Raw genomic sequence first — 54810 nt, 5'->3', positions numbered from 1 at the left:
TTGCCATGCGGCGACCACTGCCGAAAGCGCTACGACGCCGACAATGAACAATCCGGCAAGGTCCTCCGCCCGCCCGTATCCATAGTTGTATCGGCGGGTTGCTGCGCGGCGTCCCAGAATGAACGCGATCCAGAGTGGCACTGCGGTGAGTGCGTCCGAGAAGTTGTGGATGGTGTCGGCCAGCAACGCGACAGAGCCGCTGATAAGGACCACAAGGAACTGCAGGACCGTGGTGCCGAGGAGTATGAAGAGGCTGATCTTCAGCGCCCGAACGCCCTGGGTGCTGGACTCAAGCGCATCGTCGATGGAATCGGCGGAATCGTGGGTATGCGGGACAAAGAGCTCATACAGCCACCCCTTGAGACCCTTGTGATGCTTGTGGGAGTGTCCGTCGTGGTCGTGGTCGTGGTCGTGGTCGTGGTCGTGGTCGTGGTCGTGGTCGTGGTCGTGGTCGTGGTCGTGCACGTCGTGCCCATGCACTTCGTGCTCGTGATGACCGACTTGCTGGTGGCCGCTCATGCCGATTCCTGTTCTACGCGGTGGTGTGCAGGGGTGCCGCCCAAGGCGTGTTCCGCCTGGAATATTGCGTCCGCAACCAACTGGCGGGCGTGCTCATTCTCCAGGCGGTACATGACCCTGGTCCCGTCCTGCCGCGTGGAGACCATTCTGGCCAAGCGCATTTTGGCAAGGTGCTGCGATACTGCCGCGGGGGACTTCCCTAGAAGGTCGGCCAGCGCTCCGACGGCCATTTCACCGTCCCGCAGCGCGAGGACGATCCGGACCCTCGTCGCGTCAGCCAGCATCGCGAACACTTCGACGGCCAATTCAACGTATTGGCTGTCGACTCCGAGCGAGCAGGCACTCTTATCTGCATTCATACGCAAATTCTTTCACACATTCCGGCCACACCCACATTGAGGACCCGGGACAAGGGCCCGGGACAAGCACCCGGGACAGCGAACCGGAGCCAGCGAGCCGCAGCGACCGGCGGGGCCCGAAATGAAGTTCTCAATGCCTCGGGAGTGAACTCTCAATGAACCCGCGGACACTATCCACAGGCTTGTGCACACTGGGTAAAACCGCGGGATCAAAGTGGACGGGTCCGGTCATCGCCCGAATGCGGGGATCTTGGCCTCATGTACGTGGATGTCCACATGAATTGTCCACAGCTGTGGATAAAGTTACGCACTTCTGTGGAAAGAAGGCGGGAATCAGAGCCAGACTCCTGAGCTGCCCCGGCGATGGCTGTCAAGCAAATGGGTGTCGATCATGCCGATCGCCTCCATCAGGGCGTACATGGTGGTGGGTCCCACGAAAGCAAAACCCTTCTTGCGCAGGGCCTTGGAGAGCGCAATCGATTCCGGTGATTGGCTAGCGACGTCGGCAAACGTCCGCGGTTCCGGCGTCGACTCCGGTTGGAACGACCACACGAAGTCCACCAAGCCGCCCTCGCTCCGCAAGTCGATCGTCGCCTTGGCGTTGGTGATGGCCGCACGGATCTTGAGGCGGTTGCGCACAATTCCCGAATCCTGCATCAGCCGTTCGACGTCCGCCTCCGTGAAAGCCGCGACGCTTTCAGGGTGGAAGTCCATGAAAGCGGACCGGAACGCGTCGCGCTTGCGCAAGATGGTGGCCCAGGACAGTCCCGCCTGGAATCCCTCGAGGCTGATGCGTTCATACAGGCCCCGTTCATCCCGTACGGGCATTCCCCACTCGTGGTCGTAGTACTCGCGCATGAGCGGGTCGACGGAAGCCCAGGGCGGACGAGCAAGGCCGTCGTCGCCGATGATGGTGCCGTTCTCGGGCGGGGTCATAGGTAATCCTCCACAGGAAGACGGGCAGAAGCTGTTGTTGCCATTGTGCCCCGGCCCTACGACATTCCCGTGACGCGCATGGTGATGTTGATCCGTCCCTTCGGCACTCCGCAACCTTCCGGCGCCGTTCCGGGGAGCACTTTGGTGACTCCGTGGAATGCAAAACGGGACGCTCCTCCGAACACGAAGAGGTCGCCCGAGGAGAGTCCGACGTCGGCATACGGCTTGGTGCGCGTCTCCGTGTTTCCGAAGCGGAAGACGCAGCTGTCCCCGATGCTGAGCGACACCACCGGGGCCCGCGACTTTTCGTCCTTGTCCTGGTGCATTCCCATTTTGGCCGCCTCGTCGTAGAAGTTCACGAGCGCAGTGTCCGGCGTGTAGCTTGCGGCTTCTGCGGCGTCACCGTAGGCCTCGAACAGTGCCTTGCGACCCAGGCGTACCATCCAATCAGGAAAGTCGAGGACCCGGCGCCCGTTGACGTCAACGGCCTCGCGTGTGTATCTATACGGTTGCCAGTGCCAGCCGAGGCAGATCGTCCGGACGGACATCGGGTGCCCACCGGGAAGCACCGCGGCACGCAAGGGGACGGGACCCTGCGTCCACTCCTCGAAACGGGCCACTATCCACTGTTGCTGCTCAAGGCTCAGCCAGCCCGGAACGTGCACCGCGCCGGGCGCGATCTCCCGGGGACCGGCGTCGGGCGCGTCCGGCAACTCAAGCGGAAACAGCGGTTCCGTCCATCCCGAAGTCATGCCGCCTCGAGAGCCAGCAGGGCGCGTTTGGCTTCCGTACCGCCGAGGTAGTTTCCGAACGATCCATCGGACTTCACCACCCGGTGGCACGGAACAATCACAGGCAGCGGGTTGGTGGCGCAAGCGGTCCCGACGGCACGAACGGCCCGCGGGCTGCCGGCAGCCAAGGCCACTTGCGCGTAGCTTTCCGTGTGGCCGTAGGCGATCTGCGGCAAATGTTCCAGGACGCTCAGTCGGAAGCCGCGCGAAAGGCTGAAATCCAAGGGCAGGTCGAACCGGTGCCGGGTGCCCGCGAAGTATTCGTCCAGCTCGCGGGCGGCCGGATCCAGCCGGCTCGCTGAGTAGAGGATCCGCGGACTGAGCTTTTCCGCGAGGCGCTGCAGCACGGCGTCGTGGTCTTCCACTTCGAACGCCACGCGCACCATGCCGCGTTCCGTGGCTGCGAGCAGCAGTTTGCCGATCGGCGAATCCACGGTGCGGTAGGCAATGTCGAGGGTGTCCTGTTCGGCGGCCACCGCTGCGAGGCGGTCGTGGAGCCGCTGCATGAGGCCCGGTTCCACGGACTCGAGGGGTGCGAGGAGCGCGGAGACGTCCGGTTCGTCATGATGGATGGTCATGGGGATTCTTCTTTCACGTAGCTCTCGGAGCTATCAACGAGAATGGTGCGCAGCGCCTTGACGCCGTCGGCTCCCGCTCGACGCGCGGCGTCGGGGGTTCCGCCTAGAAGCCCGGCGACGTCCTTGTAGGGGAGCCCGGCGAGGTAGTGGTAGGCCACCGCTTGGCGCTGCTTCGGGGGGAGCTGCCCGACGGCGTCGAGCACCTCCCGATGACCGTCACCGGGGATGCCGAGTCCGGATGGTCGCACAGGAAGTTCATCCACGGGAAGCGGCTGGCGGTTCCTGGCGCGGACGATGTCGATGGATTTGCGATGGGCGATGGTGACGAGCCAAGCCTGGACGTTGGCGCCCGCGGGAAGTTCGGGATAGGCCTTCAAGGCGGAGAGGAAAGTCTCCGACCAGCCGTCCTCGGCGTCGTGGGCGCCCAGGACCGCGCGGCACACGCGAAGGACCGTGGGTCCGTGTTCCCGGACGACAAGTTCGAACGGCTTCTTGGGCTCCATTAGAAGAGCTTGCTTTCCTTCGCCGAGGCCGGTTCTTCGAGGTCCAGGAGGAAGCGCTTGTTGTCGAGGCCGCCGGCGTATCCGGTGAGCCTCCCGTCGCGCCCCACAACCCGATGGCAAGGGATGATGATGCTGAGTGGATTGCGGCCAACCGCCGAACCGACGGCTTGCGAAAGATTGCGGTCGCCCAGTTCGGTGGCCAATTCTCCATAGCTGACGGTTTCGCCGTACGGAATGTGTTCCAGCCTGGCCCATACCCGCTGCTGGAACGGATTCCCTGAAACCTGGAAAGGGACGTCGAACACCGTTCGCTCGCCAGACAGGTATTCGCCGAGTTCACGGGTAGCTTGCTGGAACACGGGATCCTCGGCGGATACGGCTTCCCCGAAGAATTCCGACGGCGGCATATGCCAATGGCCCTCGAAGAAAATACCGGTCAGCGACTCGTCCCGGGCGGTCAGCGTGAGCTGACCTAGTGGGGAATCAATGGTGGTGTGCCTGATGGTCATGCCTAGTAGACGCGGCAGGCGGCCGGAATGTGAGGTCGCCGCTCAGGAGCGCCAGCGGGTCGTCATCAAGAAGCCAACGATCGCGATGCCGAAGCCCGCCACGATGTTCCAGGACGCCCATGCAGGTACGGGAAGTTGGCCGCTCGTGATGTAGAAGGTGATGATCCACAGCAGGCCGATGATCATGAGACCGAACATGACGGGCTTGTACCAGATGGGGTTCGGTTTGTACTGCTGCGCGGTGGCCGCTTCGGTGGGGCGGGCGGCCCTCTTGCGGGGCTTGGACTCGGGCACGGATCCTCCTTGGCCGGCTGAATGAAAGGCCGCGCGCCGGCTTGATATCCTGCAGGAAGGAAAATTCCAGCGGTCAACGCGCACGCGGCAATTCCGGGGTTCGTTCTAGCAGCCAAGTCTAGCCGGATTTCGGAGACTGCTCGTCGTCGGGCATCCGCGCCTGTCAAGAGGAGATCCAGTGGCGCAGCAGCAGACGCAGCAAGCCGCTGCCGTGCCGGAGGACGGCACGGGAACCGGCGCGGAGGGTACGCGCCGGGGAGGACGCAAGTCCCGCCCGCCGCGGCCAAAGGGACGACCAGGCAAAGGCGACGTCGTGCGCAGGATCGTCCAGACCGTGGGCGAACTCCTCCTCACCGCGGGAATCATCCTGTTGCTCTTTGTGGCGTGGGAGCTGTGGTGGACCAACGTCGAAGCGGACGCCAAGCAGAGCCAGGCCGTCCAGGGATTTGCGAAGAGTTTTGCGGGACCGGTGGCACCTGTTGCCCCTGCCAATCCTGCTGCACCCCCGAACTACGGGAAACCTGTGGTTGCCCAGGCTCCCGAACACGGCGGCATGATCGGCATCATGTACATTCCCCGGTTCGGCCCTGACTATTCGCGGCCCATCATCGAGGGAACCGGTTCCGACATTCTGGACACTCTGGGTCTCGGCCACTACGGATCCACGAGCATGCCGGGAGCGCCGGGCAACTTCGCCGTCGCCGGACACCGCCAGACCCATGGCGCCGTGCTGGACAACATCCATCTCCTGGTTCCGGGCGACAAAATATATGTGCAGACCAAAGACGGTTATTACACGTATGTTTTCCGAAACAACCAGATCGTGCTGCCGTCGCGGACCGATGTCCTTCTTCCGGTCCCCACGCAGCCGGGTGTGGAGCCCACCGAAAGCTACCTCACCATGACCAGCTGCAATCCGCGCTTTGGTTCCCAGGAACGCATCATCGCCTACTCCCTGCTGGAAAGCTGGCAACCTGCCTCCGCCGGGCCGCCGCAGGAGATCGCCAAGCAAGTCGCCCAAACGGCCGGAAAGGGCTAAGCCATGTACGGATGGATCTTCCGCCACCTCCCGGGGCCACTGTGGGTGCGTATCCTGACATCAGCGGCCCTCGTGGCATGCGCGATTGTCCTGATGGTCCAGTTCCTTTTCCCCTGGATGTCACAGTTCACTACCCTCACCGACTCAACGATTGGTTCAGCACAGCAGCCATGAGCACAACAAAAATCCTCGTCGTGGACAACTACGACAGCTTCGTCTACACCCTGGTCGGCTACCTGCAGGAACTCGGTGCTGAAACCACGGTGGTCCGGAACGACGACGTCACCCTTGCCGAAGCGATCGAGCTGGCGGACGCGCGCGACGGCGTGCTCATCTCCCCGGGCCCCGGCACCCCTGCCGAAGCCGGCGTCTGCATTGAGTTGATCAAATGGTGCGGAGACAACAACAAGCCGATGTTCGGGGTCTGCCTGGGACACCAGGCCTTGGCCGAGGCTTATGGCGGGATCGTCACACATGCCCCCGAGCTCATGCACGGCAAGACATCGCCCGTGCAGCACGAAGGCAAGAGCGTTTTCGCCGGGTTGCCTTCGCCGGTGACGGCCACCCGCTACCACTCCCTGGCGGCTGTCCGGGAAAGCATTCCCGACGTCCTGGAAATCACCGCCGAAACCGCCGGCGGAGTTGTCATGGGCCTGCAGCACCGCACTGCGCCGCTGTGCGGTGTGCAGTTCCACCCGGAATCGGTGCTCACCGAAGGTGGTTACCTCATGCTCGGCAACTGGCTTGAATCACTAGGGATGTCCGGAGCGGCCGCGCGTGCGGCCACCCTTAGCCCCCTGATCCAGCGCTAGCCGCCTAGTCCGCCCAGGCCGGATCCTCCGCCGCCACCGCCCCGGGTGTCGCTTGGAGACGGCGTGGGCGTCGGAGAGGGGCTCGGCGGCGGGGCGGGAGCCTTCGCGACAATCACGCTGATGGTCTTGCCCTGCTCCACGAGCGAATTGAAAGCATCGCCCTGGCTCGTAACCTTTCCAGGGGTTACTTGCGAATTCTCCTGTTCGGTGACCGCAATGGCCAGGCCGTTCGCCTTGAGTAGCGCTTCTGCATCGGCCTCAGTCAAACCGACGAGTTGAGGCACGGCTACCTTGCCCGTGGACACCACCAGGTCAACGGTGCTGCCAACGCCAACTACGGCCCCGGAAGCGGGTTTGGTGCTGATGACGGAGCCCGCCGGAACCGTGGCACTGTTGGCCAAGGTACTCGACCCGCCCACAAGGCCGGCCTGACGCAGGAGATCGCGGGCAGCGGCTTCGGTGAGGCCGCTCAGGCCTGCCGGGACAGTCGCCGAGACCGGGCCGTCTGAAACATTAAGCATGACTTGCGATTTCGGGGCCACCTGGGACCCCACGCCGGGATCGCTGCCGATCACCGTTCCCTTGGGGACCTTGTCATCCGGGACGTGGTTTGACTCCGGGCTGAGGTTGGCGCCGTACAGCGTCTGCAATGCCGCGGCTTCGGTCATGCCGGCCACCTGCGGTACTGCGATCAACGCGGGCGGAGCCGGCTTCTGGTTGACTGTGCTGTACACCCAGAATGCGCCGCCGGCCAAGACCAGAAGGACGAGAACAACCACTACCGCGGTCCATGCCCGACGGCGGGACTTCTGCCGGGCGGTCCGCTCGCGTTCGGGGGTGAAACCAAGCGGCATGGCGCCGTCGTGGTCTGCTTCGGATTCCGCTTCGCCAGCCTGCAGGGCAAGCATGTCCTGGTCGGCGGCGTTCCGACCGTTTCCCGACCTTCCCGCGAGGGTGGTGTCGAGGAATTCGGCGCCCGTCAGGCCCCGCGCCAAAGTGCCTTCCGCAATCGGCGGCACGACGTCCTGGACGTCCGTGGGTGCTCCGGCGGCAACGGCCGGGACGGCCACGCCGTTCTTGGCAGCACGCAAGGCGCGGCGGAACGCAGCTGCATCCTGGAAACGATCGGCCCGGTTCTTCTGCAGGCCTTTGGCCAGGACACTGTCCAGCGCTTCCGAAACGGCCGGATTGAACGTGCTGGCCGGCTCCGGGACCTCGCGGACGTGCTGGTAGGCCACCGAGACAGGGCTGTCGCCCGTAAACGGCGGGCGGGACGTGAGCATTTCGAACAGCAGGCACGCGGCGGAGTACAGATCGCTGCGGGCATCCACGGTTTCGCCGAGGGCCTGCTCGGGCGACAGGTACTGGGCCGTGCCAACGACGGCCTGCGTCTGGGTCATGGTTGCCGCGGAATCGGCCATCGCCCGGGCGATTCCGAAGTCCATGACCTTCACGTCGTTTGAGTCCCCGGTCACCATGACGTTGGCAGGTTTGATATCGCGATGGACGATTCCGGCCTTGTGGCTGTATTCCAGCGCGGCGAGGACGCCAAGGATGAACTCGATGGCCTGATCAGTGTCCAATTCCTTGGCGCGGATCAAGTCGCGGAGGGTCCGGCCGGACACGTATTCCATGACGATGTAAGGGACCCGGACGTCCTCGCCCGGTCCGCCGGACACCGTGTACTCGCCGGTGTCGTAGATGGCGACGATCGAGGAGTGGTTCAGGGCCGCTACCGCCTGTGCCTCGCGCTTGAAGCGCGCATGGAACTGCGGATCCCGGGCAAGATCGGCACGCAGCAGCTTTACGGCCACGGTCCGCCCGAGCACAGTGTCGGTGCCCTTGTAGACATCGGCCATGCCACCACGGCCTAGCAATTCACCGAGTTCGTACCGCCCGTTGAGGACGCGCTGGGATGTCATTGGAGTGCTGTCCTCTCTGTGGGCAGGGGTGGAGCGTCCGGTTGGCATGGTGTCTTAGCGGCTGGCTGAGGGAGAAGCGGACGCGGCCGACTTGGACAAGTGGTAGGTCACGACGGACCCGGCATTCACCTTTTGCCCGGCCGCAGGATCTGAACTGACGAATGTTCCGGGCGCCTGGCCGGTTGCCCCGTCAACGGGATCTCCCGTGACCCAACGGAGGCCGGCACCCTCGATGGCAGCCTGCACTTGCGACTCGGTGGCGCCCTTGCCGATGGTCGGCACAGTGACCATCTGCGGCCCCTTGGAGTAGGTGACGGTGATGGTCGATCCCTTGGCCACGGGGCCGGAAGGATTGATGTCGATGACGGTGCCGGGCGCGGACGGATCGAAGACCTGGCTTCCGCTGACCACGAGGCCGAGCGCGTTGAGGTCCGAGCGCACCTTGTCGTACGGCTGTCCCTTGTACTGATCCGGGATCAGGTTGATGGTCTCGGGAGTCGGCGTTGTCGGCGTCGGGCTAGCGGATGTCTCCGTGGGGCTCGGACTTGCCGAGGTTGGGGGCGCGCTCGAGACCTGGCTTGGAGGGGCCGTCGTCGCTGGCGCGGGACTGCTCGGCGAGAACAGCCCCGACTGGGTCAGGATCGCCCCCGCTATGGCGAGCAGCACGAGCGCGATCAGCGCGATGAGCGGCCACGTCCACGGGCTGCGTTTCTTCCGCTGCGGCTCTTCCCGGTACTCCTCTTCCTCATGGATGTACTGGTTGTGCTCGTCGGCCTCATTCAAACTGCGCTCGGCGGCCAGGGCATTGGCCCGGGCCAACGCGTTTCCACCTTCAGCGGCAGCCCCTACCGCTGCGGCGCCTGCTGCTGCGGCGCCGATTACCGGGAGTGCCGATGTCGACGTCGAACGTGCTTCCCTGCCGTACGGCGAGGCCACAATCCCGGTGGGAGCGGTGGCGATGTCGGTCGGCGCTGTGATGGGGCCCGTGGCGGATTCGAAGAGCAACATTCCGGGCACCGCGACGTGTGCCGCGGCTATATCGCCCGCGCGGATCGCTTCCGCGGCCTCGGCCAGCTTGATGGCATCCGCAGGACGGTTCTTCGGATCCTTCGCAAGCATGGACATCAGCAGGGCGCGTACCGGGGTGGGCAGGCTTTCGGGCAGCGGCGGCGGCGCGTCGTTGACCTGGGCCAGCGCAATGGCGATTTGGGATTCGCCGGAGAACGGGCGATGCCCCGTGAGGCACTCGTAGCCAATAACCCCGAGGGAATATATGTCCGAGGAGCCCGTGGCCGTTTGCCCCGTGGCCTGCTCCGGAGCGAGGTACTGGGCCGTACCCATGACCTGCCCGGTCTGCGTGAGCGGAACCTGGTCTGCCAGGCGGGCGATGCCGAAGTCGGTGATCTTGACGCGGAAGTCCGGCGTGATCAGGAGGTTGCCCGGTTTGATGTCGCGGTGCACCAGGCCCTGGGCGTGCGCGGGGGCCAGTGCCCGGGCGGTCTGGGAAATGATGGACATGGTGCGGTCCGGCGAAAGAACCTGCTCGTGTTCCAGGATGCTGCTCAACGGCTGGCCTGGCACCAATTCCATGACCAAGTAGGCGGAGCCGTCTTCCTCTCCGTAGTCGAAGACGTTGGCGATCCCCACGTGATTAAGCAACGCGGTGTGGCGGGCCTCGGCACGGAACCGCTGGAGGAACCCGGGGTCACCCGTGTATTCCTCCTTGAGTACCTTGATGGCGACGATCCGGCCAAGGATCTGGTCCTTTGCCCTCCAGACCTCTCCCATGCCGCCAATCGCAATGCGACTGGTCAGCTGGAACCTGCCGCCGAGGGTGATTCCTGACGTAGGCCTCACTTATTCAACACCGCCTCAAAAATCTTCTTCGCGTTCGGACTGGTTAGCTTTGCGCCGGTAGACACATCAACGCCTTCCATGACAATGGTGACGGCTACCTGCGGGTCGTTGGCCGGGGCGAACCCGGTAAACCATGAGTTGTTCAAACCTGTATCTCCGAGTTGCGCCGTACCGGTCTTGCCGGCCACCTGGATTCCCGGTACTGCGGCACCACTCGCAATGCCTTGCGATACGACGTCGGTCATCCATTGAGTGATCTGGCTGGCGATATCGGGCGTGGTGGACGTGCGCAGCGCCTCGGGCTTGGGTTCGCTGATGACGCGCAGGTCCGGTGCCCGCACAGTCTTGATGAGGTTCGGCTTCATCTGGACGCCCTTGTTGGCGATGGCTGCCGTCATCATCGCGATTTGCAGCGGAGTCGCCCTGACGTCTCGCTGCCCGACGGCGGACTGGGCCAGCGCGGCCTGGTCCAGATTCGTGGGGAAGACGCTGACCGCGGACTGAAGCTTGAGCTGGTCCCCGAAATCCTGGCCGAAGCCGAACTTGCTGGCCTGGTCCGCGATGGCCTTCTGGCCCAGGTCGAGGGCGATGCTCGCGAACGGCGTGTTGCACGACTGCTCAAGGGCGAAAGGGAAATCGGCCGTGTTGCGGGTTGAGCAGTTGCCGCCCGCGTAGTTGGGCAGCGAAGCGTTCGAACCGGGCAAGGGCAGGCTGTCCGGGTTTGGCAAGACACTGTCCTTGTTGTACTTCCCGGAGCTCAATGCAGCGGCAGTATCGACGAGCTTGAATACGGAACCGGGCGCCAGCAACTCGCCGGTGGGTCCGCTCACGGACTGGTTGAGGTTGATGCCGGGAACCTGGTTGATTTGGTCGTAGCCGGCCTTTTCCTTGGCGGGATCGTGCGTGGCGATCAGGTTGGGATCGTAGGACGGTTTGGAGACCATCGCGATGATCGCGCCCGTCTTGGGGTTGGTGACGACGATTGAGCCCCGCTGACCGTCAGGAATGAGGTCGTAGGCGAGCTTCTGGATCACGGGATCGAGGGTCAGTTCCACCGAGGCGCCCTTTGGCTGGCTGCCAAGGAAAATCTGGCTGACACGGTCCAGGAAGAGTTGGTCGGAACTGCCGGCCAATTCGTCCCGGAGCTGCTGCTCGAGCCCGGTGGATCCATAGGTCCGTGAGAAGTAGCCCGTGATTCCGGCATAGAGTTCCGGCTGGGCGTAGCTGCGCTGGTACTTGCAGGTTTCGTCTCCAGCAACGGATTCCGCGACTGGTTTGCCGCCCACGATGATCGCACCGCGGTCGTTGCAGTAGTTCGCCAGGACAGCGCGCTGGTTCCACGGATTGTCATTGAGGTCGCCGGCGCCGATGACCTGGACATAGCTGATCGCGCCAAAGAGCAGGGCGAACATGGCAACGGCTGCCATCCACGAATTGCGTATGGAATGGTTCATGAGGTCTGCACCGCCTCTGTGGGGGCATGGGTAATGGGCGAGGTGTCCACCGGGCCGCGCGCGGTGTTCGAAATCATGAGCAGCAAACCTACGATGATCCAGTTGGCAAGCAGGGAGGAACCTCCTGCCGCCAGGAAGGGAGTGGTGAGCCCGGTCAGCGGGATGAGCCGCGTGACGCCGCCGATCACCACGAAGCACTGCAGCGCGATGGCAAAGGAGAGTCCGCACGCCAGGAGCTTGCCGAACGCGTCCCGCGCGCCAAGAGCCGCGCGGAACCCGCGGGTGAAGAGCAGCATGTAGAGCAGCACGACGGCAAAGAGGCCGATCAATCCGAGTTCCTCACCGATGAGAGCCACGATCATATCGCTGTTCGCAAACGGCACCAGGTCCGGCCGGCCTTGTCCGAGGCCGGTGCCGCCGAGGCCGCCGTCGGCCATGCCGAAGAGGCCTTGGACGATCTGGCCGCTGCCGCCCGGGGACCTGTCGAAGACTTCCGGGGTGAAGGCGTTCCACCAGCTGTCCAGGCGGAACGCAACGTGCGAGAAGAACTTGGATGCAAGGAATCCGCCACCGAGGATCAGTACGCCGCCGATGACCACCCAGCTGATCCGGCTTGTTGCCACGTAAATGATGACGATGAACAAGCCGAAGAAAAGGATCGACGTGCCGAGGTCCCGCTGGAAGACGAGGATGCCGATGCTCACGAGCCAGGCCGTGATCATGGGGCCGAGATCCTTGAAGCGCGGCAATTGCATGGGGCCGATCTTGCGGCCGGCCAGCAGGATGAGGTCGCGGTTGGACGAAAGGTAACCTGCGAAGAAGATAGCCAGGGTGATCTTGGCGATTTCGCCTGGTTGGAAGGTTATGGGACCGAGGCGGATCCACACGCTCGCGCCAAGCACCTCGCCGGCTGAGATGCCCGGAACGAGCGGCAGCACAAGGAGGACTGCGCTGGCCGCCAGCGCGATGAAGGTGAAGCGGCGAAGGAGGCGGTGGTCCTTGACGAACCAGATCACGACGATTGACACCGCCATGGCCAGGAGGGTCCAGCGCAACTGGTTGTTACCCGTGTCCTCGCCCGGCTGATCCATGCGATGGATGAGGGCCAGTCCCAAGCCGTTGAGGGCAACGACGATCGGGAGCATGATCGGATCGGCATATTTTGCGCGAAACCTGAGGACCATGTGGAACGCAAATGCTGCCACGATCAAGAGACTCGACTGGAACCAGAAATCGCCGTCGAACGCGGTCGCACTATTGAGCCCGACCATGGCGCTGGCGCCGATTCCCACTGCGAGGGCAAGGACCAGCAGGACGAGCTCGACGTTGCGGCGTGGCTGCGGTGCGGTAATGGCCAGAATCATCGGGACACCGCGCACGAAGGGACCGGCGTGGACGTCGGTGACGATGTTGGCCGGTTCGAAGGACTCGGGCTTGGCGTGGGACTTGCCGTAGGGGTGGGGCTTGCCGTCGGTTTGGCGGTAGCCGTCGGGCAATTGGCCGGCAGCCCGGTGGTGCCGTTCTCCTGCAGGCTTTTCACAATCTGCTGGGCATCGGAGAGATCCCGTGCCGGAACGGTCTGGCGAAGTGTCTGTTGTGTGTATTCAGGCAAAGAGTCCATGCGGATATTCGTCGTGGCCTCTACTTTCGACAGCTGGAACGGGCCAAGGCTCTGCGAAATGCCGTTGAAAATCGCGACGTGCTGGTTGAATTCACCGACGTAGTAGCGGGTCTGGGTCCACGCATAACCGAGCCACAGCCCGGCGATCACGAAAATGGCCAAGACCGCTGCAATAGCCGGGGTCAACCAGCGCCGCTTCCGGGCGACAATGGGCTGGGGATCCTGACGGTCCTGTTCAGCCTTGTGGGTCAGTACCGTGGCAGCCCGGCGTGCAACGCTGCGTCCAGCGATGGTGGGGATCGAACCCGTATCGGCGGCGGTTGCGGCAGCACCGACGAGTTCGTGCGGGCGGCTCGAAAGCTCCTCGCGGAGGATCTCGGCCGACAAGTGCTCGCCAAGGTGGGGGTCTGTCGCCGTCGGAGGTTCGGTAGTCCCGGCGGGATTTGCGGGCGCGCCCGCTTCGGGCTCCGCGGCGGCGGTGGGCTTTGCCGCGGCGGCGGAAGGTCCGGCGTCGGACGTTGTTTCCCGCGGCGGGACCCGGCCCGCTGCGGGGCCGTCTGCTCCGGACTCTTTGGCCGGTGCGCTGGCGTCGCTGCCGTGCCCGTCCTTGCGCGGTGCGGCCTTCGCCGCTTCGGCCGCGTTCGCTGGCGCCGGGGCTCCCGGGACGACGTCGACGGCGGCCGTGGTGAGGTTGTCGCCTGTCTCCTCCACGATTTCCAACAGCACCACGGTGACGTTGTCCGGAGCGCCGTTGGCGAGGGTGAGCTCAATGAGGAGCTCTGCGCATTCGGCAAGGTCCTTGGTTTCGCGGACTACTTGCTCCACGACGGCGCCTTGGACGTAGTTCAGGCCGTCGGAACAGAGGAGCCAGCGTTCGCCGGGTTCGACGTCGAGCTCGTCCAGGTCCAGCTCGGGGCTGGCGTCCACGTCCCCCAGAACGCGCATGAGAACGTTCTTGTGCGGGTGGGTTTCGGCTTCCTCCGGGCGCAGGCGGCCCTCGTCAATCAACCTCTGGACGAAAGTGTGGTCCACGCTGACTTGTTCGAATTTGCCATTGCGCAAGCGGTAGGCCCGGGAATCGCCGATGTGCGCGAAGTGCAGCCGCCTGCCTTCGAGCAGCAGGGCAGTGACCGTGGTGCCCATGCCTGCAAGCTTCGGGTCAACGTGGACAAGCTCGGAGAGGAGGGAATTGGCGGTCTGGATTTCGTCTGCCAGGACTGTTTCCGCGCCGTCCGGGTAGGAATCGTGATCGAGGTGGATCATGTCCAGCACGGTGGACGCTGAGGCGACGTCCCCGCCCGCATGCCCGCCCATGCCGTCCGCGACGACGGCAAGGTGCCGGCCGGCGTACGCGGAGTCGTCGTTCTTCGAGCGGACACGCCCGACGTCGGACCGCGCCGCGTAGCGCATGATGAGCGGAAGTTCCGGAGGCAGCGACTTGCCCTCGGAGGCCTGCGGGGAAGCCATCGGCTACGGCCTCAATTCGATGACCGTCTTGCCGATCCTCACGGGGACGCCAAGCTCCACCGGCAGGGCGCGGGTCAGTTGCTGATCGGCGAGGTAGGTGCCGTTGGTGGAACCGAGATCTTCGATGAACCAGCGGCTGCCTTGCGGGAACAAGCGCGCGTGCCTGCCCGAAGCATAATCATCCTCGAGGACCAAGGTGGCCTCTTGTGCGCGGCCCAGCAAAATGGGGCTCGCGGCCAGAGGAAGCGTGGTCCCCTTGAGTGGTCCCTCGACGACGACGAGCTGGTGCGCCTGCTGCTTCACGGGCTGGGGCGGCGCGGGGGCGAGTTCCGGATGCTTGCGTAACTCGCGCGCCGTCGGAGTCCCCATTGCGGCTTTGCGGCCGATCACGAGATCGCGGCGCATGGTCGAGACGATGCTGAAGATCAGGACCCACAGCAATAGCAGGAAGCCGAAGCGGAGTGCGGTGATGGTCAGTTCGCTGATGTCGCTCACGGGCGCCCACCAGAAGGCTGGGGGAGAAGTCTGAAGATGATCTTGGTCCGTCCCATGGTGATGGTGGATCCGTCAGTCAATTCCACACTGCCGTCCACTTTGTGGCCGTTGACGTAGCTTCCATTGGTGGAACCGAGGTCGACGGCGTGGATGACCCCGTCTGCCGTCTGGATTTCCAAGTGCTTGCGCGAGACGCCGGTATCGTCCACCAGGATGTCGGCCTCGGAGGACCTGCCCAGCACGATCGAAGGCGCGTTGAGGGAATAGCGTTGTCCGCCTATGTCCAGGACAGGCTGGAGCCGTGTGGGTTCGCGGTTTGGCGCGGCGGGGACGACTGGCCGGGGAGCAGCGGGCGCGGCAGTCCCGTTGGATTTCTCAGTGCTGGATGTGATTTCGAAATGGCCTTCGCGCTGTGCTTCGTCGTGGCGGAAGGAGATCCGTACCGGACCCTGCAGGATGTAGCCCTGGCTGCGCACGTGCTGGATGACGACGTCGCACAATTCTTCGGCCAGTGGGGTTCCCCAGTCCTGGGCGCGCGTGAAGTCCGCATCGCTCAAGAGGACATCGAAGATGTTGGGAGCCAAGGTACGGCCGGCCGAAATGGTGATGGACTTGTTGTCCAGTTCACGGCGAAGCTTGCTGGCTATCTCCACCGGCTCCACCCTCGCCCGCGAACCGGTGGAGAAGACGCCGCGGACGGCCTTTTCTATGCCACGTTCAACCCTGTCAAGCAAGCCCATGGTCCTTCTCCTTCCGTTTCGTTGACTCTGCGATATCAGTAGCCAAGACGAATCCCCGCAGTGGCCGGAGCGCACGCAAGGAGCCTGTCTTCAACCCCGATACTACTGGGCAAGACTGTGAATGGCCTTATTCCACAACGCCTGGAAGGCCGGAAAAGTTCGGCGGTCCGCATCATTTCGCGACGCTTCTCGCGTGATTTCAGCATCGTGCGGGGGACCGGCAAAGCGGGGGATCCCGGGGTTTTACTGCCCCACCCTTGGGCGATTGGCGTTTTCAACAGGTTGTCCGTTATGCTTGATCTCGCTGCTTTCGCAGGGGTGAGGCCGGGGAAACCTGGTGCGGCCCGGGCGAAGGAAGTTGCGCGCGAGTGGCGGAACGGCAGACGCGCTGGCTTCAGGTGCCAGTATCCGAAAGGGTGTGGGGGTTCAAATCCCCCCTCGCGCACGCAATTCAAAGGAACCCCGGTCTCAGGCCGGGGTTCCTTTGTTTAACTCACCAAACCCCGTAACTCCCAACTGACTCGCAGTTGTTGTCGTTATGAGCCCTCATAACGACAACAACTGCGAGTCAGTTGGGCTGCACCCGCAGCGCGCCGAGGCCGGTGATCAACGCATCCAAGCCCATGGCGAACGCGAGGTCGGACGGGTAGTTGTTCCGTTCGGGTCCGAGGCTGCGGACCGCCGAGGTGAAGTGCGGCGTGGAGTCGGCCAAGCGGCCGGAGTCGAAAATGTCCGCCGGCGCGTTCGCGTCGAACGCGGCGCCGAAAATGTAGGCCTCAAGGGCCACGATGCTCGGGATGATCTGCTGCTCCGGGAAGCCGGCACGGAGGAAGCCCTCGGTCACGGCTTCGTACATGGCGAGGGTCTGCGGGGCGTCCGTCACGGGAAGAACCGCGATCACCGAGATCAGCGGGGTGTGCCTCGCGAAGATGCCGCGGTAGGAATAGGCCCATTGCCGGACAGCCTCCTCCCAGGGCAGCGTGCTGAAACCCCCGAAGTCGACTTTGGACATCAGGTCCTCTTCAACGAGTTTAAGGACCTCGTCCTTGGAGGAGACGTGGTTGTAAAGGGCCGACGGCGCAACGCCCAGGGAGCGCGCGAGTGCGGCCATCGTGAGGCCGTCGTACCCCTTCTTGCTGATCAGTTCCAGGGCCGCGGCAGTGATGCCGTCCTGGTCGAGGACCGCCGCCATTGGCCGACCTGCCCTGCGGCGCGCTTTGGTCTCGCCGGGAGCGGGGGTGGGTTCAGGCATCGCTGACCTTTCTGGAAGCAGTGTCATCAGCATTATTCCATTTGGGTCTTCACAGCCGGGGCCAATCCAGCTACAGTTGAGATAAATGAACGTCATTCATTTACTGGTCAGCCAACGGGGACGGCCACAGAAAGGACATCATGTTGAATCTTGATCGCGACGTCGTAATTGTCGGTGCCGGTCCGTCGGGGTTGACGGCCGCCCGCGAGTTGAAGAAGGCCGGGCTCAGCGTTGCCGTGCTCGAAGCACGCGACCGCGTCGGTGGCCGTACGTGGACCGACACGATTGACGGCGCCATGCTGGAAATCGGCGGACAGTGGGTGTCCCCGGACCAGACCGCCCTCATGGGGCTCCTGGACGAGCTGGGCTTGAAAATGTACTCCCGCTACCGCGACGGCGAATCGGTGTACCTCGCGCCGGACGGCACCCGCACCCGCTACACCGGTGCGTCCTTCCCCGTAAGCGAGACCACTGCGGCCGAAATGGACAAGCTCACCGCCATCCTGGACGCCCTCGCCGCGGAGATCGGCCCGGAGGAGCCATGGGCCCACCCGAAGTCCCGCGAATTGGACACTATTTCCTTCCACCACTGGCTGCGCCAGAAGTCCACGGACGAGGAGGCCTGCAACAATATCGGCCTCTTCATCGCCGGCGGCATGCTGACGAAGCCGGCCCATGCTTTCTCGGCCCTGCAAGCGGTGCTGATGGCAGCCTCGGCGGGCTCGTTCTCCAACCTGACGGACGAAGACTTCATCCTGGACAAGCGGGTTATCGGCGGGATGCAGCAGGTCTCCCTGTTGATCGCCGCGGAACTGGGCGACGATGTCGTGCTTAACAGCCCGGTCCGCACCATCAACTGGGAGGCGGCCGGCGAAGGCCATCGGGTCACCGTTGAATCCGAGCGTGCAACCGTCAATGCGCGATTCGTGATCATGGCTGTCCCGCCGAACCTGTACTCCCGCGTGTCCTTCAACCCGCCGCTGCCGCGCCGCCAGCACCAGATGCACCAGCACCAGTCCTTGGGCTTGGTCATCAAGGTGCACGCCGTCTACCGCACGCCGTTCTGGCGCGAAGACGGCCTCTCCGGGACGGGCTTCGGCGCCGACGCCCTGGTCCAGGAGGTCTACGACAACACCAACCACGGAGACGCCCGCGGGACCCTGGTGGGCTTCATCTCGGACGAAAAGGCAGACGCAGTCTTCGAGCTCAGCGCCGGGGACCGCAAGAAGAAGGTCCTTGAGTCCATCGCGAGCTTCCTCGGCGACAAAGCCCTGGACGCCGAGGTCTACTACGAATCCGACTGGGGTTCCGAAGAATGGACCCGTGGCGCCTACGCGTCCAGCTACGACCTGGGCGGCCTGCACCGTTACGGCAAGGACCAGCACGCCAACGTAGGACCGATCTACTGGTCTTCCTCCGATCTGGCTGCCGAAGGTTACCAGCACGTGGACGGCGCGGTCCGGATGGGCCAGGCAACAGCTGCCAGGATCGTCACCGCAAACAGCCGCGTCGTAGCGGTACCGGTGGCCTAGGACGAGTTACCGATCGACACGTGAGGTCTCGGCGCTTTCACTGGTTGAAAGGGCCGAGACCTCACTTTTGGAAGCCCGGGCGAGCCGCCTACGACGCAGAAACGCCCGCAGCTGCTTCGGCTTCGACCATCGCCACATCCAACTTCTCGACCGCGCGGGCATAGTCCGTCCCTGCGGTGAGGCGGCAGCGTTGGGCTTCCTGCAGCGCACGGACTAAAGCGGCGGTCTGCGGAACGCTGACATCGCTCATGCCGGGGAAGTCGATGCCCTTGGCGGGATCGAGTTCATACCTTTGCCAGCGGGCCAAGAGGGCGTCGTGACGGGCTGCCGCTTCGGTGAAACCGATGCGGTCCTGACGGTTCCGCTCCAGTTTCCGGCCGACCGCAAAGGCTGCAATAGCGGCAGCTACGGCGAGGAAGAGCATCAAGAGCCCGACGGCGGGCGAGGCCAACGCGGGAATGACGACCGCCGGGACAATCACCACGAGGCCGGCGAAGATGTTCCAGAAGGTGGCGTCCGGCTCTTTGACGAACTCCCGATCGCGGTGGCCGAGGTGCCCCTGCAAGGCGGGATGGCCGCCGTCGGGGGCTCCGTGGACGGCCGCTTTCCGGACGGTGTTGACGGTGAAGACCACCGCGCACAGGAGCAAAAGCCCCAATAGCCCGATCTCCCAGGCCGTCAGCTGGATTCCAGTTGTGGCGGGCAATCGGACCACCTCCACGCGAACGCGCACCGCTCTCAAATTCAGTATGCGCCGAGGATGGCTCGGAGGCGAGGGCCCCGATTCCTGGCTTAAAAGCAGGAAGTCAGGACAACCCGGCCCGGGTTGTCCTGACTTCCTGTGAACGTCTTTTGGAGCTTAAGCGTGGTCCCGCTTGGATGCCTTCGGTGCGTCCCGCTTGGCAGTGGCGTTGGACTTGGCTTCCTTCGTGGCTTCCTTTTTGGCAGCTTCTTCCTTGATGCGTTTTGCCTCGGAGCGCACGGCTGCGTGCGTGGCGCGCTCGACGACGAGCCACTGCGGGGGAGCTGCCAGCAGTTCGGTGATTTCCGCCGTCGTGAGGGCCTCGGTGATTCCGCCGCGGGCAAGGCCGCTGATGGAGATGTTCAGCTTCTGTGCCACGACGGGACGCGGGTGCGGACCCGTCCGGCGGAGCTCGGCGAGCCACTCCGGGGCATTGGCCTGGAGCTCGGCGAAATCGGCGCGGGTGATTTCCGAATCCTGGAACTCCTGGGGTGTTGCAGGCAGGTAGATGCCAAGTTTCTTGGCAACGGTGGCCGGCTTCATGGACTGGGAGTTTGCAGAGGTCATGGTTCAAGGGTATCCGCCCCCGCAGGGAAGTGGCACAGCCGCTGTTCTAGGATGAATCCATGCCGCACACAAGAGTCGCCGGGGCCGCCCGGATGGTCCCGGTGACCCAAGCCTCGGCGTACCGTAGGCGTCGATGAATTTCAGCGGGATTCCACGGTGGGTCTATGGCCTGGCGGTAGTGGGCGGCTTGTTCGTCCTGTTGCCGCTGGCTGCCATGGTCGCAAAGGTCAACTGGACACAGTTCATCCCGCTGGTGACCTCCGATTCCTCGCTCACGGCGTTGGGTCTCAGCCTCCGCACCTCTGCCGCGAGCACAGCGCTCTGCATCGTCTTCGGTATCCCGTTGGCGCTTGTCCTAGCCCGCCGGCCCTTCCGCGGGCAGCGGCTCCTCCGTGCCTTCGTCCTCCTGCCCTTGGTGTTGCCACCCGTGGTGGGCGGGATCGCGCTGCTCTATACGTTCGGTCGGCAGGGTCTTCTGGGCAAGAGCCTTGAACTCGCGGGCATCCAGATCGCGTTCTCGACGACGGCGGTGGTCCTGGCCCAGACGTTTGTCGCCTTGCCATTCCTGGTGGTCAGCCTCGAAGGCGCCTTGCGGACGGCCGGCAACCGCTACGAAGCCGTTGCCGCGACGCTCGGCGCCCGCCCCACCACCATCTTGAGGCGCGTGACCATACCGATGGTCCTCCCCGGCCTTGCCTCGGGGGCGGTGTTGTCCTTTGCCCGCAGCCTGGGCGAGTTCGGCGCCACGCTGACATTTGCGGGGAGCCTGCAAGGTGTCACGAGGACGCTGCCGCTGGAAATCTACCTGCAGCGAGAGACCGACGCGGACGCCGCCGTCGCCCTTTCGCTGGTTCTCGTCGCGGTGGCCGTGATCGTCGTCGGACTGTCTTACCGGCGTCCGCACCGCGCGGACCTTCCCGCGGAGGCAGCCGCGTGAGTTTCCAGATCGACGCCACCGTCCGGGCCCGCAACCTGGACGTGTCACTGACCCTCGGGCAAGCGGAAACCGTCGCGATCCTCGGACCGAACGGGGCCGGAAAGTCGACGCTTCTCTCCGTCGCGGCGGGACTCTTGCGGCCGGACGCGGGCTCTGCCCGCCTCGGGGACCAGGTTCTCTTCAACCTCGACGGCGGCGGCCGGGTATGGACCCCTCCGCACCTTCGCGGCACGGCGCTGTTGGCCCAGGAGCCGTTGCTTTTCCCGCACCTGAGCGTCCTGGACAACGTGGCATTCGGCCCGCGCAGCTCAGGCGTTTCGCGGACGGAATCGCGCGAAACTGCGCGGCACTGGCTAGCCGAAGTGGACGCCATGGAGCTCGCCGGGCGCAAGCCCGGGCAGTTGTCCGGGGGCCAAGCCCAACGTGTTGCGGTGGCCCGCGCGCTGGCTGCCAGTCCCGAGTTGCTGCTCCTGGACGAGCCGATGTCCGCGTTGGACATCCACGCCGCTCCGCACTTGCGCCGGCTCCTCAAACGCGTCCTGTCCGGGCGTCGTGCCCTGATCATCACCCACGACGTCCTGGATGCCCTCATGCTCGCGGACCGCGTGATCGTCATGGAAAAAGGCAGGATTGTGGAGGAAGGGGCCACCCGTGAGGTATTCCGACGTCCACGAAGCCAATTCGCCGCGGGCCTGGCCGGAGTGAACCTCATGGCGGGCACCGTCACGGAGGACGGACTCAGGACGGTCGCCACCGTCGAGCTTCCCAGCCTGCATGTCGCGGGAGACCTCGATGACGAAGCGGAACCCGGCCAGCCAGGCGTCGCCGCGTTCCCGCCGTCGGCCGTTTCCATCTTCCTGGATGCTGCCCACGGCAGCCCGCGCAACTCGTTCCCGGTTGCGATCACGGATCTTGAACCGCATGGGGACCACATCAGGGTCCGGGCCGGCGATCTGGCAGCGGACATCACGCCCTCAGCGTCCGCCGAGCTGGGATTGGAACCGGGCTCGCGCGTCCACTTTGTGGTCAAGGCGACAGCGGTCCAGGTGTACGCGGCGTAGCTGGGACCGGCGCTGGGTTGGCTACGGCCCGCGCGGTACTGTGAACTGGTGCCATCCGATCAAGAATCCCTGCCCGCCGTCGGTATCCCCGACGCTTCCGACGCTGAAACCAGCGGGTCCCTGGGGCTCACTTTCGCCTATGTCGCCGGCGTGACGCCCGGGAAATGGATCCGGCGCTGGGAAGAGCGCATGCCAGATGTTCCGCTTCACTCGTTCATGTCCGACGACGGCGCGCAGCTGGACGTCCTGCGCGACGGCTCCGCGGATCTCAGCTTTGTCCGCCTGCCGGTGGATCGCGATGGACTGCACGTGATTCCGCTCTACGAAGAGCAGCCTGTGGTGGTGGCCCCGAAGGGCCATGAAATCTCGGTGTTCGAAGAGGTCGCGCTGGAGGACCTCGCGGAGGAGAACTTCCTGGATGTCGCCGGAATGGGCGGGCCGGAGATGGCCATGCAGGTGGTGGCGTCCGGTGCCGGCCTCGTGATCCTGCCGATGTCCGTGGCCCGGCATTTCAATGTCAAGGACACGGTGGCGCGCCGCCTGACAGGGGCCGAAGGGACGCAGATCGCCCTCGCCTGGCCGAGCGATTCCACGAGCGAGGTCATCGAGGAATTCATTGGCATTGTCCGGGGCCGCACTGCGCAAAGTTCGCGGCAGCCTTCGGCTCAACAGGAGAAGCCCAAGAAGGCACCCAAGCCGGACCGGCGAGGCACGGGCGCCAAAAAACCGGCGGTTGCCCAGCGTTATGCCCCGAACCCGGACAAGGGCCGTGGCAAGGGCTCCCGCAAGAAGGGAAAGCGCTAGGCCATGGGACTTGGAGCGAAGCCGACCATCCGGGACGTCGCCAGGAGTGCCGGGGTTTCCCTCACCACCGTGTCCTATGTCTTGTCCGGGCGCCTCGGTGGCACCACCCGCATCAGCGAAGCGACACAAGAGCGGGTCCAGGCCGCGGCCAAGGAATTGGGTTACGTACCCAATCAGGCGGCCCGCGGAATGCGCCGCGGCAAGACCGACCTCGTCGCGATTGCCATCGGCGACCTGGAATGGCCGTGGGACCGGGCACTCGCGACGGCCGCTGCACGCATATTGCCCCAGCACGGCTACCAGCCCGTGATCCTCATCGGCGAAGGGTGGCGGCGGTTCATGCTCTCCGGGGGTGCCGACGGCGCCATCATCGGGGCCCTGCCGCCCGGCACCCTTCTTGACCTCACCGTGGGGGAGCTGGCCAGGCGCGGAGTAGCCCAGGTGGTCATTTCGGACACGATGCAGCCTGCCGGATTTGATGTCCTGGCACCCGGTTCGGCAGGCGGTACTCCGGAACCGGAAGCCCTCGAGGGAGCCGTCACCCTGCTTCTGGATCGGCTCGCCGGCCGCACCATCGGCGCGGGAACCACCAAGGCCGCGCCGTGGGAGTTCAAGACTCCGTAGCGCCCAACTAGTCCCCACCGCCACCCTCGCCTCGCAAGTCCCAGGGCCAGGGAACCCGGGCGGCGTGGGCCCAACTAGCTCGCATTAGTTGTCGTTTTGGTGGCTCATAACGACAACAACTGCGAGTCAGTTGGGGGGTGTTCGTTGGGGTGGACCGGGGCGGTTAGCCTGCGTTGAGCTTGCCCGCCAGCCGTTCGCGCATTCGGACGCTCGCCGCGTTGAGGCCGATGAGCTCCACCTCGCGGCCGTGCCTGCGGTATTTCTCGGTAACGGAATCCAACACGGCAACGGTGGAAGCATCCCAGATGTGCGAGGCATGCAGGTCGATGACCACGTGGTCGATTCCCTCCGAGGAATCCTTCGCATAGTCGAACTGCGTGTAGAGGTCGTTTGAGGAGGCGAAGAACAACTCGCCATCCACCGTGTAGCTCGCCACGGTCCGGCCGTTGAGCTCGAATTCACTCCGCTCCACGGTGGCGAAATGGGCCACTCGGCGGGCGAACAGCACCATGGCCGTGAGGACGCCGGCTCCTACCCCGATGGCCAGATTGTGCGTCGCCACCACAACGGCCACCGTCACGAGCATGACGCCGGTCTCGGACTTCGGGAGCCGCTTTAGGGTTGCGGGCCGGATCGAATGCCAGTCAAAGGTGATGAGGGAAACGAAGATCATCACAGCCACCAAAGCGGCCATAGGTATGGTGCCCACCACGTCCCCGAGCGTCACCACGAGCCCCAACAGGAACGCTCCCGCCAGGAAGGTTGACAGCCGGCTGCGGGCACCCGAACCCTTCACGTTGATCATGGTCTGGCCAATCACGGCGCAGCCGCCCAAGCCACCCAGGAAACCGGTGACGATATTTGCAATGCCCTGGCCCCAGGAGACCCGGGTCTTGTTGGAGCGGGTATCCGTGATGTCATCCACGAGCTTGGCCGTCATGAGGGATTCCAGCAGGCCCACTAGCGCCATGGACAAAGCGAACGGGGCAATGGTCTGGAAGGTCTCCCAGGTCAAAGGCACATTGGGAAGGAAAAAACCGGGAAGGCTGTTGGGGAGTTCGCCCTTGTCATGCACAGTGGGAACGCGGATTCCGGCCAGCGCCGTCACGATCGTGAGAGAGACGACCGCCACCAACGGTGCGGGCACCGCCGTCGTGATTCTGGGCAACGCGAAGACGATCAGCAGCCCCACGGCCACAATCGGGTAGACCATCCAGGGGACGCCGATGAGCTCAGGCAACTGGGCCATGAACACCAGAATCGCCAAGGCATTCACGAATCCGATCATCACCGAACGCGGAATGAAGCGCATGAGCCGCGTGACGCCCAGGACCGCCAGGACTATTTGGAAGACCCCGGCGAGGATGACCGTGGCGATCAAGTAGTTGAGCCCGTGATCCTTCATGACGGGGGCAATCACGAGCGCGACGGCACCGGTGGCTGCGGATATCATGGCGGGCCGGCCACCCACGATCGCTGTGGTGACCCCCATCGTGAAGGACGCGAAGAGGCCGATGCGCGGATCCACGCCGGCAATCACAGAGAAGGCGATGGCCTCAGGAATGAGGGCAAGCGCCACCACCAAACCAGCCAACGCTTCCGTTTTGAGCCTGCGGGGCGAGCGCAGCGTGAAACGGAGGGACTGGAGCTGCTCGGGTGTCATGGGTCCTTAGCTGTTGGTCAGGCGGTACCGCTCAATCTGCTTGAGACGCCGCTGGAGGCTGTCCCGCCGGGGGTGGGGGACGACGTCGGGCGCCTCAGCGGTGAGGTCGATGTGTTCAGTGCCGTACTGCCACAGCAGGAGGTCATCCAGGAGGCGGTCCGGTCCGGGGGAGTAACGGTGGTCCAGGGCTTTGCGGACCTCGGTGATCCGGTTGGCCCTGAGGAGTCCGGCGAGTTCCACGGTCTTGTTCAGTCCGTGGGCCGCAAGGAGCTCCGCAGCCCAACCCCAGTCGTCATCAACTTTACGGTCAACGTGCGGAAGCAGCGTTCGCCAGACGTCCCGCACCCGGTTGGGCGTGAGCGGCATGGAACCTTCGCCATCGAGATCCCAGTAGCCGCGGACTTCCTCGTAGCGTTCGTGGAGGTCGGCGAAGGCGCTCTCCACTGTTTCCAGCATTGCGGCGGTGGCGGTGAACTGCCGGTCGAAATGCGGCGTCCAAGCGCGCGGATCCTCGGCCTTGAAGCGGATGTCGTGTTCGATTTCGCTCCAGGCGTGCGCGAAAACGGTACGGATCTGGCATTCGAAGAAGTAGCTGCCATTTGGCGGGATGTCCGGATTGAAGACCTGCTGGTAGGCCTTCACGGACTCGTTCTGGATGGTGCGGAGGATAAGGTGCCGGCTCGAGTAGCCGTAGGTACCGGACTCGATCGAACCGATGTCCTTCTCAAGGTCGCCGCGGCAATCGAAAAGCTGGCGCTGGCGCTTGATCAAGTTGGCAACGGCGGCGTTCTCGGCCGGAAGCTTGGTGATGACGCGCAGCCCCACCATGTCGTTCAGGGTCCGGAACGGGTCCGGGAACTTCAGCACCCGCGGGCCGCCATCCAGGGGCACCTCGGTACGGGAAATCTTCTCCCGGAAAGATTCCACCGTCTTGGTGCGTCCGGTGACGAAGAGGGGAACGGACTCGCTGTTCTTGAGCATGTCCCGCAAGGTCAAGAGGACGTCCCGGGTGACGAGTTTCAGGGCAGGCCGAACGCGTTCGTAGAGTTCCACATTCGCTTGTACTGATTCGCGCAGCTGAGGATCCAAGCTGTCCCAATTGCTAGCCATGCCTCCAGCTTACGGCGGAGGGCTGACAGTGCAGGGGAGCCGGACCCTCTGGGCTTATCGCTGCGACACCTGGAAGCAGGCAACATCGTACTGGGAATGGGGGAACAGGGGCTCTGCGTTGATCCTCAGGCCATTGCTCCCGCTCCGCGTCGCTCCTCCGCGATAGGCTCGGCACAAAGGAGGACACGATGAAGCGGCACAAGTACTACTACGGCCAGCACTCCAGCCAATGGGGCGAGCTGTTCGTACCAGACAATTCGCTCCAATCACACCGCAGCAGACCCGACGGCGTGGTGGTGGTGATCCACGGAGGCTACTGGCGCTCCCAGTACGGCGCGGAACTCGGCGAGCCGATTGCGCGGGACCTCGCTGCGCACGGAATTGCGGCCTGGAACCTTGAATACCGGAGGGCAGGAAACGGCGGCGGCTGGCCGCATACGTTCGAAGATGTCCTCGACGGAATTGACCACCTGGGCGAGATCGCCGGCAAGCATGAGCTCAACCTGAGCAAAGTAGTGGCGCTGGGACACTCCGCGGGCGGCCATCTGGCGGTCTGGGCCGCCGGGCGCGACAAGCTTTCCAAGATCGGCGCGGCAGACGCCGACCGGCAGCTCCATCGGCATGACAATGGCGCGGCAGTGCAGCTTACCGGCGTCGTGAGCCAGTCCGGCCTGCTGAACCTGGCGGATGCCGAGCGGCTCAACCTCAGCAACGGCGCCGTCGACAACCTGATGGGTGGGGACTCGGTCAGATTCCCCAAACGGCATATCTACGCTGACCCCATGAGTTCGCTCCCCATCGCCGTCCCGGTCTTTGCCGTCCACGCCGCCGCGGACGAGGACGTCCCGTGCAGCCAGTCCGAGGCTTATGTTGCCGCGGCCACTGCTTCCGGGGGCGCGGCGCAGTTCCTCAAGGTGCCTGGCGACCATTTCGACCTGATCGACCCCAGGGCGGTTGCGTACAAGAAGTGCCGGGAGTTAGTGCAGCGGCTGCTGGTGTGATGGTCTTGCCGGGAAAGTCACCGGCTGTCATCGAGAGACGCACACCACATCAACGTGGCAGAGTTGTCCCATGCTGACAGTCATAGGTGAAGCGCTGGTTGATGTCGTCCAGCGTTCCTCGGGAATCGACGCCCACGTGGGCGGAAGTCCGCTCAACGTTGCCGTGGGCCTGGCCAGGCTGGACCATGCAGTCCAGTTCATCGGCCGCTTCGGCAAGGACGCCTACGGCGAATCGATCGCGGCCCATCTGCGCTCCAGTTCCGTCATGGTTCCGCTGCCGCCGGACGAGAGTCCCACGAGCGTAGCCACCGCATTGATCGACGACGACGGCGCTGCCAGCTACACGTTCGACCTCGCCTGGGAGCTTCCCGGCCTCGCCGCGCGCTTGCCTTTCATGCTCCAGGGGACATCGCTCCTGCACACGGGCTCGATTGCCACGATGTTGGAGCCGGGAGCAGCGGAAGTCCTTGCCGCCGTCGAGCATGCCCATCCGAACGCGACCATCAGCTTCGATCCCAACTGCAGGCCCAGCATCATCAAGGATCGCGACTATGCGCGGGCCCAGGTGGAGCGTTTCGTGGCGCTTGCCGACGTGGTCAAGGCATCCGACGAGGACCTTGAGTGGCTCTATCCCGGCGTCGACGTCTTGGAATCGGCCCGGCGCTGGTTGAGCCTGGGCGGCAGCGGCGGACCCGCCGTCGTGGTGGTCACGCGAGGCGCGGCTGGACCCTGGGGCGTTACGGCGGCGGGCGAGGCCCAGGTGGACGCCCCGAAGGTGGAGGTGGCGGATACCGTGGGTGCGGGCGATTCCTTCATGGCCGCGCTCCTCTCGGGCATCGTTGACCGCGGGCTGGCCGGGGCCCAAAACCGGGAAGAGCTGCACGCCATGCCAGCCGAAGTGCTCGACGGGATCCTCAACCATGCAGCGCGCGCCGCGGCAATCACAGTCTCCCGGCCGGGCGCGAATCCGCCGACCAGGGCCGAGCTCAACGCCTCGGGCGTCCCGGAGGCCGAACCAAGCATCGAAAGGCAGCCATGAGTTACGCCGACCTTCCCCGCGTCCCATCCTTCAACCTCACCAGCGGCTCGCTGAGGGACGGTGAGGCACTCGGCAGCGCCCAGACCAGCAAGCGATTCAGTGTGGCGGGCGGCAAGGACGAATCCCCGCAGTTGAGCTGGAGCGGAGCCCCCGAGGGCACCAAGGGTTTCGTCGTCACCGTCTTCGATCCGGATGCCCCGAGGGCCGGCGGTTACTGGCACTGGGCCGTAATCAACATCCCAGTCAGTACCGACTGCTTGCCTGCGGGCGCCGGCGTTGAGGGCGGTTCGCACTTGCCGGGCGGTGCGCTACAGCTGAAGAACGACGCCGGGTTCCATGGTTACCTGGGTGCCGCGCCACCGCCCGGGCATGGGCCGCACCGGTACATCGTGGCCGTGCACGCGGTCGACGTCGAAGAACTGGCTCTCGACGCCGGTGCCTCCACGGACGCGCTCGTCCGCACGCTGGCCGCACACACCCTGGGCCGGGCCGTCATCACGGGCCACTTCGAGCGGCGCTAGCTTGGGGCAGAGTCGACGGCGGCTGCCCCCACGTAGACTGACATAATGCGGCTCGTAGCAAGTGACATTGACGGCACCATACTCGGCCATGACGGCAAGATCAGCAGCCGCACCATCCGCGCATTCCATGCCTGCCGCGAGGCGGGCATCGAGGTGGTGTTCGTGACCGGGCGGCCGCCGCGCTGGCTCTACCCCCTCCGCGAGCAGATCGGCCACAGCGGCATTGTTATTTGCTCCAACGGGGCCGTGGTGTGGGACCTTGAAGCAGACAAGCTGATTTCGGCCAATGCCTTGAGCATCGAATCCGTGCTCGAGGCCCGCCGGATCATCAAGCAGCTCCGGCCCGACGCCTTGTTCGCGGCGGAAACGCTTACAGGATTCCATCTCGAGCCAGGGTTCATCGAGAATGAGACCAGCGAGCTCCTGGCGGAGTTCACTCCCGCTTGGCTGGACAAAACGCTCACCGCGCAAGAGGCCGTCGTGAAGTTCCTTGCCGTCACGCGCCGCGGCACTCCGGACGACTTTCTCGCAAAGGTCCAGCCCGCCGTGGCGCATCTCGTGGAAACCACCCACTCTGCGCCGCGGACCGCCCTCCTGGAAATGTCTGCCCCCGGCATCAACAAGGCCGTCACGCTCGCTGAATATGCTGCCTCCCGGGGCATCGAGGCCACTGAGGTAGTGGCATTCGGTGACATGCCCAACGACGTAGAGATGCTGCGCTGGGCTGGCGACGGTTACGCGATGGCCAGCGGCCACCCTGAGGCGATCAGTGCCGCAGGCCAGCAAGCACCGCATTTTGACGACGACGGCGTGGCCCAGATCCTCGAGGCAAAGCTCGCTTCCCTGCGGGTCTAGTCAGCTCTGGGTTCCCCGGCCGCCGCGCCGGCCGCCGCGCCGGTCCCGACCACTAGTTCGGCGCCCGCAGCCCGTGGCTGTGCGCCAAGGCAATGGCTTCTGTTCGTGAACCTACGCCGAGTTTCCTGAAGATATTCCTGACATGGAATTTAACTGTGTTTTCGCTGATGTGCAGTTTGGCGGAGATGGCCCGGTTGCGTTGTCCGGCCGCCAACAGTTGAAGAACTTCCATTTCGCGCTCAGCCAGGCCCCATCCACCGATATCGCCCGCTGGGGCTGATGGCGGGTCCAGTGGCAGGACCACCTGCACGTCCGCTCCCCAGCCGGCCATGACCTCGATGTTCATCTGGCCGTCCAGAGCTGCCACCCGGTTGTTGAGCCGGGCAATGTTGGGCGAATCCGCCGTCAGTTCGCCTAGGCCGTCGTCGCGCACATTAACCAGGAGGTTTACACCATCGCAGTCCCACTGCACCCGCACACGCCTGACCGCGGGCTGCTCCACGATGGCCAGCACCAGACCCCGCACGATCGCCCGGGCCGCGTGGGCCACTTCGCCGGGCAAGGCGCGGCCGTTGATTGGTGGTTCGATGAACTGGATGTCGAGCCCGCTGAAGTGCATGAGCGGTCGCAAGTCCTCCCGCAGCCGTTCGAAGGCCTTGGCCACCGGCTCTTCCACGAGGTCTGTTGTCCGGTCGCTGAGTGTCCGAAGGTTGACCAGTGAGGTAGCTGCCAGGTCGGTGACGGTTTTTCTGGCAGTGGCATCGTCGAGGGAGCTTGATCGCAGCGCCGCCAAAAGTGTCTCCAGGGTGGTGGAGTGCCTGTCCACGAGTTCGGCCGTGACGCGGAGCCGCTCGGCTGACGCCGCGCGGGATTCCAAAAGGTACGACGGCGGCGCGTCCGCCACCTTCTCCTGGATGCGCCGCGCCGTGAGCTGCCACAAGTACTCAAGCATCCGCAGCGCCGACTCCCGCTCCAAAGATCCCTCGGGGATGGCAGGCTCGGTGATGGTCAGGAGCGCATTGCTCCCGGACGTCAGGGCAAGAACCGGCCGTTGCTTGCCGGCGATGGTCGCTTCACCTTGCCAGGCGTCGCCCTCCGCGACCCGGGCCCGCAATTGATCCAACTCCGGGATGGAAACGCGGCTGATGATGCCTTCCGCCCCGGCCTTCTTCTGGGGCCGGCCGGTGCAATCCTCGGTGAAGATCACTAGCGCGCTGCTGCCTACGTACGGCAACGACGCTTCACGAAGCCACTCGGCGATGTTCATCAACGGGGAGTTCGCGAGTGCGGCAACCGCTTCCAGGAGCGTCCACGTACTTGGAGTCATCCCGCCACCCTAGCGCCTCAGCTCTCGCGCCTACTACCCAAACGAGTAGCTATGACTGCCCGTGCTCATCGTTACCCCTATCCGTTTAATCCTGAACGATTGATTGAAACGCAGCATTCACCTGAGCAGGAGGTAACGCATGACCACCACCGCAGACGCCGTCCAGGCCGCGTTGGGCCAAGTTCGCGGCCTGGCTCGCGGCGCACGGGACGTCGACCTGAGCCTGGATGTCGGCCTGGGCCTGGCCTTTGTGGGAAGCGAGATCGCGGAAACAGCCGCCGAAGTGGACCTTGGGCAGCTCTCCTGCCTGGCCACGGAAGTCCAGACCGCGGGGAACTCGGCAACCGGCCGGATCTTTGTTGCCGGAGCTGGCCGCAGCGGACTTGTCCTGCGGATGGCTGCGATGCGGCTGATGCACCTCGGATTCGACGTGCACATCGCGGGAGATACCACCACACCGGCCATCCGCTCGGACGATCTCCTGCTCCTTGCCTCGGGTTCAGGGACGACCTCCGGCGTCGTGCGCGCCGCCGAAACGGCCTCCAAAGCCGGCGCCAGGATCGCCGTCTACACGACGAACGCGAGGTCACCGCTCGCGGAACTGGCCGACGTCGTCGTCATCATTCCAGCGGCGCAGAAGACGGACCACGGTTCCACGCTGTCGCGCCAGTACTCCGGCAGCCTGTTCGAGCAGGTGCTCTTCCTCGCTGCCGAAGCAGTCTTCCAGTCGCTGTGGGACAACGACGCGACCCCGGCCGAGGAACTCTGGCTCCGCCACGCGAACCTCGAATAGCCCCTGATTTCCACCGCACCAACACCACCCAACCAACAACGAAAGTGATTCTCTCCATGAAGCTTCAAGTCGCCATCGACGTCCTCACCACCGAAGCCGCCCTCGAAATCGCGGGCAAGGTCGCCGAATACGTGGACATCATCGAACTCGGCACTCCGCTCGTGAAAAGCGAAGGTCTTTCGGCCGTGACCGCCATCAAGGAAGCCCACCCGGACAAGATCGTGTTCGCCGACCTCAAGACCATGGATGCCGGTGAACTCGAAGCCGACATCGCCTTCAAGGCCGGCGCAGACCTGGTTTCCGTACTTGGGGGTGCCGATGACTCCACCATCGCCGGTGCGGTCAAGGCGGCAAAAGCCCACAACAAGGGCATCGTGGTGGACCTGATCGGCGTTGCGGACAAAGTATCCCGCGCCAAGGAAGCCCGGGCACTCGGTGCCAAGTTCATCGAGTTCCACGCCGGCCTCGACGAGCAGGCAAAGCCGGGCTACAACCTGGATGTCCTGCTGAGCGCGGGCGAGGAAGCTCGCGTGCCGTTCTCCGTGGCCGGCGGTGTGAACCTGTCCACGATCGGAGCCGTACAGCGCGCCGGAGCGGATGTCGCCGTCGTCGGCGGTTCCATCTACGGTGCGGACGACCCCGCGCTGGCCGCGAAGCAACTCCGCGCCGCCATCATCTAGGGTCCACTTTCCGGCCGGGCGCTCCCAACTAACTCGCACTTAATGTCGTTTTCAGGCCTCTAAACGACAACAAATGCCAGTCAGTTGGGAGTGCTCACCCATTTACACAGATTCAGTCCAACTGCCGTTCAACTACTCCCCGTAGGCTCGTGCCGTATTCGATGCCGATCACAGGGGACATGATGGCCAAGAGAAAGACGACGGGGTGGCCCGAAGCCCCGGTTCGCCGTGCAGTGCCGGCCGAACATTGGAAGCAGTTGCGCCGCGGGGATCGCGTGAGCGTCAAGCTCGCACCGGGGTTTGAGAACCCCGGCCAGGTGGATGCCGTGTCGAGCGACCACAGCGTGGTCTGGGTAAACCTCGACGGCGGCCGCGGCCGCACGCTGGTTCACTGCGGAGACGGCGTGGAGATCGTCCCGCAGGAATCCTGACGGCGTCGCGGGCGGCACGGCCGGGTTACGCTACCCGTGTGAGCCTGAACCTGCCTTTCTTCAGTCGGCCGGACGGACAATCCGCTCCGCTTGCCTTCGCGCACCGCGGATTTTCCCCCGACGGACTTGAGAACTCCGCCGCGGCATTCAAGGCCGCGCTTGAGCTCGGCTTCACACATCTCGAAACCGATGCCCGCACCACTGCCGACGGCGTGGTGCTCCTTTTCCACGACGACACCCTCGACCGCGTCACAGATGCCCACGGCCCCATCTCCAGCCTCAGGGCTGCCGACATCGCGAAAGCCCGCATCGGCGGCCGCGAAGCAATTCCCCTCTTGGCGGAGGTCCTGACGGAATTCCCCGAGGCGCGGCTGAACGTCGACGTCAAGGACTGGCATACCGTCAAGGCCCTCGCCGGAGTCATTGAACAACTCGACGCCCACGACCGCGTGCTGATCGCGAGCTTCTCCGACCGGCGTCGTCGCGCGGTCCTCCGCTTGCTCGGGCGCCGCACGGCGTCTTCGGCGGGCATCGTCTGCAATGCAGCCTTCACGCTTTTGGGACCGCTTCTTCCCGGGCGCTGGCTCCGGAAGATCCTGCACGACGTCGATGCCCTCCAGGTGCCGGTCCGCTACGGACCGCTGACGGTAGTGACGCCCGGTTTCCTGCGGCGCGCGCACCGGCTGGGGCTCCAGGTCCACGTCTGGACGGTCAACGATTCCGCCGAAATGGCCAGGCTGTTGGACATGGGCGTGGACGGCCTGGTCACAGACCGCGCGGATCGTCTGAAGTCGGTGCTGCATGGCCGGAGCCAGTGGTGGTGAGCGCCCGGAGCCGCCCCTCGAGGAAGTCCCGCTCGGCGTCGTTATCGGTGCGCTCCTGCGCGGCGCGGTAGGCGGCGACAGCTTCGTCGTCGCGACCCAAGCGCCGGAGCAGATCCGCGCGCACGGCATGGAACAGGTAGTAATTGCCCAGTTCCAGAAGGTCGACGGCGGCAAGCCCCTTGGCGGGGCCTTCCACCTCTGCGAGGGCAACGGCCCTGTTCAAAGCAACCACCGGCGTCGGTTCCATCGCAAGGAGTTGCCCGTACAGCGCCAGGATCTGGCCCCAATCGGTGTCCGCGGGCTGTGCGGCATCGCTGTGAACCGCGTTGATGGCTGCCTGCAATTGGTACGGTCCGGGCTGGTTCCTCTTCAGACATTGCCGCAGCAGCAATTGTCCCTCCGCGATGTGGTCCGCGTCCCAGAGGCTGCGGTCCTGGTCCGCGAGGAGCACCAGGCCACCGTCGTAAGCTGTCCGGGCGGGGCGGCGGGCATCGAGGAGGAGCATGAGTGCGAGGAGCCCTTTGGCTTCCGGTTCATCAGGCATGAGGTCCACGATGAGCCTGCCCAGGCGCAAGGCCTCGCGGCAGAGCTCTTCGCGCACCAGCCCCGTGCCCGAGCTCGCCGCGTAGCCCTCGTTGAAGACCAAGTAGACCACGCCCAGCACGGATTTCAAGCGCTCAGGAAGCTCGGCCCCGCTCGGTACCCGGTAAGGGATATGGGCATCGCGGATCTTGCCTTTCGCCCGCACGAGTCGCGCGGCCATTGTTGGCTCGGGGACGAGGAAAGCGTGGGCGATTTCGGCGGTGCGGAGCCCGCCCAGGAGCTTGAGTGTCAGGGCCACTTGCGCGGCGCGGTTGAGGGCGGGATGGCAGCAGGTAAATATCAGCCTCAGCTGGTCGTCTTCCACTGTGTCCACCTCTTCGGGTTCATCCACGTGTTTATCACCGTGCAGGATCGCGGCCTGGGCGAGCTTCTCCCTCCCGGAGGCCTCGCGGCGGAGCCGGTCGATCGCTCGGTTGCGTGCGGTGGTGATGATCCAGCCCGCCGGGCTTGGCGGCAGCCCGGTATTCGGCCAGCGGGTGACGGCCTCGGTGAATGCGTCCTGGACCGCGTCTTCGGCGGCGTCGATGCTGCCCAAAACGCGAACCAGGACGGCCACGGAGCGTCCATACTCTTCGCGGAATATTTGTCCGATCTCCGAAATATGGACCATGGGGAAGCTATTCCCGGTAGCCCGCGAAGGGCCGGACCTCGATAGGCAGCGTGGTGGCTTGCGCCGCTTTGCGTCCCCAGCCAAGTGCCACGTCCAGGTCCGGGGCTTCGATCACCCACAGGCCGCCCACGTGTTCCTTGGCCTCGGCGAAGGGGCCGTCCGTCGTGAGTATTTCGCCGTCGTTCACGCGCACCACTGTGGAGGTGCTGGCGGGGTGCAGGCCACCCGTGAAAACCCAGGCGCCGGCGTCGCGCATTTCCTGGTTCAGGACGTCAAGGTCGGCCATGATTTTGTTGAGGACTTCGGGTTCCGGAGCGGGGCCGTCGGGCTGGTAGATGCTGAGCAGGTAGCGTGACATGACTGTTCCTCCTTGGGATGTGGCGCCGGCACCTTGCCCGCGTCTCACCCCCTATACGAACGACACAGGCTGTTTTCGACATCTCCGCACACGGATCTGCGAAAAGCTTAGCCCCGCTGGCAGGATGGGGGCATGCGCATCCTGATTGCCCCGGACAAGTTCAAAGGTTCCCTCACTGCCGCCGAAGCAGCCTCTGCGATGGCCGAAGGGGCATTGCGCGTCTATCCCGATGCCGTGGTGACACAGTTTCCCATCGCCGACGGAGGCGAAGGAACACTGGAGGCAGCCGTGGCGGCAGGCTACGAAGAGCGGATCAACGCCGTCGTCGGTCCCATTCTCAAGCCGGTAGGCGCCGCGTGGGCCATCCGGAAGAATGCCTTCGGCGGAGCCACTGCGGTGATCGAAACTGCGCAAGCATCCGGACTGGCACACATGGAGCCGACGCCGGCCAACGCCCTGCGCGCCCACAGCTACGGTTGCGGTCAGCTCATCGCGGCGGCCCTCGACGCCGGGGCCACCGAGATTGTGCTCGGCGTGGGCGGTTCCGCCATGTCCGACGGCGGCAGCGGCGCCCTGCGCGCGCTGGGACTGAAGCCCCTGGATGCAGCGGGGAATGTGGTTCCGCTCGGCGGTGGTTCGCTCGTCGACGTCGTCTCCCTCGACGTCTCCGGGCTGGATCCGCGCCTGACCGCGGTGAGGTTCCGGATCGCCGTCGACGTCCAGAACCCGCTCTTCGGCAGCGACGGCGCTGCGCATGTTTTCGGCCCTCAGAAGGGCGCGGACGAAGACGCGGTGGAACTGCTCGACGCCGGCCTCCGCAATTGGGCGTCCCTGCTGCGGGAAACAGGGGGACGGGACGTCAACGTTCCCGGCGCCGGAGCGGCAGGCGGATTCCCGGCGTCGTTCCTGGCCTTCACCCAGGCGACCCTGGAAGGCGGGTTCGCCCTCGTGGCCGGCCTCACGGGGCTTCCCGAACAGCTCGGCGGCGCGGACCTGGTGATCACCGGCGAAGGATCGATGGATTCTCAATCCCTGACCGGCAAGGCCCCCATCGCATTGGCAGATTCAGCCCACGGCCAGGGCATTCCGGTGATTGTGGTCGCCGGCAGGATCTTGGTGACTCCCGAAGAGCTGGCGGGTCACGGCGTGGTTGCCGCGGCGCAGCTGCTCGACGTCGCGCAGCGTCGCGATGGCGTGCCGGACGTCGCCGACGCCGTGGCCAACGCAGCCAAGTACCTCGCGTGGGTCACGAGCCAGGTGCTGGAAGGCGCCTAACTCGCATCCAGCTGGGGACATGCCCCCTGCTGGATGCGAGGAATGGACATAGTGCGAATATGCCCATTCCTGGATGCCAAGAGGGGGCATGCTCAGCGGGGCTGCTCGGCGTTACCGGGCAGATAATTAAGGAACAAAGCGTGGCTCTGACTTCTGCCATGCACCTACGATGCGACGACCCCTCGGGACGCCGGCACCGCCTGCCGGGCTGGCAGCCGGCCAGCACGGCACCATCGAATCGAGGAGCACACCATGTTCACCTTGAAAGAGCGGCTGCACGCAGACGTCGTCAGCCATATGAAGGATGGCAATCGCATTGCCCTGAACGCCACACGCAACGTCCTCAGCGAGATTGACACCCGTGAGAAAGCCGGGCAGGCGCCGATCCACCTGGACGACGCCCAGATCACGGCCATGTTGCAGAAGGAGGCTTCCCAGTATCACGAGGTCGCCCGGCTGTACGAGGAGGCCGGAGAGCCCGAGCGCGCAGCCACGGAGATCGCGGATGCCGAGGTCATCGAGGCCTATCTGCCGGAACCACTATCCGTCGAAGAAGTCGAGTCCATCGTTGACGAAGTCATCGCCTCGCTCAAGGCCGACGGCGTGGAGCTGTCCGTGATGCACATGGGCTATGTCATGAGGCCGGTCACCGAAAAGGTCGCCGGCCGCTTCGACGGCAAGGCGGTCAGCGAGATTGTTCGCACGCGCCTCTCATAGCCGGCAACGCAATCTGTACAGATCGTGTCCCTTAAAGCGCGCTTGGGGGACACGACCTGTGCACGAACCCGAGAGGTTAGTGCTCCATCTCCGGCTCGGCAACCGTCCCGCGCCAACGGGCCAGGCCCTTCATGCCGTGGTAGACCGCCAAGGCAGCGGCCGAGCCCAGGGCGATGCCCGTGAACTTCAGTTCGCCGATGGTCCACGTGTAGTCCGCGATGCCGATAATCAATGCGACGGCTGCCGTGGTCAGGTTGATGGGGTTGGAGAAGTTGACCTTGTTCTGCACCCAGATTTTCACGCCGAGGACGCCAATCATTCCGTAGAGCATGGTCGCCGCTCCGCCCAGCACGCCGGCAGGAACGGTGGCGATGAGTTCGCCGAACTTGGGCGAGAAACTCAGGAGGATGGCGAAGGCGCCGGCAACCCAGTAGGCCGCCGTCGAGTAGACCTTCGTGGCTGCCATGACGCCGATGTTTTCGGCATAGGTGGTGGTTCCGGAGCCGCCGCCGAATCCGGCGAGGACCGTCGCGACGCCGTCGGCCATCAACGCGCGGCCTGAGACGTCGTCGAGGTTCCGTCCGGTCATCGCGGCCACGGACTTCACGTGCCCCACGTTTTCGGCCACCAGCACCAGGACAACCGGCACGAACAAGCCCACGACGCCGAGGTGGAACTCCGGAGTCTGGAAGTGCGGCAGCCCGATCCACGACGCCGCGTCCATCTTGGAGTAGTCCACTTCGCCGCGCGTCATGGCGGTGAGGTAGCCCACCATCACGCCCACCAGGATGCTCAGGCGGCCCAGAATGCCGCGGAACAGGACGCTCACCAGGATGATTGTCACCAGTGTCACGAGGGCAGTGACGGGGGCCTTGTCGAAGTTCGCCTTCGCGGCGGGCGCCAAATTCAGGCCGATCAGGGCGACGATTGCGCCAGTAACGATAGGCGGCATGGTCCGGTTGATCCACTCAGCGCCGAACTTCTGCACCACCGCGCCGACAAGAGCCAGTACGACGCCGGCAAGCACCACTCCGCCGAGCGCGCCGGGAACGCCGAACTGCTGCTGCGACGCCAGGATGGGGGCGATGAAAGCGAAGCTCGAACCAAGGTAGCTCGGTACGCGGCCCTTCGTGATGACCAGGAACAGCAGTGTGCCGATGCCGGAAAACAGTAGCGTGGTGGCCGGCGGCATGCCCGTGATGATGGGCACCAGGAAGGTGGCCCCGAACATCGCGACGACGTGCTGCATGCCGACGCCGATGGTCAGCGGCCACGCCAGCCGTTCCTCGGGTGCCACCACGTGGCCCGGCCGGATCGTCTTGCCGTCGCCGTGCAGCTTCCATTTGGTTCCGAGCATGCTCATCTACGGGAGCCTTCCCTGAAAGTTGTGATTGTCCGGGTGCAACCTTACCGCCCGGACGGCCTGCCGATTCCGCTGTGTGGAACGTCACGTGGCGTCTCGGGAAGAGGCGGGGGGAAGTTGAAGTTGCAACGATGGAAAGCATAAGCGCCCGGCCGTCGATGGCTGCGGGCACAGCGAAAGGTACGCGCATGACGATCGCCCACGAAGAAGCAGTGATTGACGCCGCAGCAGTCGACGCCATCTTTGCCGAAGCCCGCACCGCCAACTCCTTTGCAGGCGAGGTTTCCGAAGAGCAAGCACAGGCCATCTACGAACTGACCAAGTTCGGTCCGACGGCGTTCAACTCCCAGCCGCTGCGCGTCACCTACGTCCGTTCGGACGAGGCCCGCGCCAAGCTCGTCGAGACCCTCTCTCCGGGCAACAAGGCCAAGACCGCCTCTGCTCCGTTGGTCGCGGTCCTCTCGTATGACACCGCCTGGCACGAGCAGTGGGATAAGTTCCTGCCCGTCTACTCCGCCCCGAAGGCCATGTACGACGCCAACCCCGAGTTCACCGCAACCACGGGCAACAACAACGCCCACCTGCAGGCCGGCTACTTCATCCTCGCTGTCCGCTCCCTCGGTTTCGCCGCCGGCCCCATGACCGGTGCCGACTTCGCTGCGATCGACGCCGAGTTCTTCCCTGCCGGTGACCAGAAGAGCTTCCTCGTGGTCAACATCGGCCAGCCGGGTCCCGACGCCTTCGGCGAAGCCAAGCCGAAGTTCGCCTACGAGGACGTCGTCCGCACCGTCTAACCCCCGCTCACTTTTGACGTCCTTTTCGCCGACGCTCGCTCACTCTTGTGAGCGAGCGTTCGCGCTTAAGGCGGTATATCTGAGCGGGCGTCGGTGTTTGAGGCGGTATATGTGAGCGCGGGTTTTCCTCGACCGACGCTCGCTCACCTTTGGCGCCTTTTCCGCCGACGCCCGCTCACATCTGTGATTGGGAGGGCGGTGCGGTGGCAAAATTTCCCTATGCGGAACCTGATTCTGGTGGCGTTCGTCGAAGCCGTGGCTGACGGCATGGTCTTCCCGCGCAGTGACTGGCCGCTGCACATCACCCTCTTGAGGTTCGACGTCGAGCCCTCCGAGGATAACGACGTCGCTGCCCGCCTCAGCGAGCTTGTCACGGCTCCCGCGATGGGCGCCCTGGGGGCGGAACTCACGGTGGGACCCGACGCCGGATTCGGTCACCAAGGCTCCATTCCGGTCAGCCTCGTGGAGCACCATCCCCTTTTGCAGGGCCTCCACGAGGAATTGTTCGACGCCGTGGCAAGCGTCGGAGGGCGCGCAGCCACCCCGCGCTACGTCATGGAGAACTACCGCCCGCATATCTCCCATCACGACGGCAAGCGCCCCCAGCCGGGTGACGCCGTCGTGCTCGACCAGATCGCGCTGGTGGACATGGCGCCGGAAGGCAACCACACCATTCGCCGAATCCTCAAGCTCTGGCGCCTCCCGGCAGAGCCAAACTAGCGAGGGCTAGGAAATCACGCCGTCCACAAGGGCCTTGGCTTCTTCCTGGACCTGCTTGAGGTGGTCGGCACCCTTGAAGGACTCGGCGTAGATCTTGTAGACGTCCTCGGTGCCCGACGGCCGTGCCGCGAACCAGGCGTTCTCCGTGACAACCTTGAGGCCGCCGATCGAGGCGCCGTTGCCGGGAGCCTCGGTCAGCTTGGCGGTGATGTCCTCGCCCGCCAGCGTGGTGGCTGTGACATCCGCGGCGGAGAGCTTGCCGAGCTTGGCCTTCTGCTCACGCGTGGCCGCGGCGTCGATCCGGGCATAGACGGGTGCGCCGAACTTGTCCGTGAGGCCTTTGTACAGCTGCGACGGCGACTTGCCGGTGACTGCCGTAATCTCCGATGCCAGGAGCGCCAACAGGATGCCGTCCTTGTCGGTGGTCCAGACGCTTCCGTCACGCTTGTTGAAGGAGGCGCCCGCGGATTCTTCGCCACCGAAGGCACCCTCGCCCGAAAGCAGGCCGGGAACGAACCACTTGAAGCCCACGGGAACTTCCACGAGCTTGCGGCCCAGTCCAGCAGCCACGCGGTCAATGATGGAGGAGGAGACCAGGGTCTTGCCGACCACTGACTCCGGGTTCCAGCCTGTGCGGTTGCGGTACAGGTAGTCGATCGCGACGGCGAGATAGTGGTTCGGGTTCATCAAGCCGCCGTCCGGCGTCACGATGCCGTGGCGGTCGGCGTCGGCGTCGTTCCCGGTCGCGACGTCGAAGGTGCCCGTACCGGCCGAAGCACTGTCCGACATGCGCTTGATGAGCGAGGCCATGGCCGACGGGGAGGAGCAGTCCATGCGGATCTTCTCGTCCCAGTCGAGGGTCATGAATGCCCACTGCGGGTCCACGGTGGGGTTGACCACGGTCAGGTCGAGCTGGTGACGCTCCCCGATTTCACCCCAGTAGTCCACGGAGGCGCCGCCCATGGGATCCGCGCCGATGCGGACGCCCGCGGTGCGGATCGCATCGAGGTCCAGGACGGACGGGAGGTCGTCCACGTAGCTGCTCAGGAAATCGAACTTGCCCGTGCCGTCGGCCTTGAGCGCGTCGTTCAACGGAATCCGCTTGACGCCGCGCAACCCGTTTTCCAGGAGCTCGTTGGCGCGGTTGGCGATCCAGCCTGTGGCGTCCGTGTCGGCGGGGCCGCCGTGCGGGGGGTTGTACTTGAATCCGCCGTCGGCCGGAGGGTTGTGGCTCGGAGTGACGACGATGCCGTCGGCCTGGGGTTGCCCGGGCCCTGCTTCGTTGTTGTACTTCAGGATCGCATGGCTCAAGGCCGGCGTGGGCGTGTAGCCGTGGCGGGCGTCGATCAGTACGTTGACGCCGTTGGCGGCGAGCACTTCGAGGGCGGAATTCTGCGCTGGCTCACTGAGCCCGTGGGTGTCCTTGGCCAGGAAGAGAGGGCCGGTGATGCCCTGCCCGGCGCGGTATTCCACAATCGCCTGGGTGATGGCGAGGATATGGCCTTCATTAAAGGAGGCCTTCAGGCTCGACCCCCGGTGCCCCGAGGTGCCGAAGGCAACGCGCTGGGCGGGATCACTCAGATCCGGCGTCACGTCGTAGTACGCGTCGAGAAGAGCGGTGATGTCTACAAGGTCCTGGGGAAGGGCAACAGTGCCCGCACGGCTAGCCATTGACCCAGCATGCCAGACCGTCCGGTGTGCTTGAAGAGAAAACCCACTATTGCGGTGCCTGTGACTTCGTATTTCCGCCGGACCGGCGAAGATTCACTGCCCGTTTACCGGAGTGCGGCATGGGGTTGGGAAGCCGGGGCTCGGGAGCTTATGTGCGCCTGCGCTCGGCGGTAGGCTGGGCACAAAGACTCGCAAGGGGGATATTCCATGACTGACCAGCCAGCTAAACCCGAGAACGCTCCCGAGGGCGACGAACCGCCCAAGGGCTACGAACCGCCGTCGTACATTCCGCCCGCATCCCAACCCGACGAAAACCCGTACGGCCAGCAGCCGTTTGCCTCGCCGGCGGCTTCCGGCCCCTACGGCCAGCCGCAGCAACCGCAGCCGCACCAGTCGCAGGAACCGTACGGTCAGGCGCAGGGCGGCCCGGCCCAATACGGCCAGCCCGCCTACGGACAGCAGCCCGCCAGCCCCTACGGACAGCCTGCCTCGCCCTATGCACAGGCACCGCAGGGCCAGTCACCGTATGGGCAGCCGGCCAGCCCCTACGGCCAGCCCGCTTACTATGGCATGGCCGCCGAGCCCAAGGGCCTGAGTATAGCGAGCATGTGCTGCGGGATCGCTGTCTTCGTGGGCTTTGGCTTCTTTGTCCTGCCGCAGATTGCCGCCGTGATTCTTGGCCACATGGCCCTCAAGAAGGAACCAGCCGGCAAAGGCATGGCTATCGCGGGCCTTGTGATGGGGTATCTGGGAATTGTCGGCGCGATCATTTTCTGGGTCTTTATCGCGATTTTTGCCGCCACGGCTTCTCGCTACAACTACAACTACTAGCAACGACGACGGCGGCCGGTGCGCTTGGCGGGAAACCCACCGAACGCACCGGCCGCCGTCGCGGTCTAGTTCGATTACATGACTGGTAAGTGACTAGCGGACGCCGCCCATCAATTTCTTGATGGCAGGCGCGCCGGCAGCCAAGGCCACAGCGATGACCACGGCCGTGCCGCCGACGCCCAGGAAGTACGGCAGTTCGTTGTCAGGGTTGTACAGCCCGGCGAGGATACCGGCCAGCGCGGTGCCGAGAGACACCGAGAGGAAGAACAAGGCCACCATCTGGGTGTGGAAGGCCTTGGGAGCCAGCTTGGTGCTCACGGACAGGCCGATGGGGGACAGGAACAGTTCCGCCAAAGTGAAAAGGAACAGGATTCCCACGAGCGCAAGCAGCGGGGTCTTCCCGGCGCCGGACAACGGGATGAAGGCCAGGAATGCCAGGCCCATGACGAAGAGTCCGGCAGCGAACTTGACGGGGGATCCCGGCTGCTTCGGACCGAGTTTTGTCCAGAGGGCAGCCATGACGCCCGCAAAGACGATGATGAATACAGGGTTGATGGACTGTACCCAGGCTGCCGGCATTTCCCAGCCGAAGAGGTTGCGGTCCAGTTTCTCCTCCGAGTAGACAGCAATGAATGTGAACTGCTGCTGGAAGAGGGCCCAGAACGCTGCCGATGCGATGTAGAGCGGGATGAACGCGACAACACGCTTGCGCTCGAACGACGTGACCTTCTTGCTTCGGAAGATCAGCGTGAAATAGATCACCGAGGCGACGATGGCGGCGTAGGCCATGCTCTTGGCCAGGTTGCCGGGGTTCACCACGCCGGTCATCAACAGCACGGCGATCACGATGGCGATGCCGAAGAAGATGAGCCCGTAACGGCTCCGCTGTGCGGAGGGGAGGGGGTTCGGGACGCGGTGGGCTTCTTCCGGGAGCTTGTTTCGGCCGAGCGCGTAGATGACCAGGCCGATCGCCATGCCGACTGCGGCTGCGCCGAAGCCCCAGTGGAAGCCGCTGCTTTCCTGCAGCCAGCCGGTAACGAGCGGTCCAATGAGGGCGCCGGCGTTGATACCCATGTAGAAGATGGAGAAGCCAGCGTCACGGCGTTCGTCCTTCTCGCCGTAAAGGGTGCCCACCAGCGCTGTTGCGTTGGCTTTGAGGCCACCGGATCCGATGCCGACCAGCACCAGGCCTGCCACCAGGCCCGGGATGCCGGGGAGGAGGGCAAGCGCGATGTGGCCGGACATGATCATGATCGCGGAACCGAAAAGTACCCGTTCGGAGCCGAAAAGCCGGTCCGCCAACCATGCGCCCAGGATCGTGGAGAGGTATACGCCTCCGCCGTACGCGCCAACCAGTCCGGCCGCAAGCGATTTGTCGATCGAGAGTCCGCCATGGTCCGCGGTGAAGTACATGTAGTAAAGCAGGATGCCCTGCATGCCGTAGAAAGAGAAACGCTCCCACATTTCTACGGAGAAGAGGCTGGCCAGCATCTTTGGGTGGCCGAAAAATGACGTATCGCCCGCGTTTTTGGCGGGCGTCCGCGTGTCAAGAGTTGTGCTCATCTGATCCATGGTGACATTGACTGAGCGCATTGTCACATTTTTTAGATGCCTCAGGCAACTATCCGCCGGCGATAGGTGCCGATTTTTGCTGCAGTTCAAGCTGCCTTGCGAGCCGCAGGAGCAGTAGCTCGGAGCCCGGTTTCCCGATGAGCTGGATCCCCATCGGAAGTCCCGTTCCAGGGGTTGGGCCGGTCCAATGAACGGGCACCGTGACCGCTGGCAGGCCGCACACGTTCACCATGGAGGACCACGGCGCAAACTCGCATTGCTTGCGGTAGTCGTCGTCCGCGTCGCCCGGCCAGTCGGGAGCCGGCCATTGCTCGCCTCCGGGTGTGGAGCCGGTGAACCAGCCGACGGGCCGTGGAGTCTGTGCCAGTGACGGTGTCAGAACGATGTCCCATTGTGCATACTGGACCACCGTGTCGTGGGTGAACTGCCGGAGGAAACCGAGGGCTTCGTTGACCTTGGCGGCGCTGCGTTGCTGTGCCCGACGCCGGAAGGTCCGGGTCAGCGGGGTCAGCAGGGCTTCGCGATGCGGCAGGATACGGGCGCTCCCGACGCCGGCAGTCCAGGCGGTAGTGAATGCTTCCGGGTAACGGTTGTCGTACCGGATCCCGGCGTCGAACACCGAGTGGCCCGCTCCCGTCAGTAGATCGACGCCCTTGGCGAGGGCATCCAGGGCCTCCTGCTCCGGGGCAAAGGGAAATGCGGTGGACCACGGGCTGTCCAGGCTCGTGCCGATGCGCAAGGGTGCCGGCGCCTCCTCGAGCCCAGCAAGGTAGCCCCCTTCCGGCCGGATTCCGTCTGGCACCAGGGCATCCATCATCAGCGCGGCATCGGGGGCGGAGAGGGCCAGCGGTCCGGCTACCACCAAGCGTGCCGCGTCCCCCACGCTTTCCCCGGCCGGCACCAGGCCCCGGCCCGGCTTCAACCCCAACAGTCCGCATGCCGCAGCGGGAATACGTATGGACCCGCCGCCGTCGCTCCCGGGCGCAAAGGGAACCAAACCCGCCGCAACCGCGGCGGCGCTACCCCCCGACGAGCCCCCTGAGCTGCGGCTCAATGCGTGCGGGTTGCGCGACGGCGGTGCGATGCGGTTCTCGCTGTAGGCCGTGAGTCCGAATTCCGGAACCTGGGTCTTGCCCAGTGAGATGGCGCCGGCGCCTTTGAGTGCCGCGGCAAGGGCGCCGTCTTCGGGGGCAGGCTTCCGGTCCAGGGCTCCACTGCCGTGGGTGGTGACGACTCCCGCAACATCGGCAAGGTCTTTGAAGGCCAGCGGCATACCGTGAAGAAGGGGGAGCCCGGGGCCCCCGCGGCGCTGGCGAACATACGCTTCGTCGGCGGCCCGGGCGTCGAGCATGGCCTGGTCCGCGGTCACCGTGACGAACGCGCCCAGCATATGGTTCTGCTGTTCGATCCTCGCAAGGAAGTGTTCCGCAACCTCAGTGGCCGAGAGCTGACCGGTGGCCAGCGCCTGGCGCAGCTGGACCGCGCCGAGTTCATGGATGTCAGCCAAGGAAGCGGGACTCCAGTCGCTCCTCAATGGCAGCGGCCTCGCCGTCGGGCGCTTCGCCGGGTGCCGCGGTGACGCGATAGGCGGCCTTGCCCCTGACTTCGGCAACCACGTCCACGAGTTCCGTGCCCCTGTAAACGAGCCCGACGCCGTCGTCGGTGCAGTGTGTTTCCCCCAGCACGCCCTCCGACACCAGCTGGTGGACCAGCGGGCGGCGGCCCGGTTCGGAGTCATAGTGGACACCGTTGGCGTAGGGGAGGAAGCCAAGTCCGTTGGTCACGGCGCGCAATTCAGGCCCGTAGGAGTCGGTTGTGCCACCCTGGAACCAACAAATCGAGCCCGCTGACACTCCGGCCAGCACCACGCCCTGTTCCCAGACGCGCCTCAGAATTCCGTCCAGCCCGTGGGCACGCCACACGGCCAGAAGATTGACCACGGAACCACCATTGACCCACACGACGTCCTGCTCCAGGAGGTACGACTCGGGATCGCCGTAATTGGGCATGGTGAAGAGGTTCAGGTGGGTGAAATCGAAGCCCGAAACCCGGGCGGCCTGGTCCAGTTCCGCGGCGAACCAGCGCTGGTCTCCGGACGCCGTGCCAAGATGCGCCACCCGCGGCGCGCGTCCGCTCACCCCGGAAAGTTCGACGGCGTGGTGAACCAGGAGGTCGAACTCCATCCTGGTGCGATGACCGGACTTATAGCCGCCGGAGGTTGCCAGGATGGTGGGCTCGCCAGCAGCCATGGTGCCGTCTCCTTGCCTCGAGCGTTCCCGGGTCGCCGCAACGGCGAACATTTAGCGACAACACTAGTGCCGCGATGACGCAGTGAGGAAGTACCGTAACCTGCCGCGCCCTACGGGTCTCGGCGATGATGGCGACGGGCTCCGGTATTAGTGTTGATTTGGAGATCTGAATCAACTGGAAGGAACTCACGTGAGCGATTTCGAGACCGTGCCCGTCGGCGATGTTCCGGCTGGCGCGAAAATCCTGGATGTCCGGGAGGATTACGAATGGGTGGCGGGCCACGCCGAGGGCGCGCTTCACATCCCGCTTGACCAGATCCCGGGCCGCCTTGACGAACTTGATCCGGACGATGACCTCTATGTCATCTGCCGGACGGGCGGACGGTCCTTCCGGGCGGTTCAGTGGCTGGTGGGGCAGGGCTACACCGCCACCAACATCGCGGGAGGCATGGACATGTGGTTTGAGACCGGCCGCCCGATGGTTTCGGAAAACGGCCTCAAGCCGGTCGTCCTGTAGCCACAACGCATAACACCTAAGGAATATATACATGTCGGCATCCGCGCTCACCTACACCTTCCTCGGTCCGGAAGGTACCTTCACCGAGGCTGCGCTCCTGCAAGTCCCCGGCGCGGCCGACGCCAACAGGGTGCCTTGCACCAATGTGAACACGGCATTGGAGAGGGTTCGCCAGGGTGAAGCGGACGCAGCCATGGTGCCGATCGAGAACTCGGTGGAAGGTGGCGTGACCGCCACCCTGGATGCCATTGCCACCGGAACCGAGCTGAGGATCATCCGTGAAGCCCTCGTTCCCATCACGTTCGTGCTGGTTGCCCGCCCCGGAGTGAAGATCTCCGATATCCGCCGGATCTCCACGCATGGCCATGCCTGGGCCCAATGCCGGCTGTGGGTGGACGAAAATATCCCGAATGCGGAATACGTGCCGGGATCCTCCACCGCGGCAGCCGCCGTCGGGCTCCTCGAAGGCGATGCGCACTATGACGCCGCCATCTGCGCCCCCCTGGTTGCGGCCGAACGCCCGGGCCTGAACATCCTTGCCGAGAACATCGGTGACAACCCTGGCGCGGTGACCCGTTTCGTCCTGGTCAGCCGTCCTGGTGCATTGACTGAACGCACCGGCGCGGACAAGACCACCGTCGTCGTGCCCTTGCCCGAAGACCGCCCCGGTGCCCTGATGGAAATCCTTGACCAGTTTGCCACCCGCGGGGTCAACCTCAGCCGCATCGAGTCCAGGCCCACCGGCCAGTACCTGGGCCATTACTTCTTCAGCATCGACGCCGACGGCCACGCCTCGGATGCCCGGGTGGCCGATGCCCTGGCAGGTCTGCACCGGATCAGCCCGGCCACGCGCTTCCTGGGGTCCTATGCGCGGGCGGACGAGCAGAAAGCCTTGGTGGCTCCGCATACCTCCGACGCCGCGTTCGCCTCCGCACATGCCTGGGTTCGTCGCATTCTGAGTGGCGAACCGGGCGCTTGACCGGCCTGAATCCGCCCCCGCAAAGCGTTGGATAATTGACTCTTCAACCCCTATCGCGTGGATAAAACTGTGCGTATGCTTGCTTGATCCACAATTGATGGACGCATGCCCCTAACGGAGGGAGCGGGCCATGTCGGGAAATAGCAATGACACCAGCGGCCAGGGAATGATCGTCAACCCCAAGCCCAAGGCGGACAACCAGGACTGGGACGGCGACGACGCCGACCGGGCCGATCGGCTGCGCTTTGAAGAAGAACAGGCCATGATTCGCGAGCAATCGGAAGCGCGCGCGGCTGCCAAAGCCTTGGCAGAACACAAAGCAACGGAAGCGGCGAAGAACGCCAAGTAGCGTGTCGCGCTATTGCGCGGGCATCGGTTATTGCACGCGCACGAGGAGGGAACGCGGCTCCACCTTGACGGTGACTTGCGTGGCCTCGCCCGAGGGATCGCCGTCAAGTTGTGTGGCCATCGGTTCGTTGCTGCTGATGACCACTTTGCCCGAACGGTAGTAATTCATGACCGGCAGGTTCCGGTTGTGCTTGAACAAGATCTTGGCATATACCGCGATCCAGCCGATGGCGCTGCGGGGGCTCATGACCACAACGTCCAGGACCCCGTCGTCGATCATGGCACCGGGAATGAAGTCGATGCCCCCCGGGATCAGGCCGCAGTTGGCAAACAAGACGCTTCGGATTTTCCGTGACTGCTCGGGCTCGTCGTCCATGGCAATGGTGACCCTTTTGCGCCGTCCGGGCAGGTGGCGGACGCCCGCCTCGGTGTAGGCCAGCCAACCGACTGCTTTTTTGAGGCCGTCGTTGGTGTCGCCCACAACCTCGGCATCCAGCCCCATGCCGGCGATCACCAGGAACGCATGCTCGGAAGAGGCGCCTGTCCGCTCGTTGTGGATCGCCATCCGGGCGGTGTCGATGTAGCGCTGGTGGCCGAAGAGCGCCGTGTGGACATTGCCGCGCAGATCGTTGACATCCAGGTTCACGTTGCGTGCCAGCAGGTTTCCGGTGCCCAGGGGGATCAAGCCCATCGCCACGTTGGTGTGCGCGAGGGCCTCAGCCACCACGCGCACGGTACCGTCGCCGCCGCCGACAAGTACGACGTCGGGCCTGTACGCCAGAGCCGCCTTGGCTTGCGAATGGCCGGGGTCGTCCGCGGTGGTGTCGAAGAAACGGGGTTCGTCCCAGCCCGCAAGATGGCAGGCTTCCCGGATGATCCTCCGCGCATCCTCGGCTTTCGTCTTCACCGGGTTGAGGATCACGGCAACCCTTTGCAAACCGGCTTCGGGCTTGTGCACGGCTTCGTGCACGGCGCTGCGCGTATGCCTGGCCCTGAGCCGGCGCACGCCCCACCAACTGGAGACGGCAAAGACCACGCCCCCAGCCAGAATCACGTACAGGATCCAGTTGCTCATGGTGCTTCAACCCTATCCCGCGGAAGGTGCGGCGGCGCGCGGCGGCAGGGGGTGCCTGCCGCCGTCGGACGCTGGCGGCGGAGCTGCGCGCTGATTCGATACTCTAGTCTGGTGATCGACGTAAAAGACCTCAGCGAAAACCCGGACAAGTTCCGTGCCAGCCAGCGCGCCCGCGGCGCCGACGAGTCCGTGGTGGACGCGATCATTTCCGCCGATGCAGACCGCCGCGCGGCACTGATCCGCTACGAAAACCTCCGTGCGGAGCAGAACGTCTTCGGCAAGAAGGTGGCACAGGCCAAGGGCGAGGAAAAGCAAGCGCTGCTCGCCGAGGTCAAGGAACTGGCCAACTCGGTCAAGGCTGCCTCTGCCGAAGCCGACGCCGCCCAGGCCAAGCAGGAAGAGCTGCTCCGCGTCATTCCCAACCTGATTGAGGACGGCGTGCCCGAGGGTGGCGAGGACGACTTCGTGGTGGTCAAGACGGTCGGCACCCCGCGCGAATTTACTGACTTCGAACCGAAGGACCACCTGGAAATCGGTGAACTCATCGGCGCGATCGATATGGAACGCGGCGCCAAGGTCTCCGGTGCGCGCTTCTACTTCCTCCGCGGCGTCGGTGCCCGGCTGGAGATGGCACTGTTGCAGATGGCCATGGACCAGGCCATCGAGGCTGGCTTCGTACCGATGATCACCCCCACGTTGGTGCGTCCGGAAATCATGCAGGGCACCGGTTTCGATGTAAAGCACGACGCCGAGATCTACCGTCTCGCCGAAGACGACCTTTACCTTGTGGGAACCTCGGAGGTGGCCCTCGCCGGCTACCACTCGGACGAGATCCTCGATCTTTCCGCCGGGCCTATCCGCTACGCCGGGCAGAGTTCCTGCTACCGGCGCGAAGCCGGTTCGCATGGCAAGGACACCCGTGGCATCATCCGCGTCCACCAGTTCAACAAGGTGGAGATGTTCATCTACACCACGGTTGAGGAAGCCGCTGCCGAGCACGAGCGCCTCCTGGCCTGGGAAGAGGAAATGCTTGCGAAGGTGGAACTCCCATACCGTGTGATCGACACCGCCGCGGGCGATCTCGGCATGTCCGCGGCCCGGAAGTTCGACTGCGAAGCCTGGGTCCCCACCCAGAACGCGTACCGCGAGCTCACCTCGACGTCCAACTGCACCACCTTCCAGGCCCGTCGCCTCAACATTCGTGAGCGTGCGGTCAATGAGGACGGCGTTGCGAAGGGCACCCGCGCCGTGGCCACGCTGAACGGTACCCTGGCCACCACCCGCTGGATCGTGGCCATCCTGGAGCACCACCAGAACCCGGATGGCTCCGTGAACGTCCCCAAGGCACTCCAGAAGTACATTGGAGGGCTCGAGGTGCTCCCCGTCCTGTAGCCTCCTGCATTCCGTGGCCCCCGGAATGCCGGCTCGGACCGGTCCTCCACAGCCTGGTTTGTCCACATAGGGATAAAGGACGGCTGACGCCGCGCGACGATCCATGGAGAGTAATTCCATGGACATCCCTCCGGAGATCATTATCTCGGCCGAGCGGCTTGCTCTCACCGGCTCCACAGCGGTGATTTACCGTCCATTCAGGGCAGGCCGCCTCGTCCGGCTGAGGCGCGGGTATTACGTGAAAACCTCCACCTGGGTGGAAGCGACGCCTGCCCAGAGGTTCGAGTGGTCCGCGGCGGCGGTGGGCCTGGCATTCGAGCAGTCCGTGTTTTGCGGTGAGTCCGCAGCCGTCGTGCTCGGCGTCCCGACGCTTCACCCTCCGGAGTTCGTCGATCTGGCCACTTCCACCGAGCGGACCACCGGACGGCGGCCGGCAACGTTTGTGGTCCACGGAAAGAGCGTGCTCGCCGAAAAAGCGCGGAACACAGGCAACCATCCCATGCGTTACGTCCTTCGACGCGACGCTGAGGCAGTGGTTTCCGGCCGGTTTTCCTGCACCAGTCCGGTGCAGACGGCCATGGACGTCATGTGTACCTCGTCCTTCAGCAGGGCGCTGGTTGTAGCTGACGGAATCGCACGCATGCTGGTGGAGCAGGGTTCGCTCGGGCAGGATGCCTGCTTGATCGAGCACCCTGAGATCGCCTTGGCACTGGACGGGATCGTAGCTGATGCCACCAAGCACCGGGCAGTCCGCATCGCGAGCTTGGCAAACGCGAAGGCCGATTCAGTGGGGGAGTCGTACAGCAGGGCCGTCATCGAGCTGCTTGGCTTTGAGCAGCCGCTCCAGCATCACACCGACGATTCCGATCAGTTCGTTGCGCGGACCGGGTTCTGGTGGCCGGAGCACTTGATCGCGGGCGAATTCGAGGGCGGGCAACAGGAGAAGCCGGGTGAGGAGAGCATCCGTGCGTTGGGGATCACCGTAGTCAGGTGGAATTGGGCCGATTTGGAGCAGCCGGGCCTTCTTCGGCAGAAGCTCCTGCGTGCCGGACTGCGGCCGCGCGCCAGGGCCTCAAGTTAACATTCACACTGTGGACTATCTGGGAGTATTCACCGCTTGTTAATCCCCTGCTGTGGCCTTCGTCCTAGCTGGTGCCGGTGGGGTCTGCTTCACTGGAGGCATGACTATTTTGACTGATACCTCAGTCGCTGGCATCGATGACCAGCGGAATTCGAATCACAAACTCATGGTCGCGTTGGACGTCGACGGAACCCTCGTCGACCACGATGGCCACATGACACCGGGTGTCCGCGAGGCCGCAAGGGCTGTGGTCGCCCACGGACACAATGTCCTGATCGCTACCGGACGCTCGTTGAATGCCACCCTGCCCATCATTGAGCAGATCGGACTGGAACGCGGCTATGCCGTGTGCTGCAACGGCGGCGTCACGTTGCGCCTCGATCCCCAGCTGGACGCAGGTTACGAGGTCATTCACAAGGCAACCTTCGATCCCGCTCCGGCGTTGATGGCACTTCGCGAGCAGCTTCCGTCCGCAAAGTACGCGCTCGAGGATGAGGACGGAAACTTCCTCTCCACCGAGCGATTCCAGGACGCCAGCTTCGGCGTTGAGGCAATCGGCGTGGATTTCCAGACGATGCTGGACGCCACTGCGGTGCGTGTAGTGGTCTTCAGCAGCGAGAACACCGCCGAAGAATTTTCCACAGCCATTCGCAAGATCGGGCTCTCCGGGGTCACCTACTCAGTGGGTTGGACGGCTTGGTTGGATATCGCGGCCGCCGGGGTCACCAAGGCCAGTGCTTTGGAGCAACTGCGCCAGAGGCTCGGCACTCACCCCCGCCACACAGTGGCAGTGGGGGACGGCCGCAATGACATCGAGATGCTCAGCTGGGCCGGGCGCGGTGTCGCCATGGGCCAGGCACCCGAGGAAGTCATCGCCGTCGCGGATGAGGTCACCGCGTCGGTCTACGACGACGGCGCGGCCCTCATCCTGCGTCGCCTGTTGTAGTAACTGCCTGTTGTAGCCAGGGTCCCGGCGCAGCCATACCAGGCCGAAGCGCAGCGGGGCTGGCCGGCGGATGCCCACCGCAGCTCACACGGCGTCGGAGACCACGGTGATGATTCGCCGCAGGCTCATCGCGACCGAAGCGGTGGCGTTCACGGACGCTTGGTCGGCCGCGGCCTCCGTGAGGGTGCCACTCAGTGCGGCCACACTGTCCCGGGCCGCTTCGAGGGAGCTCTTGAAGTCTTCGGCGTCTCCATGCCTCCATTGCCGAATCGCCACCGCAACGTCCACGAGGGCCTCCGCCAAATGCGGCGGGACCCCCTCCGGAATGACCGTCCCCGCGTCCTCTTCCCAGATGACGCTTGCCAGGACATCCGTGATGTCCTGGACATGAAAGGTCAGCCGTTCCATCGCGCGCAAACCGGCCAGGTCGCCGGGCAGGCGCCTGGCCCGACGGCGGGACCGCGGGTTCGCCTTGGCGCTCAACTTCGCCGCCTGGACGGCTGTCCGCACGTCGGTCGCAGTACGTGCTAGCTCGCCGCTGCGGCTCGCCCATTCCTCATGGTCCGGTGGCCAGGATTCCGTCATGGCGCTGGCCATGTCCCTGAGTTGCTTGGACAGCGCCCGTTGGTGTCCGTCGATGGCCGGATCAATGCCTTCAAGATGCAGGGGAGGGAAGACCAGCCAGTTCACCGCGAATCCGACTGCCACTCCCATGCCCATTTGCAGGACGTACGCGAATGAAAAGCCCTGCGTATTCGAATATCCCAGCACCAGCACGAACAACGCCGCCATGGGGACCCACTCGGAGGCGCTGCCGAGCCGTGGCAGACCGCCGATGACCACGCCAAGGCCGACGACGACGGCAACCGCCAGTGCGTTCGGGGTGGTGAAGGTGGTCACGGCGAAGGCCATCGCTATGCCCAGCCCGAGTCCGAGCAGGCTTTGCAGTCCATGCTTGGCGGACGCCGCAACGGTGGGGTGCATGCTGACCAGGACACCCAGGGGTGCGTAGTACGGATAGGCCGCGGCAGGCCCGGGCATCAGCGGTGCGAGGTACCAAGCCAGTCCGGCGGCGACGGCCGTTTTGGCGGCAAACAGGAGGCGGTGGCCCGTGACAGCTTGCCTGAGAGCGGGAAGAAGCCGCCCAAGCTTTTCCCTGGAGATCATGGACTCAAGGTAGGCCGGGAGGAATGGGTGTGTCGAGTACAGGATGGCTGAAGGCGTGCCGACGCAATCAGTAAACCTCGAGGATCATTTGCAGCAAGCGGGCTGCGGCCGGCCTGGCGGCGTGCTCTTCCACCCATTGGGCCCGGGCAAGTGCCTTGCTCACGGCCTGGGTGCTGATGCCCAATTCCTGGGCCACGGCCTTCTGTTGTCCACGGACGCCGGGCGTCAGCAGGTCCAGGACGCGCCACTCAGCAACGCTTCGATGCTGCACGATGTGCCCCAGAAGCCGCAGCACAGCCTCCGATTCGGCAGCAAGTGCGGCGATGGGCCCCTCGACGGCCACGGGGACACGCTCCTTGCCATTCCGCAAGCGGTCCACGGCGCGGCGTGCGTAGACCAGTCCGTGCCCGGAGGCGTCTTTGATTTGGTTGGGCAGGGGTTCGTTGACCGGTCCGACGCCGATTCCCACGTACCACTGTCCGCTCCGCAAGGCGATGAGCGCCGAATCCACGGCCTGGTGCGGAAATTCCACGATGCCTTGGACTTCGTCCTCCACCGAACGGTCAAAGTCCAAGCACGCCGGGATGTGGCGCAGGTCTTTGAGCAGCTGCGGTACGAGGTCTCCGTTGCCGCGGCTGTCGCGTTGGTTGATGGTCAGCGTGAACATGGTGGATCAAACACTACCGGCAGGTACCTGACTTTCAAGCGGTTAATTCGGAGCCAACTGCTCGTTACGGCAGCGGGTGCCCGGCGATTGCGGGCCGATTCTTTCCGCGTCGGAGACCCACCGATTAAAGTACGACGGCGGGGGGGGGGGGGGGGGGGGGCGCCCCCCCCCCCCCCCCCGGGGGGGGGGGGGGGGTGGGGGGGGGGGGGGGGCGCG

General features: G+C 64.7%; 57 protein-coding genes and 1 tRNA gene (1 of these 58 only partly in view). 27 read left to right on the top strand and 31 right to left on the bottom strand.

The window, feature by feature from the left end; translation table 11 throughout:
- From BMF89_RS10575 to BMF89_RS10540, 8 genes are all read right to left on the bottom strand, one after another.
- Positions 1-519, bottom strand: partial view of a cation diffusion facilitator family transporter gene (locus BMF89_RS10575; protein WP_078107046.1) — the beginning only. 570 nt of this gene lie to the left of the window's left edge; the window shows 519 of its 1089 coding nt (coding positions 1-519); it begins with the start codon at positions 517-519; its stop codon lies off the left edge, out of view.
- A complete protein-coding gene (locus BMF89_RS10570) occupies positions 516-878 on the bottom strand; it encodes a metalloregulator ArsR/SmtB family transcription factor (RefSeq protein ID WP_078107045.1) in 363 nt (120 codons plus the stop codon). The genes BMF89_RS10575 and BMF89_RS10570 overlap by 4 nt, the downstream gene beginning before the upstream one ends.
- Positions 879-1211: 333 nt before the next feature.
- Positions 1212-1814, bottom strand: coding sequence for a DNA-3-methyladenine glycosylase I (locus BMF89_RS10565; RefSeq protein WP_078107044.1), 603 nt, complete (start codon positions 1812-1814; stop codon positions 1212-1214).
- 56 nt (positions 1815-1870) lie between these two features.
- Positions 1871-2566, bottom strand: coding sequence for an alpha-ketoglutarate-dependent dioxygenase AlkB (locus tag BMF89_RS10560; protein WP_078107043.1), 696 nt, complete (start codon positions 2564-2566; stop codon positions 1871-1873).
- Positions 2563-3183: a methylated-DNA--[protein]-cysteine S-methyltransferase gene (locus BMF89_RS10555; protein ID WP_139359625.1), complete on the bottom strand. Its 621-nt coding sequence runs from the start codon at positions 3181-3183 to the stop codon at positions 2563-2565. The genes BMF89_RS10560 and BMF89_RS10555 overlap by 4 nt, the downstream gene beginning before the upstream one ends.
- Positions 3180-3686 (bottom strand): RNA polymerase sigma factor, encoded by a 507-nt coding sequence (locus tag BMF89_RS10550; protein WP_078107041.1) that lies wholly within the window; start codon positions 3684-3686, stop codon positions 3180-3182. The genes BMF89_RS10555 and BMF89_RS10550 overlap by 4 nt, the downstream gene beginning before the upstream one ends.
- Complete coding sequence (locus BMF89_RS10545; protein WP_078107040.1) at positions 3686-4195, bottom strand: methylated-DNA--[protein]-cysteine S-methyltransferase; 510 nt, start codon at positions 4193-4195, stop codon at positions 3686-3688. Before BMF89_RS10545 ends, BMF89_RS10550 begins: the two co-directional genes overlap by 1 nt.
- 42 nt (positions 4196-4237) lie before the next feature.
- Entirely contained in the window at positions 4238-4489 is a 252-nt protein-coding gene (locus BMF89_RS10540; protein ID WP_078107039.1) for a cell division protein CrgA, read from the bottom strand.
- 313 nt (positions 4490-4802) lie between these two features.
- Between BMF89_RS10540 and BMF89_RS10535 the strand changes: the two genes are divergently transcribed.
- A complete protein-coding gene (locus BMF89_RS10535; protein WP_253190785.1) occupies positions 4803-5528 on the top strand; it encodes a class E sortase in 726 nt (241 codons plus the stop codon).
- A 170-nt stretch (positions 5529-5698) separates the two neighbouring features.
- Positions 5699-6340: an aminodeoxychorismate/anthranilate synthase component II gene (locus tag BMF89_RS10530; protein WP_078107037.1), complete on the top strand. Its 642-nt coding sequence runs from the start codon at positions 5699-5701 to the stop codon at positions 6338-6340.
- Here the strand turns inward: BMF89_RS10530 and pknB are convergent.
- From pknB to BMF89_RS10495, 7 genes are read right to left on the bottom strand one after another with little or no spacing between them, the layout of a single operon-like run.
- A complete protein-coding gene (gene pknB / locus BMF89_RS10525) occupies positions 6337-8262 on the bottom strand; it encodes a Stk1 family PASTA domain-containing Ser/Thr kinase (protein WP_139359624.1) in 1926 nt (641 codons plus the stop codon). The genes BMF89_RS10530 and pknB overlap by 4 nt on opposite strands.
- Positions 8263-8316: 54 nt before the next feature.
- Complete coding sequence (locus BMF89_RS10520) at positions 8317-10119, bottom strand: protein kinase (RefSeq protein ID WP_078107035.1); 1803 nt, start codon at positions 10117-10119, stop codon at positions 8317-8319.
- Complete coding sequence (locus BMF89_RS10515; RefSeq protein ID WP_078107034.1) at positions 10116-11573, bottom strand: penicillin-binding protein 2; 1458 nt, start codon at positions 11571-11573, stop codon at positions 10116-10118. Before BMF89_RS10515 ends, BMF89_RS10520 begins: the two co-directional genes overlap by 4 nt.
- A complete protein-coding gene (locus BMF89_RS10510) occupies positions 11570-12937 on the bottom strand; it encodes an FtsW/RodA/SpoVE family cell cycle protein (protein WP_078107060.1) in 1368 nt (455 codons plus the stop codon). The genes BMF89_RS10515 and BMF89_RS10510 overlap by 4 nt, the downstream gene beginning before the upstream one ends.
- A complete protein-coding gene (locus BMF89_RS10505) occupies positions 12934-14661 on the bottom strand; it encodes a PP2C family serine/threonine-protein phosphatase (protein WP_078107033.1) in 1728 nt (575 codons plus the stop codon). Before BMF89_RS10505 ends, BMF89_RS10510 begins: the two co-directional genes overlap by 4 nt.
- Positions 14662-14664: 3 nt before the next feature.
- Positions 14665-15147 carry an FHA domain-containing protein gene (locus tag BMF89_RS10500; RefSeq protein ID WP_078107059.1) on the bottom strand — a complete coding sequence of 161 codons (483 nt, stop codon included), beginning with the start codon at positions 15145-15147 and terminating at the stop codon, positions 14665-14667.
- A 5-nt stretch (positions 15148-15152) separates the two neighbouring features.
- A complete protein-coding gene (locus BMF89_RS10495; RefSeq protein WP_078107032.1) occupies positions 15153-15896 on the bottom strand; it encodes a DUF3662 and FHA domain-containing protein in 744 nt (247 codons plus the stop codon).
- 362 nt (positions 15897-16258) lie between these two features.
- Here BMF89_RS10495 and BMF89_RS10490 point away from each other — a divergent pair.
- Positions 16259-16341 (top strand) — tRNA-Leu (locus tag BMF89_RS10490).
- 123 nt (positions 16342-16464) lie between these two features.
- Here BMF89_RS10490 and BMF89_RS10485 read toward each other — a convergent pair.
- The gene (locus BMF89_RS10485) at positions 16465-17148 is read right to left on the bottom strand and encodes a TetR/AcrR family transcriptional regulator (RefSeq protein WP_253190784.1); all 684 of its coding nucleotides are present in this window, start codon (positions 17146-17148) and stop codon (positions 16465-16467) included.
- 140 nt (positions 17149-17288) lie between these two features.
- Here BMF89_RS10485 and BMF89_RS10480 point away from each other — a divergent pair, with 140 nt between their 5' ends.
- A complete protein-coding gene (locus tag BMF89_RS10480; protein ID WP_078107030.1) occupies positions 17289-18680 on the top strand; it encodes an NAD(P)/FAD-dependent oxidoreductase in 1392 nt (463 codons plus the stop codon).
- Positions 18681-18768: 88 nt separating this feature from the next.
- On the opposite strand, the gene BMF89_RS10475 is transcribed toward BMF89_RS10480, so the two are convergent.
- On the bottom strand, positions 18769-19386 hold the full coding sequence (locus BMF89_RS10475; protein ID WP_139359623.1) for a hypothetical protein: 618 nt from the start codon (positions 19384-19386) through the stop codon (positions 18769-18771).
- Between the two features lie 153 nt (positions 19387-19539).
- Entirely contained in the window at positions 19540-19989 is a 450-nt protein-coding gene (locus BMF89_RS10470) for a DUF5997 family protein (RefSeq protein ID WP_078107028.1), read from the bottom strand.
- 133 nt (positions 19990-20122) lie between these two features.
- Between BMF89_RS10470 and BMF89_RS10465 the strand changes: the two genes are divergently transcribed.
- From BMF89_RS10465 to BMF89_RS10450, 4 genes are all read left to right on the top strand, one after another.
- Positions 20123-20926, top strand: a complete 804-nt coding sequence (locus tag BMF89_RS10465; RefSeq protein WP_078107027.1) for an ABC transporter permease — start codon at positions 20123-20125, stop codon at positions 20924-20926.
- Positions 20923-21987, top strand: a complete 1065-nt coding sequence (locus BMF89_RS10460) for an ABC transporter ATP-binding protein (protein WP_078107026.1) — start codon at positions 20923-20925, stop codon at positions 21985-21987. The genes BMF89_RS10465 and BMF89_RS10460 overlap by 4 nt, the downstream gene beginning before the upstream one ends.
- An 84-nt stretch (positions 21988-22071) precedes the next feature.
- A complete protein-coding gene (locus BMF89_RS10455; RefSeq protein WP_078107058.1) occupies positions 22072-22791 on the top strand; it encodes a LysR family transcriptional regulator substrate-binding protein in 720 nt (239 codons plus the stop codon).
- Positions 22792-22794: 3 nt separating this feature from the next.
- Positions 22795-23415, top strand: a complete 621-nt coding sequence (locus BMF89_RS10450; RefSeq protein ID WP_078107025.1) for a LacI family DNA-binding transcriptional regulator — start codon at positions 22795-22797, stop codon at positions 23413-23415.
- A gap of 163 nt (positions 23416-23578) precedes the next feature.
- On the opposite strand, the gene BMF89_RS10445 is transcribed toward BMF89_RS10450, so the two are convergent.
- On the bottom strand, positions 23579-25078 hold the full coding sequence (locus BMF89_RS10445; protein ID WP_078107024.1) for a SulP family inorganic anion transporter: 1500 nt from the start codon (positions 25076-25078) through the stop codon (positions 23579-23581).
- A 6-nt stretch (positions 25079-25084) separates the two neighbouring features.
- Positions 25085-26188, bottom strand: a complete 1104-nt coding sequence (locus BMF89_RS10440; protein ID WP_078107023.1) for a RelA/SpoT domain-containing protein — start codon at positions 26186-26188, stop codon at positions 25085-25087.
- A 188-nt stretch (positions 26189-26376) separates the two neighbouring features.
- Between BMF89_RS10440 and BMF89_RS10435 the strand changes: the two genes are divergently transcribed.
- From BMF89_RS10435 to BMF89_RS10420, 4 genes are all read left to right on the top strand, one after another.
- Positions 26377-27189, top strand: coding sequence for an alpha/beta hydrolase (locus BMF89_RS10435; protein ID WP_078107022.1), 813 nt, complete (start codon positions 26377-26379; stop codon positions 27187-27189).
- A 70-nt stretch (positions 27190-27259) separates the two neighbouring features.
- Complete coding sequence (locus tag BMF89_RS10430; RefSeq protein ID WP_078107021.1) at positions 27260-28228, top strand: carbohydrate kinase; 969 nt, start codon at positions 27260-27262, stop codon at positions 28226-28228.
- Positions 28225-28749, top strand: coding sequence for a YbhB/YbcL family Raf kinase inhibitor-like protein (locus tag BMF89_RS10425; protein WP_078107020.1), 525 nt, complete (start codon positions 28225-28227; stop codon positions 28747-28749). Before BMF89_RS10430 ends, BMF89_RS10425 begins: the two co-directional genes overlap by 4 nt.
- A gap of 45 nt (positions 28750-28794) precedes the next feature.
- Complete coding sequence (locus tag BMF89_RS10420) at positions 28795-29604, top strand: Cof-type HAD-IIB family hydrolase (RefSeq protein WP_078107019.1); 810 nt, start codon at positions 28795-28797, stop codon at positions 29602-29604.
- Between the two features lie 52 nt (positions 29605-29656).
- Here the strand turns inward: BMF89_RS10420 and BMF89_RS10415 are convergent, their stop codons facing one another.
- Positions 29657-30931 carry a response regulator transcription factor family protein gene (locus BMF89_RS10415; RefSeq protein ID WP_078107018.1) on the bottom strand — a complete coding sequence of 425 codons (1275 nt, stop codon included), beginning with the start codon at positions 30929-30931 and terminating at the stop codon, positions 29657-29659.
- Positions 30932-31070: 139 nt separating this feature from the next.
- On the opposite strand from BMF89_RS10415, the gene hxlB reads away from it, so the two are divergent.
- The 4 genes from hxlB (at position 31071) to BMF89_RS10395 (ending at position 33659) form a co-directional block, all read left to right on the top strand.
- Positions 31071-31724 carry a 6-phospho-3-hexuloisomerase gene (gene hxlB / locus BMF89_RS10410; RefSeq protein WP_078107017.1) on the top strand — a complete coding sequence of 218 codons (654 nt, stop codon included), beginning with the start codon at positions 31071-31073 and terminating at the stop codon, positions 31722-31724.
- A 56-nt stretch (positions 31725-31780) separates the two neighbouring features.
- On the top strand, positions 31781-32404 hold the full coding sequence (gene hxlA / locus BMF89_RS10405) for a 3-hexulose-6-phosphate synthase (protein ID WP_078107016.1): 624 nt from the start codon (positions 31781-31783) through the stop codon (positions 32402-32404).
- A 161-nt stretch (positions 32405-32565) separates the two neighbouring features.
- A complete protein-coding gene (locus BMF89_RS10400; RefSeq protein ID WP_241707671.1) occupies positions 32566-32835 on the top strand; it encodes a hypothetical protein in 270 nt (89 codons plus the stop codon).
- A gap of 44 nt (positions 32836-32879) precedes the next feature.
- Positions 32880-33659 carry a glycerophosphodiester phosphodiesterase family protein gene (locus BMF89_RS10395; RefSeq protein WP_078107056.1) on the top strand — a complete coding sequence of 260 codons (780 nt, stop codon included), beginning with the start codon at positions 32880-32882 and terminating at the stop codon, positions 33657-33659.
- On the opposite strand, the gene BMF89_RS10390 is transcribed toward BMF89_RS10395, so the two are convergent.
- Positions 33601-34872: an RNA polymerase sigma factor gene (locus tag BMF89_RS10390; protein WP_078107015.1), complete on the bottom strand. Its 1272-nt coding sequence runs from the start codon at positions 34870-34872 to the stop codon at positions 33601-33603. The genes BMF89_RS10395 and BMF89_RS10390 overlap by 59 nt on opposite strands.
- 7 nt (positions 34873-34879) lie before the next feature.
- Positions 34880-35230 carry a YciI family protein gene (locus BMF89_RS10385; RefSeq protein ID WP_078107014.1) on the bottom strand — a complete coding sequence of 117 codons (351 nt, stop codon included), beginning with the start codon at positions 35228-35230 and terminating at the stop codon, positions 34880-34882.
- 132 nt (positions 35231-35362) lie between these two features.
- On the opposite strand from BMF89_RS10385, the gene BMF89_RS10380 reads away from it, so the two are divergent.
- Both BMF89_RS10380 and BMF89_RS10375 read left to right on the top strand, forming a co-directional pair.
- A complete protein-coding gene (locus tag BMF89_RS10380; protein ID WP_078107013.1) occupies positions 35363-36505 on the top strand; it encodes a glycerate kinase in 1143 nt (380 codons plus the stop codon).
- Positions 36506-36757: 252 nt separating this feature from the next.
- Positions 36758-37222: a GatB/YqeY domain-containing protein gene (locus BMF89_RS10375; RefSeq protein WP_078107012.1), complete on the top strand. Its 465-nt coding sequence runs from the start codon at positions 36758-36760 to the stop codon at positions 37220-37222.
- A 76-nt stretch (positions 37223-37298) separates the two neighbouring features.
- Here BMF89_RS10375 and BMF89_RS10370 read toward each other — a convergent pair whose 3' ends face one another.
- On the bottom strand, positions 37299-38585 hold the full coding sequence (locus BMF89_RS10370; protein WP_078107011.1) for a solute carrier family 23 protein: 1287 nt from the start codon (positions 38583-38585) through the stop codon (positions 37299-37301).
- Positions 38586-38773: 188 nt separating this feature from the next.
- Between BMF89_RS10370 and BMF89_RS10365 the strand changes: the two genes are divergently transcribed.
- Both BMF89_RS10365 and BMF89_RS10360 read left to right on the top strand, forming a co-directional pair.
- Positions 38774-39379 carry a malonic semialdehyde reductase gene (locus BMF89_RS10365; RefSeq protein WP_078107055.1) on the top strand — a complete coding sequence of 202 codons (606 nt, stop codon included), beginning with the start codon at positions 38774-38776 and terminating at the stop codon, positions 39377-39379.
- A gap of 219 nt (positions 39380-39598) precedes the next feature.
- Positions 39599-40099 (top strand): 2'-5' RNA ligase family protein, encoded by a 501-nt coding sequence (locus tag BMF89_RS10360; RefSeq protein WP_078107010.1) that lies wholly within the window; start codon positions 39599-39601, stop codon positions 40097-40099.
- Positions 40100-40105: 6 nt separating this feature from the next.
- Here BMF89_RS10360 and pgm read toward each other — a convergent pair whose 3' ends face one another.
- Complete coding sequence (pgm, locus tag BMF89_RS10355; protein WP_078107009.1) at positions 40106-41770, bottom strand: phosphoglucomutase (alpha-D-glucose-1,6-bisphosphate-dependent); 1665 nt, start codon at positions 41768-41770, stop codon at positions 40106-40108.
- Between the two features lie 207 nt (positions 41771-41977).
- On the opposite strand from pgm, the gene BMF89_RS10350 reads away from it, so the two are divergent.
- Positions 41978-42601, top strand: coding sequence for a DUF4190 domain-containing protein (locus BMF89_RS10350; RefSeq protein ID WP_078107008.1), 624 nt, complete (start codon positions 41978-41980; stop codon positions 42599-42601).
- Between the two features lie 93 nt (positions 42602-42694).
- Here the strand turns inward: BMF89_RS10350 and BMF89_RS10345 are convergent, their stop codons facing one another.
- Genes BMF89_RS10345 through BMF89_RS10335 form a run of 3 tightly spaced genes read right to left on the bottom strand, consistent with a single transcriptional unit; the run spans position 42695 to position 46422 of the window.
- A complete protein-coding gene (locus BMF89_RS10345) occupies positions 42695-44194 on the bottom strand; it encodes an oligopeptide:H+ symporter (protein ID WP_078107007.1) in 1500 nt (499 codons plus the stop codon).
- Between the two features lie 28 nt (positions 44195-44222).
- Positions 44223-45680: an amidase gene (locus tag BMF89_RS10340; protein ID WP_078107006.1), complete on the bottom strand. Its 1458-nt coding sequence runs from the start codon at positions 45678-45680 to the stop codon at positions 44223-44225.
- Entirely contained in the window at positions 45673-46422 is a 750-nt protein-coding gene (locus BMF89_RS10335; RefSeq protein WP_078107005.1) for a peptidase E, read from the bottom strand. The genes BMF89_RS10340 and BMF89_RS10335 overlap by 8 nt, the downstream gene beginning before the upstream one ends.
- A 190-nt stretch (positions 46423-46612) precedes the next feature.
- On the opposite strand from BMF89_RS10335, the gene BMF89_RS10330 reads away from it, so the two are divergent.
- The 3 genes from BMF89_RS10330 (at position 46613) to BMF89_RS10320 (ending at position 48267) form a co-directional block, all read left to right on the top strand.
- A complete protein-coding gene (locus BMF89_RS10330) occupies positions 46613-46939 on the top strand; it encodes a rhodanese-like domain-containing protein (RefSeq protein WP_078107004.1) in 327 nt (108 codons plus the stop codon).
- Between the two features lie 31 nt (positions 46940-46970).
- Positions 46971-47918 carry a prephenate dehydratase gene (gene pheA, locus BMF89_RS10325; protein ID WP_078107003.1) on the top strand — a complete coding sequence of 316 codons (948 nt, stop codon included), beginning with the start codon at positions 46971-46973 and terminating at the stop codon, positions 47916-47918.
- 130 nt (positions 47919-48048) lie between these two features.
- Positions 48049-48267, top strand: coding sequence for a hypothetical protein (locus tag BMF89_RS10320; protein ID WP_078107002.1), 219 nt, complete (start codon positions 48049-48051; stop codon positions 48265-48267).
- Between the two features lie 27 nt (positions 48268-48294).
- Here BMF89_RS10320 and BMF89_RS10315 read toward each other — a convergent pair whose 3' ends face one another.
- Positions 48295-49341, bottom strand: coding sequence for a diacylglycerol kinase family protein (locus tag BMF89_RS10315; RefSeq protein ID WP_078107001.1), 1047 nt, complete (start codon positions 49339-49341; stop codon positions 48295-48297).
- A 111-nt stretch (positions 49342-49452) separates the two neighbouring features.
- Here BMF89_RS10315 and serS point away from each other — a divergent pair, with 111 nt between their 5' ends.
- The 3 genes from serS to BMF89_RS10300 all read left to right on the top strand — a co-directional run bounded on the left by serS (position 49453) and on the right by BMF89_RS10300 (position 52760).
- Positions 49453-50733, top strand: coding sequence for a serine--tRNA ligase (serS, locus tag BMF89_RS10310; RefSeq protein ID WP_078107000.1), 1281 nt, complete (start codon positions 49453-49455; stop codon positions 50731-50733).
- 118 nt (positions 50734-50851) lie between these two features.
- Positions 50852-51814 carry a hypothetical protein gene (locus BMF89_RS10305; RefSeq protein WP_078106999.1) on the top strand — a complete coding sequence of 321 codons (963 nt, stop codon included), beginning with the start codon at positions 50852-50854 and terminating at the stop codon, positions 51812-51814.
- A 100-nt stretch (positions 51815-51914) separates the two neighbouring features.
- Entirely contained in the window at positions 51915-52760 is an 846-nt protein-coding gene (locus tag BMF89_RS10300; protein ID WP_078106998.1) for an HAD family hydrolase, read from the top strand.
- A gap of 84 nt (positions 52761-52844) precedes the next feature.
- Here BMF89_RS10300 and BMF89_RS10295 read toward each other — a convergent pair whose 3' ends face one another.
- Positions 52845-53927, bottom strand: coding sequence for an aromatic acid exporter family protein (locus tag BMF89_RS10295; protein ID WP_078106997.1), 1083 nt, complete (start codon positions 53925-53927; stop codon positions 52845-52847).
- A gap of 67 nt (positions 53928-53994) precedes the next feature.
- Positions 53995-54594 (bottom strand): MarR family transcriptional regulator, encoded by a 600-nt coding sequence (locus BMF89_RS10290; RefSeq protein ID WP_078106996.1) that lies wholly within the window; start codon positions 54592-54594, stop codon positions 53995-53997.
- Positions 54595-54810 lie beyond the last annotated feature (216 nt).

It is taken from the genome of Arthrobacter sp. SRS-W-1-2016 (assembly GCF_002009585.1).
GTDB classification, from domain to species: domain Bacteria; phylum Actinomycetota; class Actinomycetes; order Actinomycetales; family Micrococcaceae; genus Arthrobacter; species Arthrobacter bambusae_A.
The sequence above is the reverse complement of the archived record's forward strand: the minus strand, read 5'-3'. Positions and strand labels throughout refer to the sequence as shown.

What these genes read in the sequence shown, in the direction of transcription:
- BMF89_RS10570 (WP_078107045.1), bottom strand. Translation starts at nt 878, where the DNA reads ATGAATGCAGATAAGAGTGCCTGCTCGCTCGGAGTCGACAGCCAATAC.
- BMF89_RS10565 (WP_078107044.1), bottom strand. Translation starts at nt 1,814, where the DNA reads ATGACCCCGCCCGAGAACGGCACCATCATCGGCGACGACGGCCTTGCT.
- BMF89_RS10560 (WP_078107043.1), bottom strand. Translation starts at nt 2,566, where the DNA reads ATGACTTCGGGATGGACGGAACCGCTGTTTCCGCTTGAGTTGCCGGAC.
- BMF89_RS10555 (WP_139359625.1), bottom strand. Translation starts at nt 3,183, where the DNA reads ATGACCATCCATCATGACGAACCGGACGTCTCCGCGCTCCTCGCACCC.
- BMF89_RS10550 (WP_078107041.1), bottom strand. Translation starts at nt 3,686, where the DNA reads ATGGAGCCCAAGAAGCCGTTCGAACTTGTCGTCCGGGAACACGGACCC.
- BMF89_RS10545 (WP_078107040.1), bottom strand. Translation starts at nt 4,195, where the DNA reads ATGACCATCAGGCACACCACCATTGATTCCCCACTAGGTCAGCTCACG.
- BMF89_RS10530 (WP_078107037.1), top strand. Translation starts at nt 5,699, where the DNA reads ATGAGCACAACAAAAATCCTCGTCGTGGACAACTACGACAGCTTCGTC.
- pknB (WP_139359624.1), bottom strand. Translation starts at nt 8,262, where the DNA reads ATGACATCCCAGCGCGTCCTCAACGGGCGGTACGAACTCGGTGAATTG.
- BMF89_RS10515 (WP_078107034.1), bottom strand. Translation starts at nt 11,573, where the DNA reads ATGAACCATTCCATACGCAATTCGTGGATGGCAGCCGTTGCCATGTTC.
- BMF89_RS10510 (WP_078107060.1), bottom strand. Translation starts at nt 12,937, where the DNA reads ATGATTCTGGCCATTACCGCACCGCAGCCACGCCGCAACGTCGAGCTC.
- BMF89_RS10505 (WP_078107033.1), bottom strand. Translation starts at nt 14,661, where the DNA reads ATGGCTTCCCCGCAGGCCTCCGAGGGCAAGTCGCTGCCTCCGGAACTT.
- BMF89_RS10495 (WP_078107032.1), bottom strand. Translation starts at nt 15,896, where the DNA reads ATGGGCTTGCTTGACAGGGTTGAACGTGGCATAGAAAAGGCCGTCCGC.
- BMF89_RS10485 (WP_253190784.1), bottom strand. Translation starts at nt 17,148, where the DNA reads ATGCCTGAACCCACCCCCGCTCCCGGCGAGACCAAAGCGCGCCGCAGG.
- BMF89_RS10480 (WP_078107030.1), top strand. Translation starts at nt 17,289, where the DNA reads ATGTTGAATCTTGATCGCGACGTCGTAATTGTCGGTGCCGGTCCGTCG.
- BMF89_RS10470 (WP_078107028.1), bottom strand. Translation starts at nt 19,989, where the DNA reads ATGACCTCTGCAAACTCCCAGTCCATGAAGCCGGCCACCGTTGCCAAG.
- BMF89_RS10465 (WP_078107027.1), top strand. Translation starts at nt 20,123, where the DNA reads ATGAATTTCAGCGGGATTCCACGGTGGGTCTATGGCCTGGCGGTAGTG.
- BMF89_RS10450 (WP_078107025.1), top strand. Translation starts at nt 22,795, where the DNA reads ATGGGACTTGGAGCGAAGCCGACCATCCGGGACGTCGCCAGGAGTGCC.
- BMF89_RS10445 (WP_078107024.1), bottom strand. Translation starts at nt 25,078, where the DNA reads ATGACACCCGAGCAGCTCCAGTCCCTCCGTTTCACGCTGCGCTCGCCC.
- BMF89_RS10440 (WP_078107023.1), bottom strand. Translation starts at nt 26,188, where the DNA reads ATGGCTAGCAATTGGGACAGCTTGGATCCTCAGCTGCGCGAATCAGTA.
- BMF89_RS10435 (WP_078107022.1), top strand. Translation starts at nt 26,377, where the DNA reads ATGAAGCGGCACAAGTACTACTACGGCCAGCACTCCAGCCAATGGGGC.
- BMF89_RS10430 (WP_078107021.1), top strand. Translation starts at nt 27,260, where the DNA reads ATGCTGACAGTCATAGGTGAAGCGCTGGTTGATGTCGTCCAGCGTTCC.
- BMF89_RS10425 (WP_078107020.1), top strand. Translation starts at nt 28,225, where the DNA reads ATGAGTTACGCCGACCTTCCCCGCGTCCCATCCTTCAACCTCACCAGC.
- BMF89_RS10420 (WP_078107019.1), top strand. Translation starts at nt 28,795, where the DNA reads ATGCGGCTCGTAGCAAGTGACATTGACGGCACCATACTCGGCCATGAC.
- BMF89_RS10415 (WP_078107018.1), bottom strand. Translation starts at nt 30,931, where the DNA reads ATGACTCCAAGTACGTGGACGCTCCTGGAAGCGGTTGCCGCACTCGCG.
- hxlB (WP_078107017.1), top strand. Translation starts at nt 31,071, where the DNA reads ATGACCACCACCGCAGACGCCGTCCAGGCCGCGTTGGGCCAAGTTCGC.
- hxlA (WP_078107016.1), top strand. Translation starts at nt 31,781, where the DNA reads ATGAAGCTTCAAGTCGCCATCGACGTCCTCACCACCGAAGCCGCCCTC.
- BMF89_RS10400 (WP_241707671.1), top strand. Translation starts at nt 32,566, where the DNA reads ATGCCGATCACAGGGGACATGATGGCCAAGAGAAAGACGACGGGGTGG.
- BMF89_RS10390 (WP_078107015.1), bottom strand. Translation starts at nt 34,872, where the DNA reads ATGGTCCATATTTCGGAGATCGGACAAATATTCCGCGAAGAGTATGGA.
- BMF89_RS10385 (WP_078107014.1), bottom strand. Translation starts at nt 35,230, where the DNA reads ATGTCACGCTACCTGCTCAGCATCTACCAGCCCGACGGCCCCGCTCCG.
- BMF89_RS10380 (WP_078107013.1), top strand. Translation starts at nt 35,363, where the DNA reads ATGCGCATCCTGATTGCCCCGGACAAGTTCAAAGGTTCCCTCACTGCC.
- BMF89_RS10375 (WP_078107012.1), top strand. Translation starts at nt 36,758, where the DNA reads ATGTTCACCTTGAAAGAGCGGCTGCACGCAGACGTCGTCAGCCATATG.
- BMF89_RS10370 (WP_078107011.1), bottom strand. Translation starts at nt 38,585, where the DNA reads ATGAGCATGCTCGGAACCAAATGGAAGCTGCACGGCGACGGCAAGACG.
- BMF89_RS10365 (WP_078107055.1), top strand. Translation starts at nt 38,774, where the DNA reads ATGACGATCGCCCACGAAGAAGCAGTGATTGACGCCGCAGCAGTCGAC.
- BMF89_RS10360 (WP_078107010.1), top strand. Translation starts at nt 39,599, where the DNA reads ATGCGGAACCTGATTCTGGTGGCGTTCGTCGAAGCCGTGGCTGACGGC.
- pgm (WP_078107009.1), bottom strand. Translation starts at nt 41,770, where the DNA reads ATGGCTAGCCGTGCGGGCACTGTTGCCCTTCCCCAGGACCTTGTAGAC.
- BMF89_RS10350 (WP_078107008.1), top strand. Translation starts at nt 41,978, where the DNA reads ATGACTGACCAGCCAGCTAAACCCGAGAACGCTCCCGAGGGCGACGAA.
- BMF89_RS10345 (WP_078107007.1), bottom strand. Translation starts at nt 44,194, where the DNA reads ATGCGCTCAGTCAATGTCACCATGGATCAGATGAGCACAACTCTTGAC.
- BMF89_RS10335 (WP_078107005.1), bottom strand. Translation starts at nt 46,422, where the DNA reads ATGGCTGCTGGCGAGCCCACCATCCTGGCAACCTCCGGCGGCTATAAG.
- pheA (WP_078107003.1), top strand. Translation starts at nt 46,971, where the DNA reads ATGTCGGCATCCGCGCTCACCTACACCTTCCTCGGTCCGGAAGGTACC.
- BMF89_RS10320 (WP_078107002.1), top strand. Translation starts at nt 48,049, where the DNA reads ATGTCGGGAAATAGCAATGACACCAGCGGCCAGGGAATGATCGTCAAC.
- BMF89_RS10315 (WP_078107001.1), bottom strand. Translation starts at nt 49,341, where the DNA reads ATGAGCAACTGGATCCTGTACGTGATTCTGGCTGGGGGCGTGGTCTTT.
- BMF89_RS10305 (WP_078106999.1), top strand. Translation starts at nt 50,852, where the DNA reads ATGGACATCCCTCCGGAGATCATTATCTCGGCCGAGCGGCTTGCTCTC.
- BMF89_RS10300 (WP_078106998.1), top strand. Translation starts at nt 51,915, where the DNA reads ATGACTATTTTGACTGATACCTCAGTCGCTGGCATCGATGACCAGCGG.
- BMF89_RS10295 (WP_078106997.1), bottom strand. Translation starts at nt 53,927, where the DNA reads ATGATCTCCAGGGAAAAGCTTGGGCGGCTTCTTCCCGCTCTCAGGCAA.
- BMF89_RS10290 (WP_078106996.1), bottom strand. Translation starts at nt 54,594, where the DNA reads ATGTTCACGCTGACCATCAACCAACGCGACAGCCGCGGCAACGGAGAC.